Consider the following 57,671-nt stretch of genomic DNA (forward strand, 5'->3'; position numbering starts at 1 on the left):
AAGTCGTAATGCTTAGGAGCCTTCGTTTCAACGAACTGATAGTCTCCTGGACGTAAATCAGAAACAGAAATTTTGCCATCTTTATCAGTAGTTAAATCAGAACGAACGTCGTGCCCGTTCATATCGACGATTTTAAATACTGCATCTTTAAGGACAGAACCGTCAAAGTCATCCACTTTAGAAAGTTCAACAGCGCCTTTCGTTAAGCTATTCGTAGCGGTAACGGAAGCGATTTTTTCTTGTCCTTTTTTAACTGTGAACTTAATAGGTGTTTCGTTTAAGTCATAGTGATTAGGAGCTTTTGTTTCAATAAACTCATAGTCTCCTGGTGGTAATTCATCCACAACTAAACGGCCGTTTTTATCAGTAGTTAAATCAGTACGGACATCGTGTCCATCCTTATTAACAATTTTAAATACCGCACCTTCCAGTGTTGTGTTTTCTTCAACATCGTCAACTTTAATTAACTCCACACTACCTTTCGTTAAGCTGTTCGTAGCTGTAACGAAGACATGTTTTGTTTGACTTCTTTCAATTGTGAACTTAATCGGCTCTTCATTTAAGTCATAATGTTTCGGAGCTTTCGTTTCAATAAATTGATAGTCTCCAGGTTGTAAGTCTTTAGCGCTGATTTTTCCAACTTTATTGGTAACTAAATTCGTACGAATATCGTTACCGTTCAGATCAGTAATTTTAAATACCGCACCTTCTAGCATTTCTTTCTTATCTATAGAGTCAACCTTCGTTAATTCCACGCCACCTTTGGTTAGGCCATTCTTAGCAGTAACAGAAGCGTGAGTTAGTTGACTTCTCTCGATAGTGAAGCTAATAGGTGTTTTATTTAAATCGTAATGCTTAGGAGCTTTCGTTTCAATGAATTGATAGTCTCCTGGGCGTAAGTTCGTAGCAGTAATCTTACCATCTTTATCAGTAGTTAAATCAGTGCGAACAATTTTACCTTTCGCATCGATGATGTTAAACACTGCATCAGAAAGTTTTGTATCTGGATTTATATCATCCACTTTTATTAATTCTACAGCACCCTCAGTTAAGCTATTTGTAGCAGTAACTTGGAGCTTTTCTTTTTGGCTTTTCTTAATTGTAAACTTAATAGGTGTACTATCTAATTTATAGTGTTCAGGAGCTTTCGTTTCAACAAACTGATAGTCCCCAGGACGTAAATCAGAAACAGAAATTTTTCCATGTACATCTGTTGTAAGCTCAGTACGAATGTCGTTACCATTCAGATCAGTAATTTTAAATACCGCATCTTTAAGAGCAGTACCATCTACATCATCCACTTTAGAAAGTTCCACAGCGCCTTTCGTTAAGCTATTTGTAGCTGTAACGGAGATAGGATCAGCTTGGCTCTTTGTAATTGTGAATGGAATTGGCTCTTTGTTTAAATCGTAGTGTTTCGGAGCCGTTGTCTCGATGAATTGATAATCACCAGGACGTAGGTCAGAAACGCTAATTTTACCTTGTTGATTCGTAACAAGATTTTTGTGAATTACAGTACCATTCATATCCACAATTTTAAATACTGCGCCTTCAAGAGTAGTGCCATCGACGTCGTCCACTTTAGAAAGTTCCACGCCGCCTTTTGTTAAACTATTTTTCATAGTAACGGTAGCAATATCTTTTTGGCTTTTTTCAATTGTAAATATAATTGGTTTTTTGTCTAAATCATAGTGTTCAGGAGCCGTTATTTCAACGAATTGATACGTACCAGGACGTAAGTTTTCGATAACGATTTTACCTTCACTGTTTGTTTTTAAATCTGTTTTAAGTACTTTGCCATCTTGATCTAGTAAATTAAATACCGCATCGGCAAGTTTTGTTTGAGTGTTTAAATCATCAACTTCAAGTAATTCGATACTACCTTGTTTTAAGCTATTTGTAGCAGTTAAAGAAATAGCTTTCTTCTGTCCTTTTTCAATAGTGAATTTGATTGGTGTTTCATCTAAAACGTAATGCTTAGGAGCTTTCGTTTCGATAAATTGGTAATCACCAGGACGTAGGTCGTTAATTTCGATTATTCCTTGTTCATTTGTAACAAGGTCTTTATGAACTACATCACCGTTCATATTAACAATTTTAAATACTGCATCTTTAAGAACAGTGCCATCAACATCATCTACTTTAGAAAGTTTAACTGCACCCTTTATTAAAGCATTTGTAGCAGTGACATGAAGAGTTTCAGTTTGGCTCTTTTTAATTGTAAATACGATAGGTTTTTTATCTAAATCGTAATGTTCAGGAGCAATTGTTTCAACGAATTGATACGTACCAGGACGTAGGTTTTCAACAACAATTTTACCTTCATCATTTGTTTTTAAGCCTTCTTCAACTAGCTCTCCGTCTGCATCTAATAAATTAAATACGGCGTTAGCAAGTTTTGTATTTATATCAATATCGTCAATCTTTGTTAGTTCAACGCTACCGTTTTTCAAAGCATTTTTGCCTGTAACATTGATCTCTTTCGTTTGACTTCTTTCAATTGTAAATGGAATTGTTGTTTCATCTAATACATAGTGCTCAGGAGCTTTTGTTTCAATGAACTGATAGTCTCCAGGGCGTAAATCAGAAACAGAAATTTTTCCGTTTTTATCTGTAACAAGATTCGTATGAACTTTCTTACCGTTCATATCAACAATTTTAAAGATTGCACCTTCAAGCATCGTACGATCGATGTCATCGATTTTTGTTAATGTTACTGCACCTTTCTTTAAACTATTAGTAGCGGTAACAGTAATATTCTCTTTTTGACTTTTTTCGATAGTGAACGGAATAGGGTCTTTGCTTAAGGTATAGTCTTTTGGAGCTTTTACTTCAACAAATTGATAGTCTCCAGGACGTAAATCAGAAACAGAAATTTTTCCGTTTTTATCAGTCGTTAAACCTTTTCGAATTACTTTTTTAGTATCATGAGCGTCAACAATTATAAATTCTGCACCTTCAAGAGTAGTGCCATCAACATCATCAACTTTTGTTAAAGTGACGCCACCTGTAAGTAAACTATTTTTTACAGTAACAGGGAGAGGAAGATCTTTCTTACTACCTTTTTTAATTGTGAACTTAATAGGTGTTTTGTCTAATTTATAATGTTCAGGGGCTTTTGTTTCGATAAATTGATAATCCCCTGGTGCTAAATCAGGAATAACTAATACTCCGTAATCATCTGTTGTTAAATCTTTCATAATTTCTTTGCCAGTTGCGTCTTGTAATGTGAATACAGCGCCGGCAAGAGCTTTCGCGCTCTCCACGTCATCTTCTTTAATTAATTCGACCTTTCCTCTCGTTAAACTATTTTTGAAAGTAATAGGGATGAGCTTTTGTTGGCTCTTTTCAATCGTAAATTCGATTGGTTCTTCATTTACATCGTAATAAGTAGGAGCCTTCGTCTCGATTAGTTTATAATTACCCGGACGTAAGTCTTGTACTACTAATTTACCGTCTTTATCAGTAGTAAGTTCCGTACGAACATCCTCACCTTTGTCATTAACAATTTTAAATACTGCACCTTCAAGGGTTTCCTTAGCATTTACAGAATCAACTTTTGTTAATTCAATACCGCCTTTTATTAAGCTATTAGTAGCTGTAACGTTAATAGCAGTCGCTTGGCTCTCCTTAATTGTAAATTCAATCGGTGTTTTATTTAAGGTATAATGCTCAGGAGCTTTCATTTCGATAAATTTATAGTTACCTGGACGTAAACCAGTAGCAATAATTTTACCTTCCTGATTCGTAACTAATTCTGTACGGACATCTTCATTTTTGTTATTAACAATTTTGAATACGGCGCCTGTAAGTACAGTGCCATCAGTATCATCGAGTTTTGTTAGTTCAACATCGCCTGGTAGTAGACCATTTTCAGCTGTAATAACAATCGGTGTTTTTTGACCTTTCTCAATTGTAAATTCAATTGGTGTTGATCGCAGTTCATAATGTTCAGGAGCTTTCGTTTCAATAAATTTGTATTTGCCTGGACGTAAGTCAGAAGCTTTAACAGTTCCGTTTGTATCGGTAGTTAATTCTGTACGAACGTCTTCGTTCTTATCATTCACGATTTTGAACATAGCTCCAGCAAGAGGAGTCTTTTTATCAAATTCGTCGACTTTTAATAGCTCAACAGCACCTGTTGTTAAACTGTTTTTTGCAGTAATTGAGATAATGCTTGTTTGACTTTTCTCGATTGTAAACGGAATTGGTTCTTTATTTAAGTCATAGTATTTAGGTGGTGTTGTTTCAATAAATTGATAATCACCAGGATCTAAATCTTTAACGGTCAAAGTTCCATCTTTTTCTGTTTTTAAGTTTGTACGGACATCTTCATTTTTGTCGTTAACAATTTTGAATACGGCACCTTCAAGGGTAGTGTCATCAATATCATCCACTTTTGTTAACGTAACGCCACCTTTAATTAAAGAGTTTTTTGCTGTAATAGAAGCGACTGTAGTTTGGCTTTTTTCTATTTCAAATAGAATAGGCGTTTTGTCTAATTCATAATGCTCAGGAGCTTTTGTTTCGACAAACTGGTATTTACCCGGACGTAAATCTTTTGCTTCTATTTGTCCATGTTCATTTGTTGTTAATTTCTCATATCCAGGAATATTTTTTCCGTTGCGATCCTGAACAGTAAACTCTGCCCCTGCTAAAGTTTTATTATAATTATCCACTTTTGTTAAAAGAGCAGATCCTTTAGTTAAACTATTTGTCGCAGTTTGGTTTACTACTGTTGTTTGATCTTCAGAGATAGTAAACGGAATAAGTTTGCTATCTAATTGATAATGCTCAGGAGCCTTCGTTTCTTGTAAGTAGTAAGTTCCTGGTTTTAGTTTATCTATAATAATTTGTCCGTTATTATTTGTTGTTAATTTTTCATGTTCTGGAATTATTTTTTTGTCTTTATCTAGTAGTGTGAAAACGGCGCCTTGTAGTGTTGCGTTTTTGTTCAGGTCATCAGATTTTGTTAAAACTACTTTCCCGACAAACTTCTTATTTGCAAGTTTATATGTTGTAGTCTCTTGTGTACCAAGTTCAACAATTTTCCCTTGTTTTAAATCCCAGCTAATTACATAGCCTTCAGGAGCTTTTGTTTCTTTTAATAAATATTTATCGCGCTTTAAGTTATTAAACTTAGCGATACCATCTTTGTCTGTTGTTATTTCGCGGATAACGGTTTTTCCTGTACGATCGTATAAAGTAAATTCTGCCCCGGACAATGGTACTTTCTTATTGTCGTTATCTACCTTTATAATTTCAAGGTTTCCGCGCCCTTTAGTAGCAGATCCTCCGCCTGAACCGGAAGACATTCTCACTTCAATCGTTTCAACAGTTTCTGTATTCTTAACTGTTAACTGATTGCCAGCGATTTTTGCTTTATTACTCACTTTTTCTTTATCGTCTGCATTAATAAGTGAGCGATATTCTAAAATATAAGCTCGATCAATTTTCTTCAAGAAAGCAATTTCAAAATGTTGCTTTCCAGTCTTATTGTCTGTTGTGATCGTTAACTTATAGTCTGTTCCTTGTTTTAATTCATTTGCTGTATCTTTTGTTAAATTTCCATATGGATCAACAGTTGTAGGATATAAGTGGAATGAATCTGCCACAAGTACCTGATTGTCTGTTGGATCGTCTGTTACAACTGCGTCTGCAATGGTTGATTGACTTTCGTTAATTGCAATACTCCAATTAATATAGTTGTCGTCTTGCACAGCCTTTTTAGTAACAAAGCTGCCACCTTTATTTACTTGAGTGTCACCTTTAAGGGTGTTTACAATTTTAGAGCCATCTTTTAACTCTGCCTCGTTTTTGTAGGTGCCTTGGATAAGTTCACCATCGAGGCTTGTTTTAAAGATAATATAGTAAGGTGAATTAATTGATTGCTTGAAATGAACCTTTAGGGTGTTTTTATTTTTATCTGTAGGTTCTTCAAGTTCATACTCTTTAGGTGATACGGCATCACCAGGTCTTGCATTATCCGGGCTTCCATTTAAAATCATATCGCGTACTTCAATGGATCCTGGTACTAACTTTTGTTTATCTTGTATTACGTCTATAACATATGGATCTTTAATCTCAACATTATTATAATTAAAACCTATTATCCAAGTGATTTCTTTCGTTTGGGCGTTATAAGAACCGTATTTATATCCATTCGCCTTTGTGAAAGCATCAGGATCAAAGTCTGCTTCAACTTTATTTGATTGTGGATTGGACCCTGCATCTATCCAAGATAGGTTACCTGTATTTTTAAATGAAGTTTTACCACTTTCTAATTTTGTATAGTCAAAGTCTGTCGTATATTTTACGACTAATGTCTTTGTCATATTAGACTGATATGTACCTATAAGGGTAATTTTGAAACCTTTATCTGTTACATCTAAAACATAGTCAGTCTTAGCTTGAAGGGTATAATCTCCGTCTTTAATTTCTAGTTTATTATCTTTTAATTGTAATCCACCATGATCAAAGGTATCCGTAATGATGGCATTGTTTAATGGATAGTTGTTATTATTTACCGCAATTGTCCAGGTTGTTGTTTTGTCTTTATAGTTTGTTTCAGCTTTATTATTAGATTTAATAATATTTTGCTGCTGGAAGCCAGCCTCATTTTCTTTACTTGAGTCATTATCAGCTGTAACTGTATTTTTTACTTTTCCATCTTTTATGATACTATCAGTTGGCTTTGTTTTATAGGTAATTACATAAGCACTATTAATATCCTCATTAAACTGTAAATCGAATCCATTCTTCTTGTTACTTACAGTGTAATTATTAACAGTGTCGCCTGTTACAAGTCTTCCTTTATCATCGTATGAAGCGTTCTTCACAACGATAGAATTTGCATCTAGTTCATGTGTATCGTCAAAAATATCTTTTAAAAGTGCATCTGTTTTTTTGATATTTTTTTGATCACCGTTGTAAGTAATTGTCCATTCAATCGTTTGCGTCTTTGGATCATACTTACTTGTTTTGTTTAAATGTGTACCACGAGAAACCGTTACAGTAGAGCTTGCATTTTGTTGCTTTTGATTATCACTCGTTATCGTAACGTTATTTTGGAAGCTTTTTACGTTTTCATCAGTAATTTTTGTTGCATATTCAATTTGATATGCTTTATTGATAGAATCTTTAAAAGCAATCTCCAATTTTGAGCCCTCTGATGAACTAACTTTGTAATCTGCTGAATCAGCCTCTTTACCACGTGTTACGTTCCCATTAACATCAACTTCTAAATAATAAACTTTAATAGAATCTTTATTTAAGCTTGTGCCTGGTGGAATGTTATCTTTAAAAACAGCGTTTTTAAGAGTGTCTTTCGTTTTGTTCATCTCTACTGTCCAATTAATTTCATTTGTATTAATTGGTCTATCAGGTAACCCTTTTTTATTCGTAGTTGTTTGTACATTAGGCTTAAAGTCAACTGTAATAGAAACATCTTTATCTTTAATTGGGAAAGGAATTTCTTGTGTTGTTGTACCTTTAATTTCAGCTTTATTAAATTCTGTCTTTAATTGTAGGTTACCACCAACATCTGGATGTTCTTCAACATAATCGTTAAATGTCATAGTGACTTTTCCATCTTTTGTAACAGTGAAATTACCAATTGGATTGTTTTCACTATCGTATAAAGGACTGTTAATTGTATTGTAAATCTTAAAATGTTTAGGAAGATCAAAAATATAGTAATCTCCGCTTTTCACATTCATTGATTTTAAAAGTTCCCATGTAAACTCGATATTGGCAGGGGAATCTGTACTTGGACGGTTATCCTCTGTAAATGGTTTTCCGTCTTTGTCCGTCAACTTTACACCCGTTAAAAGGTTTGTTGTTATTTGCTTTGGACCTGAATTTGTATTCTCAGCAGGATCGCTTGCTAGCTTTTGTTCTGGGTTGTCAGTAGCAGGTTTAGTTGCTGGGTTTTGTTCCGGATTGTCAGCAGCAGGTTTAGTTGCTGAATCTTGCTCCGTATTACCAGTAACAGGTTTAGTTGCTGGGTTTTGTTCCAGATTGTCAGTAGCTTTAGTTGCTGGGTTTTGTTCCGGATTGTCAGTAGCAGGTTTAGTTGCTGAATCTTGCTCCGTATTACCAGTAACAGGTTTAGCTACTGGATCTTGCACTTGTTTATTAGTATCCTGTTCGGTGCTATCTTCTTTAGAATCTTCTACTTGAACAGGAACCGATATAGGCTGCACCAGTGTTCCTAAAGGGAAAGCGATTTGAACTGATTTTTCTCCAGTTTTTAAAGTTGGGTTAAACACAGTATCAACTTTGATTTTTCCTTTAGCATCTTTAGAATTTTCTACTTGATCATTAAATATCAGCTTTAATTTATTATCTTTAGCTGTTATAAAATATTGACCAATATTTTTTTGATCTGTTACTAAATCTCCTTGCAAATCTTTAGATACTTTTAATGCAAGTGGTATTTGAATTATCGCTGTATCGTTTGCATGTACAACTTGTTGATCCTTTATTGACCAAGCATATTCTACTTGAATGGTTGATCCTATCTTTATTAAGTTGTTAGGATTTTTTGCTTCGTCAATAATGTGATCCGTTGCATCTTTCATTTCAACAGTGTCAAATAAGGAATCTCCTGTTAAGGTTTCCGCTCTTACTTGATTGTATGGAAAACTAGCAAGTTGCGAAAATAGTACGAATACAATTAAACATACATTGAAAAGTTTTTTCATTTTTCCTCCTCTGAACATTCATTTGTCCATTGGGGACTTATTCCACATGAACAAATGGAATATTAAAAGTATTTGTTATAAGCTATTTATTTTTGGTTATTCCTCCGTTTCTATACGCGTTCTCAGACAAACAGGATTATGTTCAAAGTAATAGTATTTAACGTAAAACAAAATGTATATTTACACAGTTCTGTGGAAATATACACAATTCGACAAAAAATGTCGAAAAAAATACTGATATAAAGAATGATATCAGACCTTTATATGTGAGATAGTTTTCATGTATATCTAGTAAAAAAGAATGGTTATAAAGGTAAGTTTTACGATACATACTAACCAAGGTAGTGTATCCCTTTGTGAAGGCTTATTTTTGCCTTAAAGTTATGTGGAAATAAAAATCTAGATAGGGTTGGTTTTGGTCAGAATGAAGACAATATGTACTTTGAAATTAGTCATTTATTTTGTCTAAAGAGAGTTGTGCGATTAGTGGACCGAAGTTGAAAGATGATAGTTTCTTACATTGTTAGAGAAATATAAGGATTACAGAATATTCGACTAACACGTTACTACGGTCATTTTTGAGACTGTTTAAACAATAAGAAAGAAGGTGTTTTCCTCCTTAGTTACAATATCTTTTTAGTAAAGATAAGCTTAAGTAACCTCCGCTAAAGATTATATACTTAAATGATAAAGAGTTCAACAATAGTTCACATATTTTCCCAAAAATAAAAACGGCTGTTTTATGTGGAATAAATCTACAAAACAGCCGTTTTTGGTATTAGATTTCTGTTAAGATTATCGGCTCGCCGCGTGTTACGACAACTGTATGTTCACATTGTGCAACAAGGCTTTTATCAGGTGTAACGAATGTCCAACCATCATCGCCACGTTCGATAATGTGATCAGCTTTCATAGAAATGAATGGTTCTACAGCGATAACAAGACCGTCTTTTAGAAGCGCATTATCCATTGGGTCAAAGTAGCTTAAAATGTGGTTTGGTGCTTCGTGTAAGCTAAGACCAATACCGTGACCAGTTAAGTTTTGAATTACATTATATCCATTTTTATGTGCAAAGTTTGAAACAGCACGACCAATTTGGTTTTGTTTGGAACCAGCTTTCACCTTTTTCATCGCTGCCCAAAATGCATCAACCGCTGCTTGGCAAAGCTTTTCTTTTGCTTCATCTTCTCCAAGTACAAATGAAATACCTGTATCTGCATAATAGCCATCAAGTGCAGCAGATACGTCGACATTTACTAAGTCGCCTTCTTTTAATACGCGATCTCCTGGAATACCGTGAGCAACTTCTTCGTTTACACTGATGCAAGTTACACCTGGGAAATCATATTCTTTTTCAGGTGCAGAAATAGCACCATGCTCATCTAATACTTTTTTACCGATCAAATCAAGCTCTTTCGTTGTCATACCTGGCTTCGCTTCTTTTTTCATTTCTTCACGTGCAAGTGCAACGATGCGGCCGATTTTTCGTAAGCCTTCTAAATCTTGTTCATTACGAATAATCATGAAAACCACTGTCCTTCCTCGAATGTATATCTTATCCGATTGTATCATGTTTATTTTCGTCCTGCTACTCGCTTGCGGTATGTGGGCTGATTCCTCTCATAAGGAATACATGACAATTGTCATATCGATGTCATGACGCATCATACTGTTTCCTAAGTTTTCCAACACGTACAATGTAAATATAAGAAACAGCGGGGGTGGAGAGATGGAAAAGATTATAGAAGTAAATGGTGTTTCTAAAACATTTAAATATAAAAAGGCAGTAAATAACGTCTCATTTTGTGTGAATAAAGGAGAAATTGTAGCACTACTTGGACCGAATGGTGCAGGGAAAACGACGACGATGTCGATGATGCTTGGATTAAAGGATCCGACGGAAGGAACTGTTTCTATATTTGGAAGGAGTCCCAAGCATAGAGATGTTCGTAATAGCCTCGGTGCGATGCTACAAGAAGTAAGTGTCATTGATAGCATTACAGTAGAAGAGGCAATTGAGTTATTACGTAGTTATTATACGAATCCGGTAGCGAAAGAAACGTTACTACAGTTATCAAATTTAGAATCGGAGCGAAAGCAAAGATGTGAGAAATTATCAGGTGGGCAAAAAAGAAGGTTAAACTTTGCACTCGCACTTGCAGGAAATCCTGATTTGCTATTTTTAGATGAGCCGACAGTTGGAATGGATATTACGTCTCGAAGAACGTTTTGGGAAACAATTCGAAAGTTAGCAAGTGAAGGGAAAACAATTATTTTAACAACGCACTATTTAGAAGAAGCGGATGCATTGGCGAATCGCATTTTATTATTTGCGAATGGAAAGATTATCGCAGATGGTACACCAGATGAGATGAAGGCGACGATTTCGCGAAAAACAATCAAGTTTTATTCGAAGGAAAGTATTCCTGCAAAATTACTAAAAGAATTACCAAACGTAACCGAAGTACAGTCAAACGAAGGGCACTTCACTTTAACAACTGGAGATACAGATGCAACTTTAAAAGCGATTTATCAAAAGAACTTACCTGTAACAGATGTTTCAGTTGAACGTGGAAGTCTTGATGAAGCATTTGAACAGTTTATCGCAAATCAGGAGGAGGGAATCGCATGAGAGCTTTATGGATGCAATGCAAAATAGAAATTTTACGTACGTTTCGTAATAAATTGTTTATCTTTTTCTCATTACTAATGCCAGTTATGTTTTACTACATTTTCACAAATGTTATTCAAGTGCCACAAAACGGAGATGCTTGGAAAGCGCATTATTTAATCTCAATGGCGACTTTTAGTATTGTAGGGACGGCACTTTTTAGTTTCGGTGTAAGGATTTCTCAGGAAAAGGGGCAAGGGTGGACACATTTGTTAAAAATTACACCACTTCCAGAGGGGGCATATATAACAGCCAAAATCATTGCTCAAACTGTAGTGAATGCTTTTTCAATCTTAGTTATCTTTATCGCAGGAATATTAATTAATCATGTCGAGTTAACAGTAGGGCAATGGATTGGCGCTGGATTATGGTTGTTGTTAGGTGTAACACCATTTTTAGCGTTAGGAACAGTAATAGGTTCTATTAAAAAGGCAGATGCAGCAGCGGGTTTAGCGAATATTTTAAATATGAGTCTAGCTGTAATTGGTGGCCTATGGATGCCGATTGAAGTATTCCCAAAAATATTAAGAACGATTGGTGAATGGACACCAACATATCACTTCGGAAGCGGTGCATGGGATATTGTAGCTGGAAAATCAGTTGGTTGGGAAAATATCGCGGTACTAGGAGGTTATTTCCTTATATTTGTTGTAATATCAATATATATAAGAAAAAGACAGGAAGCGGTATAAATGATAGAGAAGAAGAGGATTGAGATTTTTCCGAAACAGATGGGTTTCTTCCCGTATATGTGGCTTGTGTATCTGTTATTTCCAATTTACCATCTAGCACAAGCATCGGGATGGAAGCTTGTAATGGGGAGTGGTATGTTGATACTTTTTGTTATCACATACCGTCAACTTTATTTTGTTAATAAGACTTTCGTTTTATGGGCATGTATGCAAATGATACTCACACTGCTATTTGCTTTTTATTATAATGCCTTCATGATATTCTTTGGTTTTTTCACAGCAAGTGCGATAGGGTTTGCGCCAAATAAGAAAGAGTTTCGAGTGTTGTTAAGTTTGTTAGCTGTAATGCTTGGAATTTTTATATTTGTAAATATGAATCAAATATCAACTACAAGTTTAGTGAATATTGTTCCGATGTTTATTTTAATGCTTATTACGCCATTTGGTATGCGCAACTTTAATCAAAAAAAGATGTTAAGAAATCAATTAAACGAAGCGAATGAGCAAATTAAAGACTTAGTAAAACGTGAAGAGCGGCAGCGGATCGCAAGAGATCTTCATGATACGTTAGGACATACGTTATCACTCATTACTTTAAAAAGTCAGCTCGTGGAGAAGTTAATTGTTAAAAATCCGGAGCGTGCAAGTGCGGAAGCGAAGGAAATTACACAAACATCTCGTACCGCTTTAAAGCAGCTAAGGGAATTAATCTCTGATATGCGTATGATTACAGTGGAAGAAGAGCTTGAGCAAATAAAAGCAATCTTACAAGCTGCTACTATTGAATTAGAAATAAAACAAGAAACGAGTGCAAGTTCGTTATCACCAATTGAACAAAATATTTTAGGAATGTGTTTACGTGAGGCTGTGACGAATGTTGTAAAGCATAGTAAAGCGACGCGTTGCACAGTTTCTGTACTAGAATCACAAGGTGAATTAATTTTGACAGTAGAAGATAATGGAGTTGGTTTAGCAGATCAAAACCATGATGGAAATGGCATTCGTGGTATGAAAGAGCGCATCGCTCTTATTGACGGGTTTGTTGAACTGGGCACAATCAATCCAGGGACACTATTAATAGTAAAAGTACCAGTTGTCATTAGAACAGGAAAAGATGAGGTGAGGGCATGATTCGAATTATTATTGCAGAAGATCAGCGGATGCTTCGTGGTGCATTAGGGGCCCTACTTGATCTAGAAGATGATATTGAAGTAATTGGGCAAGCTGCCAATGGGGAAGAGGCGTTAAAACTAATTGAATCGCTACAACCTGATGTAAGCATTATGGATATTGAAATGCCAATTCAAAGCGGATTAGATGTTGCGGAAACGTTACAGAAAGAAAAATCAGCATGCAAAGTAATGATTTTAACAACATTTGCGCGCCCTGGATATTTTGAACGAGCAATGAAAGCTGGCGTGCACGGATATTTATTAAAAGATAGCCCAAGTGAAGATTTAGCTGCAGCGATTCGTAATGTAATGAAAGGAAAGCGAGAGATTTCTCAAGATTTGATGTTCGGCTTATGGCAGGAGCAAAATCCGTTATCAGATCGTGAAAAAGAAGTATTGCTACTTGCGAAAGAAGGAAAGACGGCAAATGAAATTGCGAAGGCGCTCTATCTTTCGCCTGGTACAGTACGTAATTATATTTCTGAAGTATTAACGAAGCTTGATGCGAAAAATAGAATTGAGGCAATTACAATTGCGGAAGAAAAGGGATGGATATGAAAAGAAGTTTACCTATGAGTGGTAAGCTTCTTTTTTCTTATAAACAAGTATTTCAATAGAGAGTTTTGTCACAGTCGCATCGCTCAGAATTTGAAGTATATCGTGTAATTTAGATTTTACTTCATTTTTCGACAAAAAATTTGTTATAGTAAGATTAGGTTGTTGATTTAAGTTTTGGATAACTTTACCACTAACAGTTGTGATTACTCCATTTTTATCTACTTTTACAATAAGATCTTGGCCATATACTTTATAGTGTTTATATGTTTGTGCAAGGCGAGCTTCGGTTTGATTTTCTTTTGTTGCTTTATTTGTAGGTTGGGAATCTACATTCATTTCAGTTGTCATTCACTTTTGTTGAGCTTTCGCCTCATTTATCTCACCTTTTAAATACTTTTTCAGCATATTTTTTCGTATCATTTTGAGGTTGTGTAATTTTTTAAGCGTTAAATTAGGCTAAGTAATTTCAAATTTTACTTTATTTCTGTCTAATTCTTGGGTGTGAATAACTTCTGCTACTGCTAATAAAGGAAAAAAAACCGAATGTAACGAAGGCACGGGCGAATTTTCTATAATTTATCTATAAAACCACTAATCTATTATTGTATGTGAGACGAATTGTATGAAGAATTTGCCGAATTTTATATATATTATGCATTATTTCATGTCAAAAATTGTCGAATTCACATTATTGTAGTGGTATGACAACTTAACAAATTATATTGTTATAATGGATGGTGAGTAAGTATGCACGCAGAAAAATTAGGAAGTGAAATTAAGAAAATTAGGGTAATGAGGGGATTAACACAAAAACAGTTATCCGAGAACATATGTCATCAATCGGAAGTGAGCCGAATTGAATCAGGCGCGGTATACCCAAGTATGGATATATTGCAAGGTATTGCAGCAAAATTACAAGTTCCCATTATTCATTTTTATGAGGTACTCATTTATTCTGATATTGAGAGGAATAAGCAGTTAAAAGATCAAATTATTATGCTTTGTAAGCAAAAGAAATATAAAGAAATTTATAATAGGGTATGCAATGAGTTGAAAAAGGAAGAATATCATCCCGAGCTTCAGCAATTTCTTCAATGGCAATATTATGTAGCTGCTTACATATTAAAAAAAATCGATTATGAATATTGTATTTTAGAATTAAAGAAATTGCTCAATCAACAATTGGTAGGAATAGATGTATATCAGAATCTTTATATTGAAAACGCAATTGCAAATATTTATGCTGAAAATGGTTATTTGAAGAAGGGTATTGATTTATTTGAAAATATATTAAAACAATTAGAGACATTGCATGATAATAAAGAATTTGATGTGAAGGTGAGACATAATCATGCAAAAGCATTATTCTCAGATAATCAATACGAAGAAGCGCTTTGCCACGCAAATAAAGCTATTGAACTATCGTGCCAAATTAATAGTATGACATTAATTGGACAGTTATACTTTCGAAAAGGTGAATGCCTAGCAAAGCTAGGGTGTGATAGAGCGGAAATTGAAGATGCTTATGAAAAAGCGTGTTTCTTTTTTGATATATTAGGAAACCATACATTAAAAGAATCACTTATGAAAAAAATGAAGAAATAAAAAAGATCTAAAAAATAAATATGCATAATTGCATAATGTATGGATAAATTTTCATGATATATTTAAATAAAAAAATGCGGGTGATGGAATATGAAGAAACTACTTATTGGTAGTCTATTAACGTTAGCGATGGCATGGGGTATTTCATTAGGAGATACAGCATTAGAGAAAAGTCAAATAATTTCTCACAATAATCAAGAGGTACAATTAGCTGGAGAAGTACCTTATGAATATTAAAAAACAACCGTCTTACTTAGACGGTTGTTTTTTTGTGTAGTAGCATCCAAACGTCTTTACTAGAAACAGGCTTGCTAATAAGGAATCCTTGAATGTGGTCACAGTTTTGTTCATATAAAAACTTCCATTGTTCTTCCGTCTCTACACCTTCTGCAATAACTTCTAAATTTAGTTCTTTAGATAGTGTAATGATGGAGGAGATAATCGCTTCCTCTAAAGGACTATTTGTAATTCCGCAAATAAACTCTCGAGCAATTTTTAATGTGTTGATTGGGTATTTTGTTAAATAAGCTAAAGAACTATAACCAGTTCCAAAGTCATCGATTGAAATTTGAATACCGAGATTTTGAAGCTGTTCTAGTTTGGAAATGACAGATTGATTTTGATTAATTGCGATACTTTCTGTGATTTCGATATCTAGTGCTTCTGATTTTAGTTCGGTTTCTTCTAACACTTTTGAAATAGTAGGGATTAAATCTGCATGGTTAAATTGAACAACAGATAAATTCACACCAACTTTTAAGTGAGAAAACCCTTGATTATGCCATCTTTTTGCCTCTAAGCAAGCCGTACGTAAAATCCAATTTCCAAGTTCAATAATAAATCCGGTTTCCTCCGCTAGAGGAATGAATTGGGCAGGAGACACGATGCCGAGTTTTGGGTGCTTCCAACGAATTAATGCTTCAAAACCGATAATTTGTTTTGTTTTCGTACTTACTTGTGGCTGATATTCAAGGAAAAATTCATTTTGTTGTAATGCTTTTGCAAGTTCGCCTTCTAAGAATTGAATTTCATTTTGGGCGATACTCATTTCTTTTGAGAAGAAAACAAATCTGTTTTTCCCATTTGCTTTCGCGCGATACATAGCCATATCGGCATTTTTCATTAATTCAGTAACATCGGTTCCGTAATCAGGATACATGGCAATACCGATACTCGGTGTAATAGATAGTTCTTCGTCTTTAATGAAGAATGGTTTGTTTAAAATGGTTAAAATTTGTTCAGCTATAAAAGCAGCACTTTTTTCTGAGTACATATCTGGTAATAGAATTGTAAACTCATCTCCGCCTTGGCGAGCAACGATATCCTTCGAACGCAAGCAACTGCGTAACCTTTTTGCTACTTCAATTAATAATAGATCTCCGACGTCGTGACCAAGTCTATCGTTAATTTTTTTGAATCGATCTAAATCAAGGAACATGACGGCAACATCATTTGCGCTAGTTTGAGCTATATTTAAAATGTTCTTTAAATCTTTTTCAAACTTTCGGCGATTTGGTAATCCAGTCAGTGCATCATGAAAGGCTAAATGTTCTACTTGTTTTTGTTTTTCATATAAAGTTGTAATATCACGTGCTATGCCGAACATCCCAACAACTTCTTTGTTTATGAAAGTAGGGATGAGTGTAACGTGAAGGTAATAGTAATAGCCTTCTTTTTCTTTTGTGCGAACTTCTAAAGTTTGTGGTCTACCTTCTTTTGTTATTTGTAAAGCTTTCTTTAGTAGATCATGGTCTTTTGAGTCAATAAAGTGTAGAAGAGAATAGCTTTCTACTTCACAATAGTAGGCAGTAAATAAGCTTTCACAAGCTGTATTAGATTGTTGGAAAATACCATCCATATTTAAAGAGAAAACGGCATCAGGATGATCTTCGAATAATGATTTATAGCGTTGTTCACTCTTTGATAACGCAGATGCACCCTCTTCTACTTTGCCTTCTAGTTGTGTAGTCAACTGTTCATATGTATCGATTAGTGCTTGATTATCTTTCCACATGTAAAGTTGTCGTAGGAATAATAAGATGAGTGATAATACTAGACCGATTAGCATGAACTTATCATCCCAAGGTTGAATAAGAATAAAGGAAAAAGTAATGATTATACTGAAATAGGGTAATATAAAGCGCACATAATCAAATCGATAATACTTTGTTTTCGTTTCATGCTGCATTGGTTTGTCCAAAATGTATAGTATGGAAGATAAACCAATTAATAAAATTGAAGCAGTATGTACTAAATAAGAGACTTCAGAAGAAGTTTTCATCCCCATGTTTAGTTGGAACAGATGTATATACCCGTACACAAGTATGATAGTAAAACCGATAATTAATGAAATTCTGCTAGCAGAATATTGTTCTCGTCTATATAGGCTAATAACGGCGTAAATTACTAATGCTTGTGCAATAAAGTATCCAATTAAAACCCAGTGATCTGTTGTTAACATACGAAAGCTTGAGAGGTCCAAAATAAAAGTTAAGGTAAAATAAATATTCATAATAACAATAAAGATGCTATCGAATGAAAATTGAGCAAGGCCTCTAATAGAGTAATGTTTTATGAATTTGATAGCAAACCCAGAAAAGAGCAAAATATATTGTATGATGAAAAAGGGCAATGCCTTATATGAGAATATGACTTGATCATATATAGAAAGTGAATGAAGGAATAAAGTTATTTCCATAGTTAGTCCGCATATGCAAGTGCAGAGTAATAAAACCCAAAATAATTTATCACTACGCTTCATTTTCTTAATAGCTTTATATAAGCAATAGCAAGAAAAGAGTGCAGCAAAACAAAATAAGAAGAGAATTCCAATTTCTTTTATATTCAAGTCCTTAGGGATAAGAAATATCCAAAGGGAAAATATAATTATATACATCGTGACAAAGTGTACATATTTTTTTTGATTAATCATATTATGGCTCCGTTTCAATAAAGTTGAATCGCAGGTGGAAAATGCTAATTCCAATCATAGCATATACAATAGGTTGTTTTTTACTATAAAAATTACTTTTTTTGAAAAAAATAGCTCAACATTACAATTTACCATTGTAATGTTGAGCTATTTACTCTTTTTATCCCTCTTATAGAGGATAATTCATGTATTAATTGCAGCATTGCTAAATCTTTCTGTTTACTTTCAATCATAATATCGAAATTATGGTTGATTTTTTTTGCAATGTGTAAGAAAGGCTTAATAAACTCTAAATCAATATATTCAGAGTGAGCCCTAAATTCTTTTTTTGATTTAGGGGAGGAAATGTGAACTTTAGGAGGGACATTTGTATGTGACCAAGTTTCAAAAATTGCAGGGAGTAACACTTCTAGCGGTTCCTCGCAAAGGTTTGCCATGTGATGATGATAATCAAATACGAATGGAATCTTTTCTTTTTGGCAAATCGATAAAGTTTCAGCAGTTGTATATGTTTTATCATCATTTTCAAGCGTCATTTGCTCTTTTATATGTGCAGGAAGTTTTTTTATGTTTTCATGGAAACGTCCAACTGCTTGTTCTTTATTTCCATAGGCACCACCTACATGGATGTTAATATAAGAAGAATCTGCAATTCCTATTGCATCTAATACTTTATAATGATAGGCCATATCTGTAATAGCGTTAGTTGTAATATGTGGCTTGTCGCTTGTAAATAGCGTAAATTGATTTGGATGAAAACTTACTCGTAAATTGTGTTCTTTAATTAATGCCCCAATTTTACGCCAAAACGGTGTAAATGCACCGATATAATCAAACTCGACTTCGGGATGCGTTGCAAGTGGGACGATGGAAGAAGATAAGCGATATAATGGAATTTCATGCGCTATATTGTAATGAAGAATACGTATTGTATGCTCGAGATTTTGCCGTGTAACATCGTATAATTTATCTTCTCGTTCTTGTTTATTAAGCTTTTGAAAGCTTGTAAATGTCATCGTTTTAGCCGGAGAACAGTCCCAGAGTGCCATTGCATGTGAGACATATCCGAAACGCATAATCATAATGAATACATCTCCTTTATCCATTATCTTTCCTATAGAAAGAAAGCAAGTATCGTTCCTACCCATTCTTTTCCCCTATCAATAAGAGAATGCGGGCTAACATCTTTAAAGGAAAGTAATGACGCATTTTCTAGATCTTCATGGAATTTGTTTTTTACTGTTTGTATAAAATGTTTATCATATAAAAGGCAGTTGATTTCATGGTTAATATATAAACTTCTCATATCAAAGTTTGCAGTTCCAATATCACAAATATAATCATCGACTATAATAACTTTAGCGTGAAAAAAACCTTGTTGAAATGCGTAAATATTACACCCAGCTTGTATTAACTTTCGGCAATATGGGAATTTTGCTTCGCGAACAAGGGCGTGATCTGCTTTTTCTGGAACGAGAACCGTGATTTGGACCCCACGTTTTCGCGCTTTTAATAATGCATTCATAATTTTCTTCCCAGGAATGAAATATGGTGTACCGATAAAGAGTTCTTTTTCCGCACTTTCGATTAAATGTAAAAATGTATTTTGCAAATAGGCACCATCAGTAGGGATAAAACGATGTAGAATGATTCCTGGTTGTTGCTTAGGAAAATAAAGAGGTGAATCTAATAAATTTTGGTTCGTATCGTCGAGCCAATCATGTAAAAATTGCTTTTGTAAATCTTGTATTCCTTCTCCTGTAAGGCGTAAATGATAATCGCGCCATAATCCTAATTTTTGATTATGCCCTAAATATTCTTCTCCAATATTAAACCCACCAATATAACCAATTTTCCCGTCAATAACTGTAATTTTTCTATGGTTTCTTTGATTTGCAGAAAAGAGCGGAAAAGGAAATTTCACTTTATGACAAAATGAAAAAGAGACGCCGTGTTTTTGTAGGGAACGGATTGCCTCGTTTGATAAATAATGGCTTCCCAATCGATCGAGTAAAAGTCTTACTTCAATTCCTTCCTGTGCCTTATCGATAAGTAACTTTAAAAATTCACGACTGATTTTATCGTTTTTTACAATGAAGAATAAAACGTGCACATGGTGCCTTGCTTGTTGTATATCAGTAAATAAAGCATCATATAAATCTTGCCCGTATGTATAAAGGTGAAAATTACTTTGACGTAAAGGGAAAGTACGAGAGCGCACACGCTTTAAATGAAGAATTCTCCCATATAAAAGGTCAATTGTGATCCAAAGAGTAACGCATATTAACAAGAGAGATAAGAAGAACATAAGTGAATTCCCTCCTTTGCATTCTTTTCGCCTTCATTTTACTGGCTGCCCGGAAAATCCCGATTGGCTTCACCTTATCCTATATTAAGGGGCGGTAAGCCTCCTACTTAAAAATTAGGCTTACTTAAAGGAATCAGGCGAGAGGAAACAACCCCCTACGGATTAAAGTTTCACTTTATAGTTTCACCGAAATAAACAGCTTTATTAAAAAATATGTTGTTGTATAACAAAAAACTGTTGACTGAATGCTCACTCATTATATAATGAAGACAGGGGATGAAATTCAGAAAATTATATGTTTTTGAAGATTCTAAAAAAGAAAGAGAGCTTACAAAGAGAGGGGTAGCATAAAAATGAATAGCTTACTGATCATTAATTGGCTGGCTGCCATTGCTGTTATTGCTTATGCGGGATATTTGTTTGTGTATCTTATACGGACGAGGATGGCCTACATACAGTTAGGAAAAAAGATTGAATTTGACCGTCGTTTTAAAGAGCGTTGGGATCTCCTTAAGGTCAATGTTTTCGGTCAGAAAAAGCTGCTGAAAGATAAGAAGAGCGGCATTATTCACGTTATGTTCTTTTACGGATTTATTCTTGTCCAATTTGGAGCAATTGACTTCGTTTGGAAAGGACTCGCACCAGGATCACATCTTCCACTTGGACCACTATACCCTGCATTTACATTCTTCCAGGAAATTGTCACACTTGTTATTTTAATTGCAGTCTTTTGGGCTTTTCATAGACGTTATGTTGAGAAGCTAGTTCGTTTAAAACGTAATTTCAAATCAGGCCTTGTTCTTATCTTTATTGGTGGCTTAATGATTTCTGTGCTACTCGGTAATGGGATGGGAATTATATGGCACGGCGAGGAGCTTTCATGGAGTGAACCGATCGCTTCTGCAATCGCTTACGTTTTCTCGGGAATAAATGAAACCGCAGCCATTTCTGTGTTCTATTTCTCTTGGTGGGTGCATCTACTAATTTTGTTAACGTTTTTAGTGTATGTTCCACAATCAAAACACGCGCATTTAATTGCGGGACCAGTTAACGTTTTCTTCGGACGTCTTTCAAATCCAGGGAAACTTGAAAAGATTGACTTTGAAGATGAAACGCAAGAAACATTTGGTGTTGGTAAAATCGAAGACTTTAGACAAAATCAGCTTATTGATTTATACGCTTGCGTAGAGTGTGGTCGCTGTACAAATATGTGCCCGGCAACAGGGACAGGGAAAATGTTATCGCCGATGGATTTAATTTTAAAACTTCGCGATCATTTAACTGATAAAGGAGCAGCAGTGACATCAAAAGCACCGTGGGTTCCAGTAGTTGCTTTTAATAATACACAAGGAAATCAGTTAGCGATGATGGCAGCTGGGAAAGGGCAACAAGAATCAGCAGCTACAACGCTTGCTTACGATCCGAGTTTAATCGGAGATGTTATTACAGAGGAAGAGATTTGGGCTTGTACAACGTGCCGTAACTGTGAAGATCAGTGTCCGGTTATGAATGAGCATGTTGACAAAATTATTGATTTACGCCGCTATCTCGTTCTAACAGAAGGAAAGATGGACGCGGAAGCGCAGCGTGCGATGACAAATATCGAGCGTCAAGGGAATCCGTGGGGACTGAATCGTAAAGAGCGTGAAACTTGGCGCCAAGGTGATGATGAAGTAACGGTTCCAACTGTAAAAGAAAAATCGAAAGCTGGCGAGGAGTTCGAATATTTATTCTGGGTTGGTTCAATGGGATCATATGATAATCGTAGTCAGAAGATTGCGATATCATTTGCGAAGTTAATGAACGAAGCAGGCATTTCATTCGCGATACTTGGTAATAAAGAAAAGAATTCTGGAGATACACCGCGACGTCTTGGAAATGAATTTGTCTTCCAAGAGATGGCGACAAAGAATATCGAGGAATTTGAAAAAGCAGGAGTGAAGAAAATCGTTACGATTGATCCTCACGCTTATAACACATTTAAAAATGAGTATCCAGACTTTGGCTTGCAAGCAGAAGTCTATCATCATACAGAATTGTTAGCTCAGTGGGTGAAAGAAGGACGCTTAAAACCTGTTCACGCTATTGAGGAAACAGTTACGTACCATGATTCCTGTTACTTGGGAAGATACAACGAAGTATACGAAGCGCCACGCGATATTTTGAAAGCAATTCCTGGTGTGAATCTTGTAGAAATAGCACGTAACCGTGAAACCGGAATGTGTTGTGGCGCAGGTGGTGGCTTAATGTGGATGGAAGAGACAGCAGGTTCACGTATTAACGTTGCTCGTACAGAACAAGCACTAGCTGTGCAACCATCCATTATCGGTACAGGTTGTCCATATTGCTTAACGATGATTAGCGATGGGACGAAAGCGAAAGAAGTAGAAGAGAAGGTTCAAACTCTTGATGTAACAGAGATTTTAGAACGCTCTGTTATCGGACAGAAGAAAGAAGCGATGTAATCTGCAAGCATGAATACAACTTTAGAGAGAGGTGCAATCATTGCACCTCTTCTCAACGTAAGAACACCGAGCGAGCGCTCGGTGCTAAAAAAAGAGATGGGGGAAATAGATATGAGTAAAACAGTTATTTTAAGTGCTGCAAGAACACCGGTTGGGAAATTTGGAGGATCTTTAAAAGACGTGAAGGCGACAGAACTTGGGGGAATTGCAATTAAAGCAGCGCTTGAGAGAGCAAATGTTTCTGCTAGTGATGTTGAGGAAGTTATATTTGGAACAGTTATTCAAGGGGGACAGGGGCAAATTCCATCGCGCCAAGCTGCGAGGGCTGCTGGAATCCCTTGGGAAGTACAGACGGAAACAGTGAATAAAGTTTGTGCATCAGGGCTTCGTGCGGTTACGTTAGCGGATCAAATTATTCGTACTGGCGATCAATCACTAATTGTAGCTGGCGGTATGGAGTCGATGAGTAACAGTCCTTACATTTTACGAGGTGCAAGATGGGGATACAGAATGGGGAACAACGAAATCATCGATTTAAACGTTGCTGACGGCTTGACATGCGCATTTTCAGGTATACACATGGGTGTTTATGGCGGAGAAGTTGCGAAGGAAGATGGAATTTCTCGCGAAGCGCAAGATGAATGGGCATATCGTAGCCATCAGCGTGCGGTTTCAGCGCATAAAGAAGGACGTTTTGAAGAGGAAATCGTGCCAGTAACGATTCCGCAAAGAAAAGGCGATCCTATTGTCGTTGCAAAAGATGAGGCGCCACGCGCGGATACAACGATTGAAAAATTAGCGAAATTAAAACCTGTATTTGATAAGACGTCGGCAGTGACAGCGGGTAATGCTCCTGGACTAAATGATGGCGGTGCTGCGCTCGTATTAATGAGCGAAGACAGAGCGAAGCAAGAAGGAAGAAAGCCATTAGCGACAATTTTGGCACATACAGCAATTGCAGTGGAGTCTAAAGATTTCCCAAGAACGCCAGGTTATGCAATTAACGAATTGTTGAAAAAAACAGGCAAGACAATTGAAGATATCGATTTATTCGAGATTAATGAAGCATTTGCAGCGGTAGCAATTGCAAGTACAGAGATTGCAGGAATTGACCCAGATAAATTGAATGTAAATGGCGGCGCAGTGGCAATGGGACATCCAATTGGAGCAAGTGGAGCGCGTATTATCGTTACACTTATCCACGCACTGAAGCAGCGCGGCGGCGGAATTGGAATTGCTTCTATTTGTAGCGGTGGCGGTCAAGGTGACGCAATTATGATTGAAGTTTGTTAATTTACGTGTAGGTGATTTTTGATTTATTAACAATTTACATTAAGGGGGAAGAAAGAATGGGTGTACAAAAAATAGTTGTAATTGGTGCAGGACAAATGGGTTCGGGAATCGCACAAGTATGTGCAATGGCAGGATATGATGTGAAGGTACAAGATTTAAAACAAGAGCAATTAGACAGAGGATTGGCTATCATTACGAAAAACTTAGCGCGTCAAGTAGAAAAAGGGCGCATGAAGGAAGAAGAAAAGGAAGCGACGTTAAATCGCCTTACAGTAACGCTTGATTTAGATTGTGTGAAGGAAGCGGATCTTGTTATTGAAGCGGCTGTTGAGAAAATGGACATTAAAAAGAAAATTTTCGCGAATCTAGATGAAATCGCTCCAGAACACGCAATTTTAGCGACGAATACGTCCTCTCTACCAATTACTGAAATTGCAGCAGTAACGAAACGCCCAGAAAAAGTAATCGGCATGCATTTTATGAATCCAGTTCCAGTTATGAAACTTGTTGAAATTATTCGTGGTTTAGCTACAGATGATGAAGTGTACGAAACAATTGAAGATATTACGAAAAAAATCGGGAAAGTGCCAGTTGAAGTAAATGATTTCCCAGGATTTGTATCGAACCGTATTTTATTACCGATGATTAACGAAGCGATCTATACGTTATATGAAGGTGTAGCGACGAAAGAAGCGATTGATGAAGTAATGAAACTAGGTATGAATCATCCGATGGGACCACTTACATTAGCTGATTTTATCGGTTTAGATACATGTTTATACATTATGGAAGTGTTGCATGAAGGATTAGGAGATAGTAAATATCGCCCATGTCCATTATTACGCAAGTATGTGAACGCAGGATGGTTAGGACGTAAAACAGGCCGTGGTTTCTACGTTTACGAATAAAGTCCTCCTTTTATTAAAATAGTGGTCTTACCAAATTATTAAAAAGATATATAGCAAACGGAGGCGGAGTACATGAACTTTCATTTTACTGAAGAGCAACAAATGATGAGAAAAATGGTTCGAGATTTTGCGCAGAAGGAAATAGCTCCCTTTGTTCCTAGTATGGAACAAGGGGTGTTCCCGAAAGAGATTTTGCAGAAGATGGGTGAGCTTGGACTAATGGGTATTCCAGCGCCTGCAAAATATGGCGGGGCAGAAATGGATTTTATTTCTTACATTTTAGCAATTGAGGAAATTTCAAAGGTAAGTGCAACGGTTGGTGTAATTTTAGCTGTACATACGTCAGTTGGAATGAACCCGATTTTATATTTTGGAACAGAAGAACAGAAGCAGAAATATGTTTCTAAACTTACGACTGGTGAATGTTTAGGTGCATTTGCATTAACAGAACCAAATGCAGGATCAGATGCAGGGAGTTTGAAATCAAGAGCTGTAAAGAAAGGCGATCACTACATTATTAATGGATCGAAAGTGTTTATTACAAATGGCGGTGAAGCAAGTACATACATTGTATTCGCTTCTACAAATCCAGAGGCAGGAAAAAGTGGGATTTCTGCATTTATAGTAGAGAAAGATACACCAGGCTTAGTTATCGGCAAAGATGAGCATAAAATGGGACTTCTTGGTTCTCGCACGGTACAACTTACGTTTGAAGATATGAAAGTGCCGGCCGAGAATTTACTTGGTGAAGAAGGACAAGGATTTAAGGTGGCAATGGCGAATTTAGATGTTGGACGAATTGGAATCGGAGCGCAGGCATTAGGAATCGCGGAAGCGGCGCTTGCATGTGCGATTGATTATGCGAAAGAGCGTGAGCAATTCGGCAAGCCAATTGCGGCGCAGCAAGGAATCGGATTCAAACTTGCAGATATGGCGACTAGTGTAGAAGCAGCGCGATTACTTGTATACAGAGCGGCATCGCTAAGAGCGCAAGGATTACCATGCGGTAAAGAAGCTTCTATTGCGAAATTATTCGCTTCTAAGACGGCTGTTGAAGTTGCGATTGAAGCGGTGCAAGTATTTGGTGGTTACGGTTATACGAAAGACTATCCGGTAGAACGATTTTTCCGTGATGCGAAAATCACGCAAATATATGAAGGAACGAGTGAGATACAGAAACTTGTTATTAGTCGAGCTTTATAAAAGGACAAGGGGGAGACGGGAATGCATTTTAAACTATCAGAAGAACATGAAATGATAAGAAAAATGGTTCGGGATTTTGCTAAGAACGAAGTAGCACCGACGGCAGCTGAGCGTGATGAAGAAGAGAGATTTGATCGTGCACTATTTGATAAAATGGCAGAGCTTGGTTTAACCGGCATTCCGTGGCCTGAAGAATACGGCGGAATTGGAAGCGATTACTTAGCGTATGTAATTGCTATCGAAGAATTATCTCGTGTTTGTGCTTCAACAGGTGTAACGCTGTCTGCACACACTTCACTTGCTGGTTGGCCAATTTTTAAATTTGGAACGGAAGAACAAAAGCAAAAGTTTTTACGACCGATGGCAGAAGGAACGAAAATTGGTGCATACGGTTTAACGGAGCCAAGTTCTGGTTCAGATGCTGGTGGAATGAGGACAACTGCGAAACGAGATGGAGACCATTACATTTTAAATGGATCGAAAATCTTTATTACAAATGGTGGTATTGCTGATATTTATGTTGTTTTTGCGTTAACTGATCCCGAATCGAAGCAGCGTGGTACGAGCGCGTTTATTGTGGAAAGTGATACACGAGGATTTTCAGTTGGGAAGAAGGAAAGCAAGTTAGGGATTCGCTCTTCACCAACAACTGAAATTATGTTCGAAGATTGCCGTATTCCTGTAGAGAACCTACTAGGGGAAGAGGGCCAAGGATTTAAAGTTGCGATGCAAACATTAGATGGCGGCCGTAATGGTATTGCCGCGCAAGCAGTCGGTATTGCGCAAGGGGCTTTAGATGCTTCTGTAGAGTATGCAAGAGAGCGTCATCAGTTCGGGAAACCTATTGCGGCGCAGCAAGGAATTGGCTTTAAACTTGCAGATATGGCAACGGATGTGGAGGCGGCGCGTCTTCTAACATACCAAGCGGCTTGGCTCGAATCGGAAGGGCTTCCGTATGGGAAAGAGTCAGCGATGTCAAAGGTATTTGCAGGCGATACAGTGATGAAGGTGACGACTGAAGCGGTACAAGTATTTGGTGGTTACGGTTATACGAAAGATTATCCAGTAGAGCGTTATATGCGCGATGCAAAGATTACACAAATCTATGAGGGAACACAAGAGATTCAAAGGCTTGTAATTTCTCGTATGTTAACGAAGTAGGAGAAAAGGCGTAGGTATTTTCCTACGCTTTTTCCTTCCAAAAAATAATAGAGAGAGGTGAAGGGGATGGTTAAACATAATGTACATGCGTCCGTGAAAGATGAAAAATTAGTTGCGTTAAGACGTGAACAAATGATTAAAGGTGCGGTGCAATTGTTTAAGCAAAAAGGGTTCCCACGTACAACAACGAGAGAGATTGCGAAGGCGGCTGGGTTTAGTATTGGAACACTTTATGAGTACATTCGTACAAAAGATGATGTTTTATATTTAGTTTGTGATAGTATTTATGAACATGTAAAAGAAAGATTAGAGGAAGTAGTGTGTACAGAGAAGGGAAGTATAGAAAGCTTAAAGATAGCGATAAAGAATTATTTTAAAGTGATGGATGAATTGCAAGAAGAAGTATTAATTATGTATCAAGAGGTACGTTTTTTACCGAAAGAATCACTCCCATATGTATTAGAAAAAGAGTTTCAAATGGTCGGAATGTTTGAGAATATTTTAGAGCAGTGTACAGAAAATGGGACATTTACATTAAATAAAAAAGAGATACAGCTTCTTGCACATAACATTTTCATACAAGGACAAATGTGGGGATTTAGACGTTGGGCCCTGCAAAAACTGTATACGCTTGAAGAATATACAGAAATGCAAATTAGGTATGTACTGCAAGGAGCGCATATGTTTCCGAAATAAGGAATAGACAAATTATAATTTTATTATCATATTAAAGTTTCCCGTTTTTTTTGTAGCATATTTGTGCGACTTTTGTTTATAATGAATAGTATGGATTTTTTTAAGCAGACCGTTATATATAAGGTTATATTTGAAGAAAGGAAGTGCCGCATAAGTGAATTTTAAGCAATATTCACCAGAAGAGCTAAAAGAATGTTCAATGATTGAAGTTGTACATAGCGTTTTAGGGGATAAAAGACAAGCAACGACATTCAACGAGTTGGTTCGAGAAATCGCTCAAGTGCTGGGACTATCTCAAGAGCAAGTTAATGCGAAACTCGCACAATTTTATACAGATTTAAACATCGATGGACGTTTCATTAATTTAGGAGAAAATCGTTGGGGACTACGTAGCTGGTACCCATATGAGCAAATTGATGAAGAAATCTTACCTCAGCCAAAACCGAAGAAGAAACGTAAAGTTGAAGAGGACGGTTTTGACGACTACATCGAAGAAGATGAAGACTTCGACGATGCAGACGCAAATGAAGAAGAGGTAGAAGATTTGGACAAGGTTCTTGAAGAAGAAGACGGAGACGACGATGATCTTGATGATTTAGATGAAGATGATGACGATGACTTCGCCGAAGAAGAACTTGAGTACGATGAAGCTGAAGCTGAAGAAGAAGAAGAGGAAGAACTGTAGTTCTTGACTTTTCATTATCGTCCATGTAGAATCATTTTTGGGCTCTTTAAAAAAGGACGATAATACTTTTAAAGTGTAAATATAAAAGAAAATTGCTCCCTACTTATTACTTTATGTGATGAGGGGAGCAATTTTCTTTTTTGTTTTTTGTTTAGAAAATAAAAAGAGTCTAACAATAAGATGGATACAGTGTTATCTACATACGTTGCGCTTTGCAACGGTGATTATATAACAGCAAAATAGGAGGGAGCTTTTTCATGACTAAGTATATTTTTGTAACAGGCGGTGTAGTATCGTCTTTAGGAAAAGGTATTACAGCAGCATCTCTTGGAAGACTTTTAAAAAATCGTGGTTTAAACGTAACGATTCAAAAGTTTGATCCATACATTAACGTAGACCCAGGGACTATGAGCCCATACCAACACGGTGAGGTATTCGTAACAGATGATGGTGCAGAAACTGATTTAGACCTTGGTCACTATGAGCGTTTCATCGACATCAACTTAAACAAATACAGCAACGTAACAACAGGTAAAATTTACTCTTCAGTTCTTCAAAAAGAGCGTCGTGGTGAATACCTAGGAGGAACAGTTCAGGTTATTCCTCACATTACTAACGAAATTAAAGAGCGTGTATACCGTTCTGGTCGCGAAACAAACGCGGACGTTGTTATTACAGAAATTGGTGGAACTGTTGGTGACATCGAGTCTCTACCATTCTTAGAAGCAATCCGTCAAATTAAGAGCGACATCGGTCGTGACAATGTAATGTACATTCACTGTACGTTAATCCCGTACTTAAAAGCAGCGGGTGAAATGAAAACAAAACCAACGCAACATAGCGTTAAAGAGCTTCGCAGCTTAGGTATTCAACCAAATATTATCGTTGTTCGTACAGAATTGCCTGTTTCTCAAGATATGAAAGACAAGCTTGCATTATTCTGTGACATTGATACAAAAGCAGTTATCGAAGCACGCGATGCAGATACTTTATATGCGGTTCCATTATCTCTTCAAGAGCAAAATATGGACCAAATCGTTTGCGATCACTTAAAATTAGACAATCCAGCTGCAGATATGACAGAGTGGACTGCGCTAGTTAATAAAGTACGTAACCTTTCTAAGAAAACAAAAATTGCTCTTGTTGGTAAATACGTAGAGCTTCAAGATGCATATATTTCTGTTGTAGAAGCACTTCGTCATGCGGGTTATTCATTCGACACAGATGTAGAAGTGAAATGGGTAAACGCTGAGCACGTAACACCAGAGAACGTACAAGAATTAGTTGGTGACACAGATGGTATCCTTGTACCTGGTGGATTCGGCGATCGTGGTGTAGAAGGTAAAATCGTTGCAATTCAATATGCTCGTGAAAACAAAGTTCCATTCTTAGGAATTTGCCTAGGGATGCAACTTGCATCAATCGAATTCGCACGTAACGTATTAGGATTAGAAGGAGCTAACTCTTCTGAAATTAATCCTGACACACCTTATGCAATCATTGACTTATTACCAGAACAAAAAGATGTAGAAGACTTAGGTGGCACACTTCGTCTTGGTCTATACCCATGTAAGCTTGCTGAAGAAACAAATGCTTACAATGCTTACAACGAGCCGGTTGTATATGAGCGTCATCGTCATCGTTATGAGTTCAACAATCAATTCCGTCCGGATATGGAAAAAGCAGGATTTGTATTCTCTGGTACAAGCCCAGACGGTCGTCTAGTTGAAATCATTGAATTAAAAGACCACCCTTGGTTCGTGGCAGCACAGTTCCATCCAGAACTTGTATCTCGTCCAAACCGTCCACAACCATTGTTCCATGACTTCGTAAGTGCTTCTATTACGAATAAAGAGAGCAAGTAATAAAAAAAGCGCCTGAAATAGGGCGCTTTTTTTAATATTCATTTAACATTTCATCGATTGTAAATTTGATCCCGTGATATGCAAATAAAGCTATCATTAAACTTGGGAATCCGTAGCGATTGCCTTCATCGTCTGGAATAAGGCCTTTTAACAGCTTAGTATCAATATGTACATCTGTATATTGTTCTAGTGATTCAGTACCTTCTTGAATAGCAGAGATGCCGACAATAGAGTGTCCATCAGCTTGAAGTTTTTTTGCCATTGCTACAACTTCTTCATCTGTTGAAAAACGGCTAATAAGAAGTACACGGTCTGCAGAAGTTACTTCTACTTCTTTACCATTTTCAAATAATCGTTTTGCTTGCTTCATTGGCTCAGCACCGAATAATGCTTCAGCGACAACGCCCTCCATTTCATTTGTACCATGTAAATAAATGAAACCGTCGCCAACTAATGCTTGAGCAAGTAGACGGGCGCTATCTTCTATATTCATTTCTTCTTTTTGAGAAACTCTGGAGAAATAACCACTTAATTGAGTTGAAAAAATTTTTAACATAATGTTACTCCCTTTCGTACGTGTTTACCGGCTTTCATTATAGTTTATTTTTTTAGAAAGGTGAAATCGAAGGGTAGCATAACAAAATAGGAAACGGTAAAATAAGAAAGAATAGGAAGGAATTTGCCAAAGAATAGCGAAAATTAATCGTTAAGATATAAGAAGCTTTAAATCTTGTATTTACACAGAAAGGTTGGGAGTTATGGAAGGTAAAATTTTAATCGTTGATGATCAATATGGCATTCGTGTGTTATTACATGAAGTGTTCCAAAAAGAAGGTTATCAGACATTCCAAGCAGCGAATGGATTTCAAGCTTTAGATATCGTGAAAAAAGATAATCCAGATTTAGTAGTGTTAGATATGAAAATTCCAGGTATGGATGGTATAGAGATTTTAAAACATGTAAAGGAAATTGATGAGAGTATTAAAGTAATTTTAATGACTGCTTATGGAGAGCTTGATATGATCCAAGAAGCGAAAGATTTAGGAGCTTTAATGCACTTTGCTAAACCGTTTGATATTGATGAGATTCGTCAAGCGGTGAGAGAACAGCTTGCTGTAGAGGCGTAAAAAATGAATTTTTTATAAAAAATATGGAAAAAAGCGTTTACATGGACTATTGAGCAGGTGAATACGGTTGAGTTTTTGAGTACAAGTTGTTATCCTATTGAGTGTAGAAAAAAGTCCGGTATGTAAATATACATATTTTACCTTATTCTGGTCATACTACCAGCGATAAGAACTTATCGGATACAAAAAACGTTTTTTAGGAGGATTCACCATGCCTTTAGTTTCTATGAAAGAAATGCTAAACACAGCACTAGAAGGAAAATACGCAGTTGGTCAATTCAACATGAACAACTTAGAGTGGACTCAAGCTATCTTAGCTGCTGCGGAAGAAGAAAAGTCTCCTGTAATCCTAGGTGTATCTGAGGGTGCAGCTCGTCATATGACTGGTTTCAAAACAGTTGTAGCTATGGTTAAAGCTTTAATCGAAGAAATGAACATCACTGTTCCTGTAGCGATTCACCTTGACCATGGTTCAAGCTTCGAAAAATGTAAAGAAGCAATCGATGCAGGTTTCACATCTGTAATGATCGACGCTTCTCACCACCCATTCGAAGAAAACGTTGAAACTACTAAAAAAGTAGTAGAATACGCACACGCTCGTAACGTATCTGTTGAAGCTGAGCTTGGAACAGTTGGCGGACAAGAAGACGACATCATCGCTGAAGGCGTAATTTACGCTGATCCAGCAGAGTGTAAGCACCTTGTTGAAGCAACAGGTATTGATTGCCTAGCTCCAGCTTTAGGTTCTGTACACGGTCCTTACAAAGGTGAGCCTAACTTAGGATTCGCTGAAATGGAACAAGTTCGTGACTTCACTGGCGTACCTTTAGTATTACACGGTGGTACTGGTATCCCAACTGCTGATATCGTAAAAGCTATTTCTTTAGGTACTTCAAAAATTAACGTAAACACTGAGAACCAAATTGAGTTTACAAAAGCTGTTCGTGAAGCATTAAGCAAAGACCAAGAAGTTTACGATCCTCGTAAATATATTGGACCTGGCCGCGACGCTATTAAAGCAACTGTTGCTGGTAAAATGCGTGAATTCGGTTCTAACGGTAAAGCGTAAGAATAAAATTCCGTTTTGGAAACCGTCTAGTCTTTTAGACGGTTTCCTTTCGTTGTATAATGAAAGCGTGAACAAGTCTAAAGATTTTTATCATTTTGTTTTTGAAATAGAAAATAATGTGCATAGTCCTATTAATAAATGTGATAATGTATTTAAATTGATAATGTAAATTCGATGAATAGTTAATCTTTATCTATTCGTACTACGGGAGAAATGAAGATAATGGTTTCCTATTTATTGAGTGTTAGGGTGGAAAGAGTGATTGAGATTCTTAAGGGGAGCTTTCTATAAGGATATAGAAAGTAAATACATTCATAAGAAGGGAGCTCAATATGGAAAAATTGCTAATTGAAGGCGGAAGAGCTTTAAATGGAACAATTCGAGTGAGTGGTGCAAAGAACAGCGCCGTTGCACTAATTCCAGCGACAATTTTAGCAGATACTCCAGTAACTATTGGTGGTGTCCCTAATATTTCGGACGTGAAAATGTTAGGAGACTTGCTAGAGGAAATTGGAGGAAGAGTAGCTTATGGACAGGAGGAAGAGATGATAGTCGATCCTTCTAACATGGTTGCAATGCCTTTACCGAATGGAAAAGTGAAAAAATTGCGTGCTTCTTATTATTTAATGGGTGCGATGCTTGGCCGTTTTAAAAAAGCTGTTATTGGGCTTCCAGGTGGATGTCATTTAGGACCGAGGCCTATTGATCAGCATATTAAAGGATTTGAAGCGTTAGGTGCACATGTTACGAATGAACAGGGTGCGATTTATTTAAGAGCAGATGAATTGCGCGGGGCACGTATTTATTTAGATGTTGTTAGTGTAGGAGCTACAATTAATATTATGCTAGCAGCTGTGCGAGCGAAAGGTAGAACTGTTATTGAAAACGCAGCGAAAGAACCAGAGATTATTGATGTAGCTACATTGTTAACAAGCATGGGTGCACGCATTAAAGGTGCGGGCACAGATGTAATCCGAATTGATGGTGTGGATTCACTGCACGGTTGTCACCATACGATCATTCCGGATCGTATTGAAGCGGGTACGTATATGATTTTAGGAGCTGCATCAGGAGGAGAAATAACGGTTGATAATGTGATTCCTCAGCATTTAGAGTCAGTTACAGCGAAGTTAAGAGAAGCTGGTGTCCAAGTTGAAACGAACGATGACCAAATTACAGTGAACGGTAATAGAAGGTTAAAAGTAGTTGATATAAAAACGCTTGTATATCCAGGATTCCCAACAGATTTACAACAACCATTTACAACGCTTTTAACAAAGGCGCACGGAACGGGTGTTGTAACGGATACGATTTACGGCGCACGCTTTAAACACATTGATGAATTACGTCGTATGAATGCACAAATTAAAGTGGAAGGTCGTTCGGCAATTGTAACTGGTCCTGTTTTATTGCAAGGTGCAAAAGTGAAAGCAAGTGATTTGCGAGCTGGAGCGGCTCTTGTTATTGCAGGGTTAATGGCGGATGGAATTACAGAAGTAACCGGACTTGAGCATATTGATCGAGGTTATGAAAATATAGTAGACAAGCTTAAAGGTCTTGGCGCAAATATTTGGCGAGAACAAATGACAAGCCAAGAAATTGAAGAGATGAAGAACGCATAAGTGATACTTCCGCAAGGGGGAAGCGAAGCATCACTACTTGCGGAAGTATACTTTGTAGAGAAACACGGTTCACAAAATACGGCAGAAATATAAAGACTTAAAGGAGAGGGATTATCGTGGAAAGAAGTTTATCTATGGAGTTAGTACGTGTAACAGAGGCTGCAGCATTATCATCAGCGCGTTGGATGGGGCGCGGGAAAAAGGATGAGGCAGACGGTGCAGCAACATCAGCTATGCGTGATGTATTTGATACAATCCCGATGAAAGGTACAGTTGTAATTGGTGAAGGCGAGATGGACGAAGCACCAATGCTGTATATCGGAGAGAAATTAGGTACAGGATATGGACCACGTGTAGACGTTGCGGTTGATCCTTTAGAAGGGACAAACATCGTAGCAGCTGGTGGATGGAATGCTCTTGCTGTTATTGCAATTGCAGATCATGGTAATTTGTTACATGCTCCTGACATGTACATGGATAAAATCGCGGTTGGCCCAGAAGCGGTTGGGGCGGTCGATATTGATGCGCCTATTATCGATAACTTACGTGCGGTTGCGAAAGCGAAAAATAAAGATATTGAAGATGTTGTAGCGACAGTTTTAAACCGTCCACGTCATCAAGCGATTATCGAAGAAATTCGTAAAGCTGGTGCTCGTATTAAATTAATTAACGATGGCGATGTGGCTGGAGCAATTAACACTGCATTTGATCGCACAGGTGTAGATATTTTATTCGGCTCTGGTGGAGCACCTGAGGGTGTATTAGCAGCAGTTGCATTAAAATGTTTAGGTGGAGAAATCCACGGAAAGCTTCTGCCTCAAAATGAAGCTGAATTAGCTCGTTGTAAAAAAATGGGTATTGAAGATATAAATCGTATCCTTCGCATGGAAGACTTAGTAAAAGGTGACGATGCAATCTTTGCGGCAACAGGCGTAACAGACGGAGAACTATTACGCGGCGTTCAATTTAAAGGTAGCGTAGGAACAACACAATCCCTTGTTATGCGTGCAAAATCAGGCACAGTACGCTTCGTAGACGGACGTCATAGCTTGAATAAAAAACCAAACTTGGTTATTAAATAAAAAGTGCAAGCGGCTCGTTCAGAATCGCAGGGCATTGGAACTCTCGACCTTGAAGCGCTTTTTGCTTCGAGCGAGAGAGTGAAATGACTGGAGATTCTAGCCGCTGGAACTGGATTGAGTAAAAGGCGTAAGCGGCTCGTTCAGAATCGCAGGGCATTGTAGCTCCTGACCATACTAGCTACTGGAACTAGGTTAAATAAAAGCGAAGACAAATTTTCTTGTCTTCGCTTCTTGTATTTGTGTTTCAACGTATTGATTAAAACTAGATAAAAGGGTTACAATAGTGAATATTACCCTACTTGAACTTATTGCCTTTCATTATTAATTATTTGCCTTCCGTATTTTTTCCCTTTACCCATGTGAAAAGAGAATAACGTTAAAGTGTGGTGTCTGAATGAATTTGTCAATTGCAGCATTAGAAAACATGAAATTAAAAGAGTTATACGAGCTTGCGAAAGAATTTAAGATTTCGTATTATAGTAAATTAACGAAAAAAGAGTTAATCTTCGCTATCCTAAAAGCTCGAGCAGAAAAAGAAGGTTTCTTCTTCATGGAAGGCGTATTAGAAATTATTCAATCAGAAGGATTTGGATTCCTACGTCCTATCAACTATTCTCCAAGCTCAGAAGATATTTATATCTCAGCTTCGCAAATTCGTCGTTTCGATTTACGTAATGGAGACAAGGTTTCTGGTAAAGTACGACCTCCGAAAGAAAATGAACGCTATTTTGGATTATTACAAGTTGAAGCTGTAAACGGAGATGATCCAGAGTCAGCAAAAGAGCGTGTGCATTTCCCTGCATTAACACCATTATACCCAGATCGCCAAATGAAATTGGAAACGGAACCGAAAAAGTTACCGACACGCATCATGGATTTAATCGCACCAGTTGGATTTGGACAACGTGGTTTAATTGTCGCGCCTCCAAAGGCTGGTAAAACAAGTCTATTAAAAGAAATCGCACACAGTGTTACAACAAATCACCCGGAAGCTGAATTAATTGTACTTTTAATTGATGAGCGTCCAGAGGAAGTAACAGACATTGAACGTTCTGTTAAAGGAGATGTTGTAAGCTCTACTTTTGATGAAGTGCCAGAAAATCATATTAAAGTAGCGGAACTTGTGTTAGAACGTGCAATGCGTCTTGTAGAGCACAAAAAAGATGTTATCATTTTAATGGATAGTATTACCCGTTTAGCGCGAGCTTACAACCTTGTTATTCCGCCAAGTGGTAGAACATTATCGGGTGGTATCGACCCAGCTGCCTTCCATAGACCGAAGCGTTTCTTTGGAGCTGCACGTAATATTGAAGAAGGCGGTAGCTTAACGATTTTAGCAACAGCGCTTGTTGATACAGGATCTCGTATGGACGATGTAATTTACGAAGAATTTAAAGGAACTGGAAATATGGAACTTCACTTAGATCGTTCATTAGCTGAGCGTCGTATCTTCCCGGCAATTGATATTCGCCGTTCTGGTACACGTAAAGAAGATCTATTAATTCCGAAAGAACATTTAGACAAGCTATGGGGTATTCGTAAAACAATGCGTGATACACCAGACTTTGTCGAAGGTTTCTTACGTAAACTTCGTCAAACAAAGACAAATGAAGAATTTTTACAAAACATTGTTGCAGACTCAAAAAGATATGTAACAACTAAGTAAAGGGAAAAGATTGGGACTCGCTTATTTTGTGGTAAGCGAGTTTTTTATGTTTTTTAAGGGAATATTAGAGAGAGTAATATATGGGAAAAATTTTATTTTTTGAGATGAAAATTATATTTGGGTCGAGAGTTTGAAGTGTCCTGGATTCTGAACGAGCCGCTTGCGCTTTTAATTATATCCAGCTTCAGCAGCTAGAATGGTCGGTGGCTTCACTTCTTCCTACGAGGCAAAAAGCGCCTCTACGTCAGAAGCTCCATCCCCCTCCCATTCTGAACGAGCCGGTTGCGCTTTTAATTATATCCAGCTCCAGCGGCTAGAATCTCCGGCCATTTCGCTCTCTCGGTCGAAGCAAAAAGCGCTTCTTGGTCGAGAGCTCCAATGTCCTGCGATTCTGAACGAGCCGGTTGCGCTTTTAAATTTTAAAAAGACAAAAACAGGTAGTTGCAAAATGGAGTTAGCCTTGTTATAATTTCATCATATGTGTTTCATCAATATAGTTGTGCAAGCAGCTGAAGATGAAAAACTCTGTTTCGAAAATGATTCAGGGCGGAAGGAGATGAAAAGAATGAAAGCAGGAATCCATCCAAATTACAATAAAGTTGTATTTATGGACACGAACACAGGCTTCAAATTCTTAAGCGGGTCTACTAAAGGCTCTAGCGAAACTGTTGAGTGGGAAGATGGTAACACTTATCCATTACTAAAAATTGAGATCAGTTCTGATTCTCACCCATTCTACACTGGACGTCAGAAGTTTGCTACTGCAGACGGACGTGTTGACCGCTTCAATAAGAAATACGGTATCAAGTAATAAAGAACATAAAACAGGCAAGTGTATGTATTCGCTTGTCTGTTTTTTTTGCAAAAATATTAAACCTTTACCCTACTTTGGATTAGGAAAGTAGATGAAAGGAGAGCTCAATGTACTTAATGAATCAAAATGGTTGGATTGAAGTGATTTGCGGGAGTATGTTTTCTGGAAAATCAGAAGAGCTCATCCGCCGTATACGACGTACGCAATTTGCGAAACAACATGCGATTGTATTTAAACCATGTATTGATAATCGTTATAGTGAAGAAGATGTTGTATCACATAATGGATTAAAGGTTAAAGCAGTTCCTGTTTCAGCTTCAAAAGATATATTTAACCATGTAGCAGAAGAAATGGATGTTATTGCAATCGATGAGGTACAATTTTTTGATGGGGACATTGTGGAAGTGGTGCAAGTATTGGCAAATCGTGGCTATCGTGTCATTGTAGCTGGATTAGACCAAGATTTCCGTGGTCTACCATTTGGACAAGTTCCTCAGCTGATGGCGATTGCTGAACATGTAACTAAGTTGCAGGCAGTGTGTTCTGCATGCGGATCTCCTGCAAGTCGTACGCAACGTTTAATCGATGGAGAACCAGCGGCATTTGATGATCCAATTATTTTAGTTGGGGCTTCAGAATCGTATGAACCACGTTGTCGTCATTGTCATGCAGTACCTACAAAACAAAGATAAATGAAACTCGCTATGTAGAGCGGGTTTTTTTCGAAAATAGATGAAGATTGGTGGCCGGCTCTTCGTACAGCTAAGAACTTTAGGCAGTCAGAGCTGAGTGAGCCGCTTGCGCTTTTAAATATTATCTAGCTCCAGCGGCTAGAATCTCCGGCCATTTCACTCTCTCGCTCGAAGCAAAGAGCGCTTCAAGGTCGAGAGTTCCAATGTCCTGCGATTCTGAGCAAGCCGCTTACGCTTTTAAATATTATCTAGCTCCAGCGGCTAGAATCTCCGGTCATTTCACTCTCTCGCTCGAAGCAAAGAGCGCTTCAAGGTCGAGAGTTCCAATGTCCTGCGATTCTGAGCGAGCCGCTTGCGCTTTTAAATATAATTTGCGTTTTTTTGATTAAGTACCATATACTATTTGTATTAGATACTAGGATGTAGAGGTGAATGGTGTGTTAGATCGTTTGCAGGCTGTAGAAGATCGTTATGAGAAGTTAAATGAATTGTTAAGTGATCCAGAGGTTATTAGCGATACGAATAAGCTTCGTGAGTATTCAAAGGAACAATCTGATATGCAGGAAACGGTAGAGGTGTACCGTGAGTATAAAGATGTTCGTGAGCAATTAAGAGATGCAAAAGCAATGTTAGAAGATAAGTTAGACGCTGATATGCGTGACATGGTAAAAGAAGAGGTTTCTGAATTAGAAGGGCAAGATAAAGAATTATCAGAGCGTCTGAAAATTTTACTTGTTCCAAAAGACCCTAATGATGATAAAAACGTTATCGTTGAGGTTCGTGGTGCTGCTGGTGGTGACGAGGCCGCTTTATTTGCTGGTGATTTATATCGTATGTATAGCCGTTATGCTGAGGTACAAGGTTGGAAAACTGAAATTATCGAAGCGAGCTATACAGAGTTAGGTGGATATAAAGAGATTATCTTTATGATTAACGGTAAAGGTGCGTTCGCGAAGCTGAAATTCGAGAATGGTGCTCACCGTGTACAACGTGTTCCTGAAACGGAATCTGGTGGACGTATTCATACATCTACAGCAACTGTAGCTGTATTACCAGAGGCAGAAGAAGTAGAAATTAGTATTCATGAAAAAGATGTTCGTGTTGATACGTTTGCTTCTAGTGGTCCTGGTGGACAAAGTGTTAATACAACGATGTCAGCGGTACGTTTAACGCATTTACCGACTGGTGTAGTTGTATCGTGTCAGGATGAGAAATCACAAATCAAGAATAAAGAAAAAGCGATGAAAGTATTACGCGCACGTGTTTATGATAAGTTTAGACAAGAAGCGCAAGCTGAGTATGATCAAAACCGTAAACAAGCTGTTGGTACGGGTGATCGTTCAGAGCGTATTCGTACGTATAATTTCCCGCAAAACCGCGTTACAGACCATCGAATCGGTTTAACGATTCAAAAGCTAGATCAAATCTTACAAGGTAAGTTAGATGATTTCATCAATGCCTTAGTGATGGAAGATCAGGCTCAAAAGATGGAGGCAGCTGAGTAATGCGTGTCTATGAAGCCCTGAAATGGGCTTCTTCTTTTTTACAGGAAAATGGACGAGATGAAAATGCGGGAGAACTTGTCCTTTGTCATGTATTAAAGACGAACAGAACCGGAATGCTCATGAATATGCGTGAAGAAATAACTGTGGAACAAGAAACAAGTTTTACGGAGTTTATTCACAAGCATGTAGAAGGTATTCCTATTCAATATATGATTGGTTATGAAATGTTTTATGGACGGTCGTTCTTTGTGAATGAAGAAGTATTAATACCCAGACCGGAAACAGAAGAGCTTATAGTGGGAGTGTTAGAAAGAATCGAGCGTCATTTTGGCGATGAGAAATTACATGTGGCGGACATTGGTACAGGTAGTGGAGCGATTTCTATTACGCTTGCTTTAGAAAATAAAAATCTTCATGTGTATACGGTAGATATTGCACAAGAGTCGATTGAAGTTGCAAAAGAAAATGCAAAAACTTTAGGCGCAGAAGTAACGTTCTATCATGGTGATTTATTGTCACCATTTTATAAAACAGGTCAAAAGTTAGATGTTGTTGTTTCAAACCCTCCATATATACCGGAAGAGGATTGGCGTGGCCTTTCTCCTGTGGTGAAAGAGCATGAGCCAAAGAGAGCACTTGTTGGCGGTGAAGACGGATTAGATTTCTATCGCCGTTTTATGGAAGAGTTGCCGAATGTGTTGCAGAAGAAAGCAATTGTGGCATTTGAAATTGGAGTAGGGCAAGGCGAGGATGTAAAAGGGTTGTTACAACAAGCTTTTCCACATGCTCATGTTGAGGTTGTTTTTGATATTAATGGAAAAGATCGTATGGTATTTGCAGAGATGGAGTAAGGTTCACACCTTACTCTATTTTTTTGTGGAAAAATTTATATAGATTTTGAATTTAATAGTTTAGAAAGATGAAAGTCTGTCCACACTGTTTGTAGAAGGGACGGTGGAGGAAATGAAAAAACAAGTTATTGCTTATCTTCTTCTATTATTAATTGGTGCACAGTTGCTTGTGCAGTTTGGATATATGAAAGCTGATGCGAAAGGGCCTTCAGTTATTCCGAAAGAGGCCGTTCGATTACGGATTTTAGCAAATAGTGATTCAGATAAAGATCAGGCTTTAAAGCGCAAAGTGCGTGATGAAGTAAAAGCACAAATTGATGGATGGGTAGCAGATTTAACTTCATTTGAAGAGGCACGTAAAGTCATTCAAAGTCATATTCCAGAAATCGAAAAAACAGTGGCAAATACGTTGAAAAAAGAAGGAAGTAAAGATTCATTTCAAGTGAAATTTAGTAAGAATGTAAAGTTCCCTACAAAGGTATATGGTAATTTTATTTATCCAGCAGGGGAATATGAGGCGGTATTGATTACAATTGGGGAAGGTGAAGGGGCAAACTGGTGGTGTGTATTATTTCCACCGATGTGTTTCTTAGATTTTTCAAGTGGTACAGCTGTAAGGAAAGAAGAACATGTTGTGAAGGCTGAATCTCCTGAAGAGGAGCAAGTAAAACAAATAGATGATGAAGAAGTAGTAAATACAGAAGAGAAAAAAGAGGATGAGGTGAAAGAAAAGAAAGCTGTAAAGCAGGAAGTCGCAAAAAAAGTAACAGCTTCTGAAAAGAAAATAGTAAAAAATGAAACGAAAGTAGAAGAACAACCTGTAAGTAAAGAAGAAACAAAAACTGTGGAAAAAGTGGAGAAACCTGTGGAACAAAAGCAAGAAAAACAAAATGAGTATGTAAAAGTAGAGGAGGAAGAAGAAAAGCCAGAAGTTAAGTTATTTATTGTAGAAGCTTTTACATCTTTATTCTCTAAATAGTACTATTAGTAAATCCCTTCTCATATATAAAAAAGAGGAGGGATTTACTATGAAGAAGGTATATTTTGCGACGAAAGCAGATGTGGAAAGATTGCATTCTTTTTTCGGACAAGCTAATAAAAAAGATGATAAAATAAATGAGTTGTACGCGCAATTTATGATTTTGGAAGAGGCGGAAGAAATACGGGCTGTCATCGGATATGAACAAAGTGAAGAACACGCACTGATTCGTTCTTGTTTATTCACACCTAATGTGGATAAACAGACTTTCTTATATTTTTTTGAAATGTTTTTGCAGTATATGAACGAAAAAAATATTCGACAATTGTACTTACTAACAAATCATCCACAATCTATAACAATCTTTCAGTTTTTTGACTTTGTTACTATAGAGAAAGAAAACGTACCAGAGGGAATTCGACAGTTAGAACACTTTTGTAAAAATATAAAAGAGCCAAATGCAATAATACTAAATTGTCAGCTATTCACAAAGTTATCCACGGATTAATTAGGTTTATCCACATTTTGTGGATAAACCTTGTTTGTCTTTTGGATAAATCTCATAGTAAACTAAAAATAGACAAGTATTTCAGGGTAGAAAAGGACGTGTGAAAAAATGCATACAAATATGTGGGTTGTGGATAATGTTGTGGAAAGAAAAAAATATTATCCACAGTTACAAGAAGCAGCAAAATTATTAAGGGAAAACGAGGCGATTGCCTTCCCTACAGAAACGGTATATGGACTAGGCGCAAACGCAATGAATGATGAAGCAATCGCGAAAATTTTTGAAGCGAAAGGAAGACCGAGTGATAATCCACTTATTGTCCACATCGGTACAAAGTCTCAGTTAGATGGGATTGTGAAAGAAATCCCGCCAGTTGCAGAGAAGTTAATGGAGCATTTTTGGCCAGGCCCGTTAACAATTATTTTACCTAGAAAAGAAGGGATTTCAGAGAAGGTGACGGCAGGACTTAATACGGTTGGGGTAAGAATGCCTGATCATCCAGTAGCGCTCGCTCTTATTGAAGAGGCAAATGTACCTGTTGCAGCACCGAGTGCGAATCGTTCTGGTCGTCCAAGTCCGACGTTAGCGTCTCATGTATATGAAGATTTAAATGAGAAAATCGCAGGTATTGTAGATGGTGGTGCGACGGGAGTAGGTGTTGAATCGACTGTAATTGATTGTACGAGCGAAGTTCCAACGATATTACGCCCAGGTGGGATTACGAAAGAACAATTAGAAGCAGTGATTGGTACGGTTTCTTTAGATCCGGCTTTAAAGGACGAGAAAGAAAAACCGAAATCACCTGGAATGAAATATACACATTATGCACCGAAAGCGCCACTGAGTATTGTTGAAGGCTCACGTGAATTTATTCAACGCCTTGTGGATGAGAAGAAAGAAGAAGGGTTCAAAGTAGGTGTATTAACGACAGAAGAGTATCAGCATGTATACAGCGCGGATGTTGTATTATCTTGTGGTGTTCGAAGCGATTTAGCAAGCGTTGCGACTAAATTATATGATGTACTTAGAACGTTTGATGCAAGTGAAGTGGATGTTATTTTTAGTGAATCATTCCCGAATGAAGGAATAGGGAATGCCATTATGAATCGCTTAACGAAAGCGGCAGGGCATCAAATTATTACTGAATGATAAGGTACGATTAGCAAACAGAATATTTCTCCTCGGATAAGCATATTTTGAAGTAGCACGTCCGAGGAGGGACATGAATGACGTTTGAACAGCTACTACCTTTAACAATTATGGCATTCGCCTTAGGGATGGATGCGTTCTCGGTGAGTCTTGGTATGGGAATGATGACCTTAAAGGGAAGACAAATCCTGTATATCGGTATGACGATAGGGATATTTCATATTATCATGCCATTTATAGGGATGGTATTAGGTCGCTTTTTATCAGAGCAGTATGGAGATGTTGCACATTTTGCAGGTGCTATTTTATTAATTGGACTAGGATTCTATATTGTGTATTCATCTATTTTGGAGAATGAAGAGACTAGAACGGCCCCTATTGGAATTAGTTTATTCGTATTTGCATTTGGCGTTAGTATAGATAGTTTTTCAGTAGGCCTTAGTCTTGGTATTTACGGGGCGCAGACAATTATTACGATATTACTTTTTGGATTTGTTAGTATGTTATTAGCGTGGATTGGTTTATTAATTGGTAGACATGCAAAAGATATGCTCGGCACATATGGCGAGATAGTAGGTGGTATCATTCTCGTTGGATTTGGATTATATCTCCTTTTTCCTATATAATTTTAAATAGGAGGGAGTTATGAATAAATTATTGGAATGGCATATTCGATTTTTAACTTTTTTCCCTAGGTGGTTAAGACGGCTTGTTATTTGGGGTATTATTTTGCAAATTTCAATTTTAGGTTGGATGAAGTTAATTCGCGAATGGTAAGATAGCTCCTTTCTGTGCATAGTTTTATTTATACTATACTGATTGCGCTAAAAAATTATAGATATAGAAAGGATGAGATGAATGACGAGATTGAAGCAAGTTTTTGGTATTATTATTAGTTTTTTTGTTTTTTGGTTTAGTATGCTCGGTGTACAAATGTTTGCTGAGTTTTTAGATATTGAGTCATTGAAGTTTGTTGCGGGAAAAACGGAGGCAGCGCGTGCCTTTTATTCTCCGTATCCGTTTATAATCGTTTTTCTTATTACATTGCTTTCCCTATATTTCTTAGTAATTAAGCTTGGGAAACCGAAAAAAGAGAAAGTATCTACTTTAGAGGAAAAAAAGGAAGAATTACAATGATAAAATCCCTTGCTAAATAGCAGGGGATTTTATGTTTGAGTGATGGAAGTAATTGAGTTACATTCGCTCTCTCGCTCGAAGCAAAAAGCGCTTCAAGGTCGAGAGCTTGAAGTGTCCTGCGATTCTGAACGAGCCGCCTCCGCTTTTAGATATATCCGGTTCCAGCGACTAGCTCTTCGCATCTAAGAACCTCCCGCACGAAAGGTAAAAAGCACCTTTTGTGCGAGAGAACCTTAGCTGGTCAGAGCTAAGCGGGCCACTTCCACTTTTAGATAGGCCTTACCAATTCAAATTGTTCTCCTAGTTTTGCGTAGTTGTGTCCTGCTAGACGGCTTACTGGTTTTAGTCCTTCTGCGTGAATACGTCCATTTTCGTATAGGTGTTCTGCGACGTGGAAACGAACGACGCGTCCGATTAGTAAATCGCAAGCTGGTGAGTCTTCTGTTCCGCCAAGAGGGATTGCGCGTTCTAGTACGCATTCCATTCGAATATTTGCTTCTTTTACACCTGGAACGGAGATAACATCACTTTCAATTGGTGTTAGTTTTGCTAGTTCAATTTCGCTTTCATTTGGCGGGAGGTTAGCCGCTGTTTCGTTAATTGCTTCTACGTAAGATTCATCAGAAATATGTACGACAAACTCACCCTTTTCGATTGCGTTTCGAGAAGTATCTTTCGGTGTTCCTGCTTTTCGTTGTACAGAAACTGAGATAAGTGGTGGATTAGCAGCGACAATATTGAAATAGCTATACGGTGCTCCGTTTAATACGCCGTCTTTTGTTACAGAAGTAACGAATGCGACAGGGCGTGGAATGATACTTCCCGTTAATAATTTGTAATTCTCTTTTTCCGTTTGTTCATTTGGATTAATGGATAACATGCGTAAAATCCCCTTTCTAAATATGACGACTTATTGTTTGTTTACAAGATGTTAGTGGAAAACTCCTGCTGAAAATAATATTTTTATTACATAAAAAGAACTTACTTCATTGTGATTGAAGTAAGTTCCGTCTAAATAATCTCGAATTCAAGATAAAAATTATAATAAAACGTATGCCCCAGGTCCGATTAAAGCTACTCCGACAGCAACAGCGATTAACATTAAATTGTATTCATATCCGTTTTGTGTTACCCAGTAACCATTTTTTCCGTGAACAGTGAAGATTGCCATTAACATTGTTCCAACGATAAATAATGAACCAATTGCAGTGAAAATACCTGATGCGAATAAGAAGCCACCTAATAATTCAGTTGCGCCAGCCATAAATGCCATGAATACACCAGGACGTAAACCGATTGACTCCATCCAGCCGCCTGTTCCTTTTAAACCGTAACCGCCGAACCAACCAAATAGTTTTTGAGCACCATGACCCATGAATGTAATACCTATAATAAGACGAATAATAAGAAGACCGACATCCATCATTTCAAAAAACCTCCTAAAAGTTATTAACTTACCTTATGTAAGTAATAATAAAATAGTTACTTACTTTAGTCAAGTGGATTTCGAAAAAAGTTTGAAAATAATTTTACAAATTAGCGACAAAAAGCAAAATGTAGTAAAGACCTCTAGACAAGTTGGGTAAAAAAAGAGAAAATATAAGTAGAAGTTAACTTCTTATTGTTATTCAGACAATCAGAATTGACTGGAATTTTGCAAAGAGCTACAATAAGAGTCTATTAGTAATGACGTAATTTATTTCGAAAGCGTTTTTACAGTATAATATTCGAAGTATGAAGTCTTACATGTATCCCGAGTTTTACTAGGGATTGCCCTATAAACTTTTAGGTAAATTATGAGGAGGACTATCCTATGTTTAAAAAATTATTCGGTTTTGGTTCAAAAACAAATGAAGAAACAATCGTAGCTCCATTAACTGGAGCAGTGAAAAATATTGAAGAAGTACCAGATCCAGTATTCGCTGGTCGTATGATGGGTGAAGGCGTTGCAATCGATCCTACTGAAGGTGTAGTTGTATCTCCAGTTGATGGTGAAATCGTACAATTATTCCACACAAAACATGCTGTAGGAATTAAAGCGAAAAACGGTACAGAAATTTTAATCCACGTTGGATTAGAAACTGTAAAAATGGAAGGCGAAGGTTTCGAAGCTCACGTTTCTGAAGGCCAAGCTGTAAAGGCTGGAGATAAATTAATCTCATTCGACTTAGAATTAATCCGTGAAAAAGCGAAAAGTACAATTACTCCAATCGTTATTACAAACACAGATGCAGCTGAGTCTATTAAAACAACTGTAGGCGTAACAGCTACAAAAGGTTCAACAGAAGTAATGAAAGTTACAATGAAATAATTATTGTATAAGAGGAATCCGTTTCGTATGAAATGGATTCCTTCTTTTGTTTTGTAGTACGCTTGCTATGTATGTTAAAATACTCTAGGCACTTGGAAATAGGGTTTCACATATATGTGGATAAGGCGCATTTTTCTTAGAAAAAATATAAGAGAAATGCGCCTTTCGTATATTCACATTTCTTTTGTTCTATTCTTATGTACGTTATGATGAAAGATAGGAAAAAGAAGAAAAGGGGTGGGTTTGGATGGAACGAGTATTATTTATTTGCACTGGAAATACATGCCGTAGCCCGATGGCTGAGGCGTTACTTCGTCATCATGGAGAAGGGAAGTTTGAAGTGCAATCTGCTGGTGTTTTCGCCTATCCTGGAAGTGATGCGTCGATATATGCAAAGGAAGCTTTAGCTGAAAAGGGAATTACAATCGATCATGCTTCGCAACAGATAAATGAAGCTTTGATTGATTGGGCAGATATTGTAGTAACAATGACGGAAAACCATAAGCAAATTGTACTTGGGCATTATCCGAGTGTTGAAAAGAAAGTGGATACATTATATGGAGTAACTAAGGGGATAAGTAAGGATATTTCAGATCCATTTGGCGGTTCACTTTCTATTTATAAAGAAACGTTAGAAGAGATGGAAAAACTTGTACAAACTTTACTGAAAAAACATTCAGAAGGTTGATGTTTCGTGTATAATACGATATTGGAGATTACTTCGTTCCGTTAAGGTAACGAGTGAGAAATGAAGATAATTGATTGAAACTTTGGAGGGGTAAAAATGAAAGTAGTAGTAGCATCTGATCACGGCGGTATGAATATCCGTAAAGAACTTGTAAGTTTATTAGAAGAGTTAAATATTGAATATATTGATTTAGGTTGTGAATGTGAAGCTGGTTCTGTTGATTACCCTGATTTTGCGTTTCCAGCAGCGGAAATGGTAGCGAATGGCGAGGTAGATCGTGGTATTTTAGTTTGTGGGACAGGCATCGGTATGTCAATTGCAGCAAACAAAGTAAATGGTATTCGTTGTGCATTAGTTCATGATACTTTCAGTGCGAAAGCAACGAGAGAGCATAATGATACGAACATGTTAGCAATGGGCGAGCGTGTAATTGGTGCAGGTCTAGCACGTGACATCGCAAAAATTTGGTTAACAACTGACTATGAAGGTGGTCGTCACGAAAACCGCGTAGGAAAAATTAAAACATACGAAACAAAGTAATAGATTCTAACTAGAAGTAGTATGAAATATAATTTGGTGAACCAACCTGTGAAAGGAAGAGGCGTAATGACAGAAATCGTAAAGGTAAGAGAACAGTTACAAATTTCGCTTGCTGATTTCCAAGAACAAGCTTCATTACAAAGTGGTCAAATTTTTGTAGTGGGGTGTAGCACGAGCGAAGTGCTAGGAGAAAGAATTGGGACATCAGGAACGATGGAAGTAGCAGAGGCGATTTTTTCTGAGTTAAAACAATTTCAAGAACAAACAGGTATTGAGTTGGCGTTTCAATGTTGTGAGCATTTAAACCGTGCTTTAGTAGTTGAGAGAGAGTTGGCGATGAAATATCAATTTGAAATTGTAACAGTTACGCCTGTTAGATCAGCAGGTGGTGCATTAGCAACATATGCGTATCACAATTTGAAAGATCCGGTAGTAATTGAGTTTATTAAAGCAGATGCAGGAATGGATATTGGTGATACATTTATCGGTATGCATTTAAAGCATGTAGCTGTTCCGGTTCGTACAGGTGTGAAGGAAATTGGAAGTGCGCATGTAACGATGGCAACGACACGTGGAAAACTGATTGGTGGAGCACGTGCTGTTTATGCGGCGAAGGAAGAGACTATAACTTGCCGTTAGACATGAAAAATTATAAAGTCGCATAATAGCTTTATATCGAAAGATAAAAGGTATGTAGTCTGACTTTATAATAGAAGAAAGAAAAGACCGATTTTCGGTCTTTTTTTTCTTTTATGATATAGAAAGTCATGTTAGAATGTAGTTGAAAACATGAAGGTTCGAAAGAATTACAACCTGAATTTTCGTTTTTTCTGAATAAATGAGAAAAAACTATTGGGAATCGATGTAATTCGTTCAGAAAAGGGGGATTTTGGTGGATCATTTAAAACGTCAAGATGAAAAGGTATTTGCTGCAATTGAGGCAGAACTAGGAAGACAGCGTTCAAAGATTGAGTTAATTGCTTCGGAAAACTTCGTAAGTGAAGCAGTAATGGAGGCGCAAGGTTCTGTTTTAACAAATAAGTATGCTGAGGGATATCCTGGAAAACGTTACTATGGTGGCTGTGAGCACGTAGACGTAGTGGAAGATATCGCACGTGATCGCGCGAAAGAAATTTTTGGCGCAGAGCATGTAAATGTTCAACCGCATTCTGGTGCACAAGCGAACATGGCAGTATACTTCACGATTTTAGAGCAAGGCGATACAGTACTTGGTATGAATTTATCTCATGGTGGTCACTTAACACACGGAAGCCCTGTTAACTTCAGTGGAGTACAATATAATTTCGTAGAATATGGCGTGGATGCTGAATCTCACCGTATTAATTACGATGATGTATTAGCAAAAGCGAAAGAACATAAACCAAAATTAATCGTTGCAGGTGCAAGTGCATATCCTCGTGTTATCGATTTCAAACGATTCCGTGAGATTGCAGATGAAGTGGGTGCATACTTTATGGTTGATATGGCACATATCGCTGGTTTAGTAGCTGCTGGTTTACATCCAAACCCAGTACCACACGCACATTTCGTTACAACGACAACACATAAAACATTACGTGGTCCACGTGGTGGTATGATTTTATGTGAAGAGCAATTTGCAAAACAAATTGATAAATCAATCTTCCCTGGTATTCAAGGTGGTCCACTTATGCACGTAATCGCTGCAAAAGCTGTTGCATTTGGTGAGACACTACAAGATGATTTTAAAACATATGCACAAAATATCATTAATAATGCGAATCGCTTAGCTGAAGGTCTTCAAAAAGAAGGACTTACACTTGTTTCTGGTGGAACAGACAATCATTTAATCCTGATTGATGTTCGTAACTTAGAAATCACAGGTAAAGTAGCAGAGCACGTGTTAGATGAAGTTGGTATTACAGTGAACAAAAATACAATTCCATTTGAAACAGCAAGCCCATTTGTAACAAGCGGTGTACGTATCGGTACGGCAGCTGTAACATCTCGTGGTTTCGGTTTAGAAGAAATGGATGAAATTGCGTCACTTATTGCTTACACATTAAAAAATCATGAAAATGAAGCTGCATTAGAAGAAGCAAGTAAGCGTGTAGAAGCGTTAACGAGCAAATTCCCAATGTACACAGGCCTATAATAGATTAAAGAAGACTGCTGAGACGTAATTGTTTTGGCAGTTTTTTTTTTGGACATATATTGTTCTTTAAGTATGTATACAAATGATGAATAAATTTTGGCGATATAATGAAGGATACAGCTCCCATAATTGGTAAAGATACTAGATAGATTCATCGTAAAATCATGATTTTGCCAAATTTGCCCTTGAATATTAGTAGCGTTTTCTTTACAATCGTAAATAGTGTAAAAAAGCGTGCAAACGCATGAATATCATCTAAAGGAGAGATTCACATGGGAAAACTGTATGTATTTGATCACCCGTTAATTCAACATAAGATTACATATATTCGCGATAAGAATACAGGTACGAAAGATTTTCGTGAATTAGTGGACGAAGTAGCAAGTTTAATGGCTTTCGAAATTACTCGCGATCTTCCACTTAAAGACATTGAAATTGAAACACCTGTAAGCAAAGCGACAACAAAAGTGATCGCTGGTAAAAAGCTTGGTTTAATTCCGATTTTACGTGCAGGCTTAGGAATGGTTGATGGAATTCTGAAATTAATTCCAGCAGCAAAAGTAGGACACGTTGGTTTATACCGTGACCCTAAAACATTACAACCGGTAGAATACTATGTGAAACTTCCAACGGATGTAGAAGAACGTGACTTTATCGTACTAGATCCGATGCTAGCAACAGGTGGTTCTGCAGCTGAAGCAATTAACTCTCTGAAAAAGCGCGGTGCAAAACAAATTAAATTAATGTGTATCGTTGCAGCTCCAGAAGGAGTAAAAGTAGTACAAGAAGAACATCCTGATGTTGATATTTATGTAGCAGCATTAGATGAGAAATTAAATGATCACGGATATGTAGTACCAGGTCTTGGTGATGCTGGTGACCGTTTATTCGGAACGAAGTAAGACAACTGACGAGAGGGGATTCCCCTCTCGTTTTTTTGTACTCTGATGAGGTAGGGGAGGGGGGATAAATATACATAGTATATACAACATAAGTTGAATACACACCACATATAATATAGAAGTTTTACGTCTAAAGAGCACTATATTATGGAAGGAAAGCGTTATATTGTAAAAATATAATAGTGACAAACTTGTGAACATTTCCTTCTATTATAATGAGAAAACTGCTAGAAATTGCATATCTCTAACCAGTATTTAGAAGGGGAACGTTTTCATTTTTGGGAGGAAATGACTAATACTCAAATTTTTTGATTTTTTACGATTTCTCGTTGACACTGTTAATACCCTATTGTATGCTAACAACGGGGATAGATGGTAGGGCTTTCAGTGACAAAAATACATCTATTCCGTGACGAAAATGTAAACTTTTTAATTTGTATAGGATTTATGCAAAAAAATGAGTTATTATTAACACATCGTGAATGAGGGTTACATATTGGAGGGATGAATCCTTGCAAAAAAACGATCGCAGCCATATAAAAGCTTATGCTTTAATGTCAGGTATTCTTGCTCAGTTAGTCGGTTCTATTCTTATTGGAATCTTTGGTGGGCAGTGGATTGATAGTAAGGTTGGAACGTTTCCATTGTTTCTTATTATAGGGTTATTACTCGGATTAGGAACAGGGATATACGCAATGATTCGACTCATTCGACATTACTATTCGGGAGAGCAATGATGATAGACGTACATGGACTTGTCCAAAGACAAAAGAAATATATGTACTACTTGCTTGCGCTTCTAGTGCTAGGATGGGGATTCACCTCTTACAAGGATGTATTTCTTGGGCTGATTATCGGAACGATTTTCAGTTTTCTTAGTTTGCGCATCATTGCACGTAGAACAGACAAGCTGTTGGATCGCGTAACAAATGGAGAAAACGTGAAGTTTAAGGCGACAGCGGTAAGTACATATTCGAGATTCGCCACGATTGGATTATTAATTTTATTTGCAGCCAAATATCAAGAGTTAATCGCGATGTGGGGCCTAGGTGTAGGATTGCTGACAGGATACCTTGTCATGATCATAGATTTTCTTTATTTAGAGTATAAGAGCAGGGAAGAGAGGTGAATTACTAGTGGAACACGGTAAATTAGTTAAATTTCTAGGTTTAACGTTCGATTTGTCATCAGTTATGATGGTTACTGTAGCAGCAGTTATAGTTTTCTTAATCGCTGTTATCGGAACTCGCAGTTTAGCCCTTCGCCCAACCGGGATGCAAAACTTCATGGAATGGGTGTTTGACTTCGTGAAAGGGATTATCAATAGTACGATGGACTGGAAAACAGGTGGACGTTTCTTAACGCTTGGCGTTACGCTTATCATGTTTATCATCGTATCGAACTTCCTTGGTTTACCATTCATGTATTCAACAGTTGAGGCTGGCGAACATATTGCATGGTGGAGATCACCAACGTCTGATCCAGCAGTTACATTAACATTAGCCGTGATGGTAGTTACCCTCACCCATTATTATGGAATTAAGATGAAGGGTACGAAAGAATACGTAAAAGGTTATTTCCAACCTATGAAATTCTTATTCCCATTAAAGGTTATTGAGGAGTTTGCTAACACATTAACGTTAGGTCTTCGTTTATTCGGTAACATTTATGCAGGTGAGATCTTATTAGGATTACTTGCTAAGTTAGGTGGGGCATCATTCCTTGGAGCATTAGGTGCGCTTGTACCAATGTTAGCATGGATGGGATTCAGTGTATTCGTTGGATCAATCCAGTCATTTATTTTCGTTATGTTAACGATGGTTTATATGGCTCATAAAGTAAGCCATGACCATTAATATAATTTAAGTAAGAAAAAATTTATTTTTTTATAATACAAAGGAGGACAAATTAAATGAGTTTAGGTGTAATCGCAGCTGCAATTGCAATTGGTTTATCAGCATTAGGTGCAGGTATTGGTAACGGTCTTATCGTATCACGTACAATCGAAGGTGTTGCTCGTCAACCAGAATTAAAAGGCGCGCTTCAAACAATTATGTTCATCGGGGTTGCTTTAGTTGAGGCACTTCCAATCATCGGTGTAGTTATTGCATTCATCGTAATGAACAAATAAGGGAGACTCCCCTTACATAGATGGCGAAGAGTGTTTTTCCGAACTTTCTTCGCCATTGCTTTATGAACGAAACGTATGTCTTTTTTTTTCATATGATCAATTTAGATATTTTGAAGGGAGTGAATCCTTGTGCCAACTTTATTATTAGGGGCTTCCATTCCATTTGGAACGATTGCTTATACATTGTTCATTTTCTTACTTCTATTAGTAATGCTACGCAAATTCGCGTGGGGCCCTTTAATGGGAATTATGAAAGAACGTGAAGAGCATGTTACTAATGAAATCGACGCTGCAGAAAGAAGTAACGCTGAAGCGAAGAAATTAGTAGAAGAACAACGTGAAATGTTAAAACAATCGCGTGTTGAAGCACAAGAGTTAATCGAAAGAGCGAAAAAACAAGCTGTAGATCAAAAAGATGTTATTGTTGCTGCTGCGAAAGAAGAAGCAGAATCAATTAAAGCATCTGCTGTACAAGAAATTCAACGCGAAAAAGAGCAAGCGATTGCTGCTTTACAAGAACAAGTCGCTTCTTTATCTGTTCAAATTGCTTCTAAAGTAATTGAAAAAGAGTTAAAAGAAGAAGATCAAGTTAAGTTAATTCGCGATTATATTAAAGAAGTAGGAGAAGCGCGATGAGCAATGGGATTGTAGCAAAACGTTATGCTGTCGCTCTTTTTAAAATTGCAAAAGAAAAACACGTATTAGAAATGTTTGAAGAGGAATTACGCCTTGTACAAAACGTTTATGTAAAGAACGGAGAACTACATAGCTTTTTAACGCAACCGAACATTTCAAAAGAGCAGAAGAAAACGTTTCTTGCGAACGTATTCGGATCTGTTTCTGAATCTATTTTAAATACGTTATATATTTTAATTGATAACAAACGCATTGATATCTTACCTGAAATTGCAGATGAATATGTTGTTCTTGCTAATGAAGAACGTAACGTAGCCGACGCAACTGTATATTCTACTCGTCTTCTATCAGAAGAAGAGAAGCTTAACATTGCAGAAGCATTTGCAAAGAGAACGGGAAAAGATGCAATTCGCGTAAAAAATGTTGTAGATGAAGATTTACTAGGCGGCATTAAAGTACGTATTGGAAATCGCATTTACGACGGAAGCTTACAAGGAAAATTAGCACGTATTCAGCGTGAATTAATGAAGAATAGATAGGGGTGAAGCACATGAGCATCAGAGCTGAAGAAATTAGCGCACTGATAAAGCAACAAATCGAGAACTATCAGTCTGAAATCGAAGTTAGTGATGTTGGTACAGTTATCCAAGTTGGTGACGGTATTGCGCGTGCTCATGGTCTTGATAACGTTATGGCTGGTGAACTTGTAGAGTTCTCTAACGGCGTTATGGGACTAGCACAAAACTTAGAGGAAAACAACGTAGGTATCATTATTTTAGGACCTTACACAGAAATTCGTGAAGGTGACGAAGTTCGTCGTACTGGTCGCATCATGCAAGTACCAGTAGGAAAAGAACTAATCGGTCGTGTTGTAAACCCATTAGGTCAACCAGTTGATGGTTTAGGCCCAATCAATACAACAAACACTCGTCCAATCGAAAGTCCAGCACCAGGTGTAATGGATCGTAAATCTGTTCATGAGCCACTTCAAACAGGTATTAAAGCGATCGATGCTCTTGTACCAATTGGCCGTGGTCAACGTGAGTTAATCATTGGTGACCGTCAAACAGGTAAAACAGCAGTTGCACTTGATACAATCATTAACCAAAAAGATGAAGATATGATTTGTATCTATGTAGCTATCGGACAAAAAGAATCAACTGTACGTAACGTAGTAGAAACACTACGTAAGCACGGTGCATTAGATTACACAATCGTTGTAACTGCATCAGCTTCTCAACCAGCTCCATTATTATACTTAGCTGCTTATGCTGGTGTAACAATGGGTGAAGAGTTCATGTACAATGGTAAACACGTATTAGTAGTATATGATGACTTATCAAAACAAGCAGCGGCTTACCGTGAGCTTTCATTACTATTACGTCGTCCTCCAGGTCGTGAAGCATATCCAGGGGATGTATTCTACTTACATTCTCGCTTATTAGAGCGTGCAGCAAAATTAAGTGATGCAAGAGGCGGCGGTTCTTTAACTGCACTACCTTTCATCGAAACACAAGCAGGGGACGTATCAGCTTACATCCCAACAAACGTAATTTCTATTACGGATGGACAAATCTTCTTACAATCTGACCTATTCTTCTCTGGCGTACGTCCAGCGATCGATGCGGGTACTTCTGTATCTCGTGTAGGTGGATCTGCTCAGATTAAAGCAATGAGTAAAGTATCAGGTACACTTCGTCTTGACCTTGCATCTTACCGTGAGTTAGAAGCGTTCGCTCAGTTCGGTTCTGACCTTGATAAAGCAACTCAAGCGAAACTAAACCGTGGTGCTCGTACTGTTGAGGTATTAAAACAAGGATTACACAAACCATTACGTGTAGAGAAACAAGTTATCATTCTTTACGCTTTAACACGTGGATTCCTAGATGATATCCCAGTAGTAGATATCACTCGTTTCGAAGAAGAATTCCATGCTTGGTTAGATTCTAATGCGACTGACTTATTAGAAGAAATCCGCACAACTAAGAAACTTGCGGATGACGACAAATTTGCAGCAGCTATTAATGGATTTAAAAAAGTATTCGTAGCTTCTGAGTAATGAATAAAAGCTCCAGAGGCTCGTTCAAGCCACTGGAGCTAGATAATATATAAAAGGCATCTCAAGTTTTGAGATTGCTGACGGTTATGTAAAGGAAAAGAGTAGGTGCACCTATTCTTTTCCTTCAATCATGAGCAAGAATATCTTGCAACGTAGATTAGGAAGAGAATTCTTACTAATCGTGCCAACTTCCGGAAAAAAGGTGGTGAAAACCTGTGGCATCTTTACGCGATATAAAAGCGAAGATTAACTCGACAAAGAAAACGAGTCAAATTACGAAAGCGATGGAGATGGTATCTGCATCTAAGTTAAACCGTGCAGAGCAAAATGCTAAATCTTTCGTTCCGTATATGGAAAAGATTCAAGAAGTAGTAGCGAGCATTGCGCAAGGAAGTAAAGGAATTAATCATCCGATGCTAAATGCGCGTCCTGTAAAGCGTACAGGGTACATCGTTATTACATCTGATCGCGGACTAGCAGGTGGTTATAACAGTAACGTATTACGTACAGTAAGTAACGTAATTCGTGAACGTCATAATATGGATTCAAACCAATATTCAATTATTGTGCTTGGCCGACTAGGACGTGATTATTTAAAACGTCGCGGCTTTAATATCATTGATGAAGTAGTTGGACTATCTGACCACCCATCATTTACTGATATTAAAGATCTTGCTTCTCGAGCAATTGCGATGTTTGCAGATGGTGCTTATGATGAGCTGTATATTTACTACAACCATTACGTAAGTAAAATTTCACAAGAAGTAACGGAAAATAAAATTTTACCGCTTACTGATGTGGCGTCTGACAAACCGACGACAGCTTATGAATTCGAACCTTCTGAAGAAGAAATTTTAAAAGTACTATTGCCACAATACGCAGAAAGCTTAGTGTACGGTGCATTACTAGACGGTAAAGCAAGTGAACACGCAGCGCGTATGACAGCAATGAAGAGTGCTACAGACAACGCAATGGAAGTTATCGATTCACTTACACTTTCATTCAACCGTGCGCGTCAGGCAGCGATTACGCAAGAAATTACGGAAATCGTTGGTGGAGCAGCAGCGTTAGAGTAGTAATAAAAAGCGTAGGCGGTTCGTTCAGAATGAGAGGGGGATGGAGCTTTTGACGTAGAGGCGATTTGTGCCT

The 57,671-nt window shown here is 37.3% G+C and carries 53 protein-coding genes; 44 read left to right on the plus strand and 9 right to left on the minus strand.

Annotated features, from left to right (window positions below):
* Both JDS99_RS17640 and map read right to left on the minus strand, forming a co-directional pair.
* On the minus strand, nt 1-8,705 hold an 8,705-nt coding region (locus JDS99_RS17640), incomplete at its 3' end, for a SpaA isopeptide-forming pilin-related protein (RefSeq protein WP_199695440.1).
* 778 nt (nt 8,706-9,483) lie between these two features.
* Nucleotides 9,484-10,278, minus strand: coding sequence for a type I methionyl aminopeptidase (gene map / locus JDS99_RS17645; protein WP_097889515.1), 795 nt, complete (start codon nt 10,276-10,278; stop codon nt 9,484-9,486).
* A 157-nt stretch (nt 10,279-10,435) separates the two neighbouring features.
* On the opposite strand from map, the gene JDS99_RS17650 reads away from it, so the two are divergent.
* From JDS99_RS17650 to JDS99_RS17665, 4 genes are read left to right on the plus strand one after another with little or no spacing between them, the layout of a single operon-like run.
* Nucleotides 10,436-11,338: an ABC transporter ATP-binding protein gene (locus JDS99_RS17650; RefSeq protein ID WP_097907575.1), complete on the plus strand. Its 903-nt coding sequence runs from the start codon at nt 10,436-10,438 to the stop codon at nt 11,336-11,338.
* A complete protein-coding gene (locus JDS99_RS17655; protein WP_064470371.1) occupies nt 11,335-12,069 on the plus strand; it encodes an ABC transporter permease in 735 nt (244 codons plus the stop codon). The genes JDS99_RS17650 and JDS99_RS17655 overlap by 4 nt, the downstream gene beginning before the upstream one ends.
* Entirely contained in the window at nt 12,070-13,200 is a 1,131-nt protein-coding gene (locus JDS99_RS17660) for a sensor histidine kinase (RefSeq protein WP_097907574.1), read from the plus strand.
* On the plus strand, nt 13,197-13,799 hold the full coding sequence (locus JDS99_RS17665) for a response regulator transcription factor (RefSeq protein WP_000619265.1): 603 nt from the start codon (nt 13,197-13,199) through the stop codon (nt 13,797-13,799). Before JDS99_RS17660 ends, JDS99_RS17665 begins: the two co-directional genes overlap by 4 nt.
* 12 nt (nt 13,800-13,811) lie before the next feature.
* Here JDS99_RS17665 and JDS99_RS17670 read toward each other — a convergent pair whose 3' ends face one another.
* Nucleotides 13,812-14,135 carry a bacillolysin gene (locus tag JDS99_RS17670; RefSeq protein ID WP_141542778.1) on the minus strand — a complete coding sequence of 108 codons (324 nt, stop codon included), beginning with the start codon at nt 14,133-14,135 and terminating at the stop codon, nt 13,812-13,814.
* 411 nt (nt 14,136-14,546) lie between these two features.
* Between JDS99_RS17670 and JDS99_RS17675 the strand changes: the two genes are divergently transcribed.
* Together JDS99_RS17675 and JDS99_RS17680 are read left to right on the plus strand one after the other, a co-directional pair.
* The gene (locus JDS99_RS17675; protein WP_097889519.1) at nt 14,547-15,404 is read left to right on the plus strand and encodes a helix-turn-helix domain-containing protein; all 858 of its coding nucleotides are present in this window, start codon (nt 14,547-14,549) and stop codon (nt 15,402-15,404) included.
* Between the two features lie 90 nt (nt 15,405-15,494).
* Nucleotides 15,495-15,641 (plus strand): quorum-sensing peptide PapR, encoded by a 147-nt coding sequence (locus tag JDS99_RS17680; RefSeq protein ID WP_097889520.1) that lies wholly within the window; start codon nt 15,495-15,497, stop codon nt 15,639-15,641.
* 16 nt (nt 15,642-15,657) lie between these two features.
* On the opposite strand, the gene JDS99_RS17685 is transcribed toward JDS99_RS17680, so the two are convergent.
* From JDS99_RS17685 to cls, 3 genes are all read right to left on the minus strand, one after another.
* Nucleotides 15,658-18,336, minus strand: coding sequence for a DUF4084 domain-containing protein (locus JDS99_RS17685; RefSeq protein WP_088608227.1), 2,679 nt, complete (start codon nt 18,334-18,336; stop codon nt 15,658-15,660).
* A 128-nt stretch (nt 18,337-18,464) separates the two neighbouring features.
* The gene (gene uvsE / locus JDS99_RS17690; protein ID WP_141542779.1) at nt 18,465-19,418 is read right to left on the minus strand and encodes a UV DNA damage repair endonuclease UvsE; all 954 of its coding nucleotides are present in this window, start codon (nt 19,416-19,418) and stop codon (nt 18,465-18,467) included.
* Between the two features lie 32 nt (nt 19,419-19,450).
* Nucleotides 19,451-20,644, minus strand: coding sequence for a cardiolipin synthase (gene cls, locus JDS99_RS17695; RefSeq protein WP_098857981.1), 1,194 nt, complete (start codon nt 20,642-20,644; stop codon nt 19,451-19,453).
* Nucleotides 20,645-20,997: 353 nt separating this feature from the next.
* On the opposite strand from cls, the gene JDS99_RS17700 reads away from it, so the two are divergent.
* The 8 genes from JDS99_RS17700 to pyrG all read left to right on the plus strand — a co-directional run bounded on the left by JDS99_RS17700 (nt 20,998) and on the right by pyrG (nt 30,920).
* The gene (locus JDS99_RS17700; RefSeq protein ID WP_199695441.1) at nt 20,998-23,109 is read left to right on the plus strand and encodes a (Fe-S)-binding protein; all 2,112 of its coding nucleotides are present in this window, start codon (nt 20,998-21,000) and stop codon (nt 23,107-23,109) included.
* A gap of 9 nt (nt 23,110-23,118) precedes the next feature.
* Entirely contained in the window at nt 23,119-24,402 is a 1,284-nt protein-coding gene (locus JDS99_RS17705) for an acetyl-CoA C-acetyltransferase (RefSeq protein ID WP_098857983.1), read from the plus strand.
* Nucleotides 24,403-24,458: 56 nt separating this feature from the next.
* The gene (locus tag JDS99_RS17710) at nt 24,459-25,310 is read left to right on the plus strand and encodes a 3-hydroxybutyryl-CoA dehydrogenase (protein ID WP_000538863.1); all 852 of its coding nucleotides are present in this window, start codon (nt 24,459-24,461) and stop codon (nt 25,308-25,310) included.
* Nucleotides 25,311-25,382: 72 nt separating this feature from the next.
* Nucleotides 25,383-26,513: an acyl-CoA dehydrogenase gene (locus JDS99_RS17715; RefSeq protein ID WP_199695442.1), complete on the plus strand. Its 1,131-nt coding sequence runs from the start codon at nt 25,383-25,385 to the stop codon at nt 26,511-26,513.
* Between the two features lie 21 nt (nt 26,514-26,534).
* Entirely contained in the window at nt 26,535-27,674 is a 1,140-nt protein-coding gene (gene acdA, locus JDS99_RS17720) for an acyl-CoA dehydrogenase AcdA (RefSeq protein ID WP_199695443.1), read from the plus strand.
* A gap of 66 nt (nt 27,675-27,740) precedes the next feature.
* Nucleotides 27,741-28,370 carry a TetR/AcrR family transcriptional regulator gene (locus JDS99_RS17725; protein WP_048542708.1) on the plus strand — a complete coding sequence of 210 codons (630 nt, stop codon included), beginning with the start codon at nt 27,741-27,743 and terminating at the stop codon, nt 28,368-28,370.
* 154 nt (nt 28,371-28,524) lie between these two features.
* On the plus strand, nt 28,525-29,055 hold the full coding sequence (gene rpoE / locus JDS99_RS17730; RefSeq protein WP_048542705.1) for a DNA-directed RNA polymerase subunit delta: 531 nt from the start codon (nt 28,525-28,527) through the stop codon (nt 29,053-29,055).
* Between the two features lie 257 nt (nt 29,056-29,312).
* On the plus strand, nt 29,313-30,920 hold the full coding sequence (pyrG, locus tag JDS99_RS17735) for a CTP synthase (RefSeq protein WP_000170450.1): 1,608 nt from the start codon (nt 29,313-29,315) through the stop codon (nt 30,918-30,920).
* Between the two features lie 31 nt (nt 30,921-30,951).
* Here pyrG and JDS99_RS17740 read toward each other — a convergent pair whose 3' ends face one another.
* On the minus strand, nt 30,952-31,476 hold the full coding sequence (locus JDS99_RS17740) for a DUF2529 domain-containing protein (protein WP_000912405.1): 525 nt from the start codon (nt 31,474-31,476) through the stop codon (nt 30,952-30,954).
* A gap of 202 nt (nt 31,477-31,678) precedes the next feature.
* Between JDS99_RS17740 and spo0F the strand changes: the two genes are divergently transcribed.
* The 15 genes from spo0F to JDS99_RS17810 all read left to right on the plus strand — a co-directional run bounded on the left by spo0F (nt 31,679) and on the right by JDS99_RS17810 (nt 45,121).
* Complete coding sequence (spo0F, locus tag JDS99_RS17745) at nt 31,679-32,047, plus strand: sporulation initiation phosphotransferase Spo0F (protein WP_000398593.1); 369 nt, start codon at nt 31,679-31,681, stop codon at nt 32,045-32,047.
* 211 nt (nt 32,048-32,258) lie between these two features.
* Entirely contained in the window at nt 32,259-33,116 is an 858-nt protein-coding gene (locus JDS99_RS17750; protein ID WP_001131858.1) for a class II fructose-bisphosphate aldolase, read from the plus strand.
* Between the two features lie 332 nt (nt 33,117-33,448).
* Nucleotides 33,449-34,738 carry a UDP-N-acetylglucosamine 1-carboxyvinyltransferase gene (murA, locus tag JDS99_RS17755; protein ID WP_000413258.1) on the plus strand — a complete coding sequence of 430 codons (1,290 nt, stop codon included), beginning with the start codon at nt 33,449-33,451 and terminating at the stop codon, nt 34,736-34,738.
* Between the two features lie 116 nt (nt 34,739-34,854).
* On the plus strand, nt 34,855-35,820 hold the full coding sequence (gene glpX / locus JDS99_RS17760; protein WP_000442336.1) for a class II fructose-bisphosphatase: 966 nt from the start codon (nt 34,855-34,857) through the stop codon (nt 35,818-35,820).
* A 394-nt stretch (nt 35,821-36,214) separates the two neighbouring features.
* Nucleotides 36,215-37,486 (plus strand): transcription termination factor Rho, encoded by a 1,272-nt coding sequence (gene rho, locus JDS99_RS17765; RefSeq protein ID WP_001053898.1) that lies wholly within the window; start codon nt 36,215-36,217, stop codon nt 37,484-37,486.
* A gap of 565 nt (nt 37,487-38,051) precedes the next feature.
* Nucleotides 38,052-38,297, plus strand: a complete 246-nt coding sequence (locus JDS99_RS17770) for a type B 50S ribosomal protein L31 (protein WP_000643447.1) — start codon at nt 38,052-38,054, stop codon at nt 38,295-38,297.
* 110 nt (nt 38,298-38,407) lie between these two features.
* Nucleotides 38,408-38,992 carry a thymidine kinase gene (locus JDS99_RS17775; RefSeq protein ID WP_000281084.1) on the plus strand — a complete coding sequence of 195 codons (585 nt, stop codon included), beginning with the start codon at nt 38,408-38,410 and terminating at the stop codon, nt 38,990-38,992.
* 437 nt (nt 38,993-39,429) lie between these two features.
* Nucleotides 39,430-40,497, plus strand: a complete 1,068-nt coding sequence (gene prfA / locus JDS99_RS17780) for a peptide chain release factor 1 (RefSeq protein ID WP_002096180.1) — start codon at nt 39,430-39,432, stop codon at nt 40,495-40,497.
* The gene (gene prmC, locus JDS99_RS17785) at nt 40,497-41,348 is read left to right on the plus strand and encodes a peptide chain release factor N(5)-glutamine methyltransferase (protein ID WP_048542701.1); all 852 of its coding nucleotides are present in this window, start codon (nt 40,497-40,499) and stop codon (nt 41,346-41,348) included. Before prfA ends, prmC begins: the two co-directional genes overlap by 1 nt.
* A 112-nt stretch (nt 41,349-41,460) precedes the next feature.
* Nucleotides 41,461-42,327, plus strand: a complete 867-nt coding sequence (gene spoIIR, locus JDS99_RS17790; protein WP_098857520.1) for a stage II sporulation protein R — start codon at nt 41,461-41,463, stop codon at nt 42,325-42,327.
* A gap of 49 nt (nt 42,328-42,376) precedes the next feature.
* The gene (locus tag JDS99_RS17795; protein WP_000758432.1) at nt 42,377-42,835 is read left to right on the plus strand and encodes a GNAT family N-acetyltransferase; all 459 of its coding nucleotides are present in this window, start codon (nt 42,377-42,379) and stop codon (nt 42,833-42,835) included.
* A 108-nt stretch (nt 42,836-42,943) separates the two neighbouring features.
* Entirely contained in the window at nt 42,944-43,984 is a 1,041-nt protein-coding gene (locus JDS99_RS17800) for an L-threonylcarbamoyladenylate synthase (RefSeq protein ID WP_073517198.1), read from the plus strand.
* Nucleotides 43,985-44,061: 77 nt separating this feature from the next.
* Entirely contained in the window at nt 44,062-44,610 is a 549-nt protein-coding gene (locus JDS99_RS17805) for a manganese efflux pump MntP (RefSeq protein ID WP_098857516.1), read from the plus strand.
* 19 nt (nt 44,611-44,629) lie between these two features.
* Complete coding sequence (locus tag JDS99_RS32390; protein ID WP_255294017.1) at nt 44,630-44,761, plus strand: hypothetical protein; 132 nt, start codon at nt 44,630-44,632, stop codon at nt 44,759-44,761.
* An 81-nt stretch (nt 44,762-44,842) separates the two neighbouring features.
* Nucleotides 44,843-45,121 (plus strand): DUF3935 domain-containing protein, encoded by a 279-nt coding sequence (locus JDS99_RS17810; protein WP_048542692.1) that lies wholly within the window; start codon nt 44,843-44,845, stop codon nt 45,119-45,121.
* Nucleotides 45,122-45,389: 268 nt separating this feature from the next.
* Here JDS99_RS17810 and JDS99_RS17815 read toward each other — a convergent pair whose 3' ends face one another.
* Nucleotides 45,390-46,001, minus strand: a complete 612-nt coding sequence (locus tag JDS99_RS17815; RefSeq protein WP_073517195.1) for a flavin reductase family protein — start codon at nt 45,999-46,001, stop codon at nt 45,390-45,392.
* Nucleotides 46,002-46,160: 159 nt separating this feature from the next.
* A complete protein-coding gene (locus tag JDS99_RS17820; RefSeq protein ID WP_088608234.1) occupies nt 46,161-46,547 on the minus strand; it encodes a DoxX family protein in 387 nt (128 codons plus the stop codon).
* Nucleotides 46,548-46,934: 387 nt separating this feature from the next.
* Here JDS99_RS17820 and JDS99_RS17825 point away from each other — a divergent pair, with 387 nt between their 5' ends.
* The 15 genes from JDS99_RS17825 (at nt 46,935) to atpG (ending at nt 57,598) form a co-directional block, all read left to right on the plus strand.
* Nucleotides 46,935-47,432 (plus strand): PTS sugar transporter subunit IIA, encoded by a 498-nt coding sequence (locus JDS99_RS17825; RefSeq protein WP_000473649.1) that lies wholly within the window; start codon nt 46,935-46,937, stop codon nt 47,430-47,432.
* 247 nt (nt 47,433-47,679) lie between these two features.
* Nucleotides 47,680-48,120: a low molecular weight protein arginine phosphatase gene (locus tag JDS99_RS17830; RefSeq protein ID WP_149212935.1), complete on the plus strand. Its 441-nt coding sequence runs from the start codon at nt 47,680-47,682 to the stop codon at nt 48,118-48,120.
* 96 nt (nt 48,121-48,216) lie between these two features.
* A complete protein-coding gene (gene rpiB, locus JDS99_RS17835) occupies nt 48,217-48,660 on the plus strand; it encodes a ribose 5-phosphate isomerase B (protein ID WP_000869917.1) in 444 nt (147 codons plus the stop codon).
* Between the two features lie 21 nt (nt 48,661-48,681).
* On the plus strand, nt 48,682-49,299 hold the full coding sequence (locus tag JDS99_RS17840; RefSeq protein ID WP_095205689.1) for a TIGR01440 family protein: 618 nt from the start codon (nt 48,682-48,684) through the stop codon (nt 49,297-49,299).
* 253 nt (nt 49,300-49,552) lie between these two features.
* Entirely contained in the window at nt 49,553-50,794 is a 1,242-nt protein-coding gene (gene glyA / locus JDS99_RS17845) for a serine hydroxymethyltransferase (protein ID WP_141555617.1), read from the plus strand.
* Nucleotides 50,795-51,066: 272 nt separating this feature from the next.
* Nucleotides 51,067-51,696, plus strand: a complete 630-nt coding sequence (gene upp / locus JDS99_RS17850) for a uracil phosphoribosyltransferase (protein ID WP_000517539.1) — start codon at nt 51,067-51,069, stop codon at nt 51,694-51,696.
* Nucleotides 51,697-52,068: 372 nt separating this feature from the next.
* Nucleotides 52,069-52,182, plus strand: a complete 114-nt coding sequence (locus JDS99_RS17855; RefSeq protein ID WP_048542683.1) for a DUF4024 domain-containing protein — start codon at nt 52,069-52,071, stop codon at nt 52,180-52,182.
* 26 nt (nt 52,183-52,208) lie between these two features.
* A complete protein-coding gene (locus tag JDS99_RS17860; RefSeq protein WP_001171220.1) occupies nt 52,209-52,433 on the plus strand; it encodes an AtpZ/AtpI family protein in 225 nt (74 codons plus the stop codon).
* Complete coding sequence (locus JDS99_RS17865; RefSeq protein WP_000567600.1) at nt 52,433-52,825, plus strand: ATP synthase subunit I; 393 nt, start codon at nt 52,433-52,435, stop codon at nt 52,823-52,825. The genes JDS99_RS17860 and JDS99_RS17865 overlap by 1 nt, the downstream gene beginning before the upstream one ends.
* A gap of 7 nt (nt 52,826-52,832) precedes the next feature.
* A complete protein-coding gene (atpB, locus tag JDS99_RS17870) occupies nt 52,833-53,552 on the plus strand; it encodes a F0F1 ATP synthase subunit A (protein WP_048542682.1) in 720 nt (239 codons plus the stop codon).
* 56 nt (nt 53,553-53,608) lie between these two features.
* A complete protein-coding gene (gene atpE / locus JDS99_RS17875; RefSeq protein WP_000052064.1) occupies nt 53,609-53,827 on the plus strand; it encodes a F0F1 ATP synthase subunit C in 219 nt (72 codons plus the stop codon).
* Between the two features lie 129 nt (nt 53,828-53,956).
* Nucleotides 53,957-54,463: a F0F1 ATP synthase subunit B gene (atpF, locus tag JDS99_RS17880; RefSeq protein WP_001142625.1), complete on the plus strand. Its 507-nt coding sequence runs from the start codon at nt 53,957-53,959 to the stop codon at nt 54,461-54,463.
* Nucleotides 54,460-55,002, plus strand: coding sequence for a F0F1 ATP synthase subunit delta (gene atpH, locus JDS99_RS17885; RefSeq protein WP_000064683.1), 543 nt, complete (start codon nt 54,460-54,462; stop codon nt 55,000-55,002). The genes atpF and atpH overlap by 4 nt, the downstream gene beginning before the upstream one ends.
* An 11-nt stretch (nt 55,003-55,013) precedes the next feature.
* Nucleotides 55,014-56,522 (plus strand): F0F1 ATP synthase subunit alpha, encoded by a 1,509-nt coding sequence (gene atpA / locus JDS99_RS17890; RefSeq protein WP_000027511.1) that lies wholly within the window; start codon nt 55,014-55,016, stop codon nt 56,520-56,522.
* Between the two features lie 215 nt (nt 56,523-56,737).
* Nucleotides 56,738-57,598, plus strand: a complete 861-nt coding sequence (gene atpG / locus JDS99_RS17895; RefSeq protein ID WP_000157696.1) for a F0F1 ATP synthase subunit gamma — start codon at nt 56,738-56,740, stop codon at nt 57,596-57,598.
* Nucleotides 57,599-57,671 lie beyond the last annotated feature (73 nt).

Source organism: Bacillus cereus group sp. N6, assembly GCF_016483705.1.
GTDB lineage: Bacteria > Bacillota > Bacilli > Bacillales > Bacillaceae_G > Bacillus_A > Bacillus_A wiedmannii.

What these genes read in the sequence shown, in the direction of transcription:
- map (WP_097889515.1), bottom strand. Translation starts at nt 10,278, where the DNA reads ATGATACAATCGGATAAGATATACATTCGAGGAAGGACAGTGGTTTTC.
- JDS99_RS17650 (WP_097907575.1), top strand. Translation starts at nt 10,436, where the DNA reads ATGGAAAAGATTATAGAAGTAAATGGTGTTTCTAAAACATTTAAATAT.
- JDS99_RS17655 (WP_064470371.1), top strand. Translation starts at nt 11,335, where the DNA reads ATGAGAGCTTTATGGATGCAATGCAAAATAGAAATTTTACGTACGTTT.
- JDS99_RS17660 (WP_097907574.1), top strand. Translation starts at nt 12,070, where the DNA reads ATGATAGAGAAGAAGAGGATTGAGATTTTTCCGAAACAGATGGGTTTC.
- JDS99_RS17665 (WP_000619265.1), top strand. Translation starts at nt 13,197, where the DNA reads ATGATTCGAATTATTATTGCAGAAGATCAGCGGATGCTTCGTGGTGCA.
- JDS99_RS17670 (WP_141542778.1), bottom strand. Translation starts at nt 14,135, where the DNA reads ATGAATGTAGATTCCCAACCTACAAATAAAGCAACAAAAGAAAATCAA.
- JDS99_RS17675 (WP_097889519.1), top strand. Translation starts at nt 14,547, where the DNA reads ATGCACGCAGAAAAATTAGGAAGTGAAATTAAGAAAATTAGGGTAATG.
- JDS99_RS17680 (WP_097889520.1), top strand. Translation starts at nt 15,495, where the DNA reads ATGAAGAAACTACTTATTGGTAGTCTATTAACGTTAGCGATGGCATGG.
- JDS99_RS17685 (WP_088608227.1), bottom strand. Translation starts at nt 18,336, where the DNA reads ATGATTAATCAAAAAAAATATGTACACTTTGTCACGATGTATATAATT.
- uvsE (WP_141542779.1), bottom strand. Translation starts at nt 19,418, where the DNA reads ATGATTATGCGTTTCGGATATGTCTCACATGCAATGGCACTCTGGGAC.
- cls (WP_098857981.1), bottom strand. Translation starts at nt 20,644, where the DNA reads ATGTTCTTCTTATCTCTCTTGTTAATATGCGTTACTCTTTGGATCACA.
- JDS99_RS17700 (WP_199695441.1), top strand. Translation starts at nt 20,998, where the DNA reads ATGAATAGCTTACTGATCATTAATTGGCTGGCTGCCATTGCTGTTATT.
- JDS99_RS17705 (WP_098857983.1), top strand. Translation starts at nt 23,119, where the DNA reads ATGAATACAACTTTAGAGAGAGGTGCAATCATTGCACCTCTTCTCAAC.
- JDS99_RS17710 (WP_000538863.1), top strand. Translation starts at nt 24,459, where the DNA reads ATGGGTGTACAAAAAATAGTTGTAATTGGTGCAGGACAAATGGGTTCG.
- JDS99_RS17715 (WP_199695442.1), top strand. Translation starts at nt 25,383, where the DNA reads ATGAACTTTCATTTTACTGAAGAGCAACAAATGATGAGAAAAATGGTT.
- acdA (WP_199695443.1), top strand. Translation starts at nt 26,535, where the DNA reads ATGCATTTTAAACTATCAGAAGAACATGAAATGATAAGAAAAATGGTT.
- JDS99_RS17725 (WP_048542708.1), top strand. Translation starts at nt 27,741, where the DNA reads ATGGTTAAACATAATGTACATGCGTCCGTGAAAGATGAAAAATTAGTT.
- pyrG (WP_000170450.1), top strand. Translation starts at nt 29,313, where the DNA reads ATGACTAAGTATATTTTTGTAACAGGCGGTGTAGTATCGTCTTTAGGA.
- JDS99_RS17740 (WP_000912405.1), bottom strand. Translation starts at nt 31,476, where the DNA reads ATGTTAAAAATTTTTTCAACTCAATTAAGTGGTTATTTCTCCAGAGTT.
- spo0F (WP_000398593.1), top strand. Translation starts at nt 31,679, where the DNA reads ATGGAAGGTAAAATTTTAATCGTTGATGATCAATATGGCATTCGTGTG.
- JDS99_RS17750 (WP_001131858.1), top strand. Translation starts at nt 32,259, where the DNA reads ATGCCTTTAGTTTCTATGAAAGAAATGCTAAACACAGCACTAGAAGGA.
- murA (WP_000413258.1), top strand. Translation starts at nt 33,449, where the DNA reads ATGGAAAAATTGCTAATTGAAGGCGGAAGAGCTTTAAATGGAACAATT.
- rho (WP_001053898.1), top strand. Translation starts at nt 36,215, where the DNA reads ATGAATTTGTCAATTGCAGCATTAGAAAACATGAAATTAAAAGAGTTA.
- JDS99_RS17770 (WP_000643447.1), top strand. Translation starts at nt 38,052, where the DNA reads ATGAAAGCAGGAATCCATCCAAATTACAATAAAGTTGTATTTATGGAC.
- JDS99_RS17775 (WP_000281084.1), top strand. Translation starts at nt 38,408, where the DNA reads ATGTACTTAATGAATCAAAATGGTTGGATTGAAGTGATTTGCGGGAGT.
- prmC (WP_048542701.1), top strand. Translation starts at nt 40,497, where the DNA reads ATGCGTGTCTATGAAGCCCTGAAATGGGCTTCTTCTTTTTTACAGGAA.
- spoIIR (WP_098857520.1), top strand. Translation starts at nt 41,461, where the DNA reads ATGAAAAAACAAGTTATTGCTTATCTTCTTCTATTATTAATTGGTGCA.
- JDS99_RS17795 (WP_000758432.1), top strand. Translation starts at nt 42,377, where the DNA reads ATGAAGAAGGTATATTTTGCGACGAAAGCAGATGTGGAAAGATTGCAT.
- JDS99_RS17800 (WP_073517198.1), top strand. Translation starts at nt 42,944, where the DNA reads ATGCATACAAATATGTGGGTTGTGGATAATGTTGTGGAAAGAAAAAAA.
- JDS99_RS17805 (WP_098857516.1), top strand. Translation starts at nt 44,062, where the DNA reads ATGACGTTTGAACAGCTACTACCTTTAACAATTATGGCATTCGCCTTA.
- JDS99_RS32390 (WP_255294017.1), top strand. Translation starts at nt 44,630, where the DNA reads ATGAATAAATTATTGGAATGGCATATTCGATTTTTAACTTTTTTCCCT.
- JDS99_RS17810 (WP_048542692.1), top strand. Translation starts at nt 44,843, where the DNA reads ATGACGAGATTGAAGCAAGTTTTTGGTATTATTATTAGTTTTTTTGTT.
- JDS99_RS17815 (WP_073517195.1), bottom strand. Translation starts at nt 46,001, where the DNA reads ATGTTATCCATTAATCCAAATGAACAAACGGAAAAAGAGAATTACAAA.
- JDS99_RS17820 (WP_088608234.1), bottom strand. Translation starts at nt 46,547, where the DNA reads ATGATGGATGTCGGTCTTCTTATTATTCGTCTTATTATAGGTATTACA.
- JDS99_RS17825 (WP_000473649.1), top strand. Translation starts at nt 46,935, where the DNA reads ATGTTTAAAAAATTATTCGGTTTTGGTTCAAAAACAAATGAAGAAACA.
- JDS99_RS17830 (WP_149212935.1), top strand. Translation starts at nt 47,680, where the DNA reads ATGGAACGAGTATTATTTATTTGCACTGGAAATACATGCCGTAGCCCG.
- rpiB (WP_000869917.1), top strand. Translation starts at nt 48,217, where the DNA reads ATGAAAGTAGTAGTAGCATCTGATCACGGCGGTATGAATATCCGTAAA.
- JDS99_RS17840 (WP_095205689.1), top strand. Translation starts at nt 48,682, where the DNA reads ATGAAATATAATTTGGTGAACCAACCTGTGAAAGGAAGAGGCGTAATG.
- upp (WP_000517539.1), top strand. Translation starts at nt 51,067, where the DNA reads ATGGGAAAACTGTATGTATTTGATCACCCGTTAATTCAACATAAGATT.
- JDS99_RS17855 (WP_048542683.1), top strand. Translation starts at nt 52,069, where the DNA reads ATGGTAGGGCTTTCAGTGACAAAAATACATCTATTCCGTGACGAAAAT.
- JDS99_RS17865 (WP_000567600.1), top strand. Translation starts at nt 52,433, where the DNA reads ATGATAGACGTACATGGACTTGTCCAAAGACAAAAGAAATATATGTAC.
- atpE (WP_000052064.1), top strand. Translation starts at nt 53,609, where the DNA reads ATGAGTTTAGGTGTAATCGCAGCTGCAATTGCAATTGGTTTATCAGCA.
- atpH (WP_000064683.1), top strand. Translation starts at nt 54,460, where the DNA reads ATGAGCAATGGGATTGTAGCAAAACGTTATGCTGTCGCTCTTTTTAAA.
- atpA (WP_000027511.1), top strand. Translation starts at nt 55,014, where the DNA reads ATGAGCATCAGAGCTGAAGAAATTAGCGCACTGATAAAGCAACAAATC.